A 57671-nucleotide genomic window follows, 5' to 3' on the forward strand; every position below is an offset into this window, starting at 1 on the left:
GAAAGCGCGTTACGTGCTGCCGATGCTGCCGATGGCGGCCATTATTGCGGCGTATCCGTTTCAAGTCGCCCACGGCCGGTTGTTCGGCTGGCTGCGCGGTTTGATGCTGAGCCTGTGGACCGTGTTGCCTGCGTTGCTGATCGCCGGGCTCTGGATGGCGCGCCCGCGTTACCCGGAGCAGTTGGCGCACATCGGCTGGGTGTTGGGCGTGCTTGGCGTGCTTCAAGTGCTGGCGTTGGTGGCAGTGTTCCAGGCACGCCTGCGCATGCTCGCGCCGGCGCTGACCGCCGTGCTGGCGGTATGGACCACCTATATTTGGGTGGTCGAGCCACTGGAGCGTAGCCTCTATGACACGCGTACCTTCAGCCTGCAAGTCCAGGCCCAGGTCAACCAGCAACCGGCGCCCGTCGTGCTGCATGCGCTGGGCAAAGATGCCAAAGCCATCAAGTTCATCGTCAACCTCGATTGCGACCGAGTGCCGTTGTTCACACAGCAGCCCGCCGACCTGGCGACGTTGCAAGGCCCGGCGTGGCTGGTCATGAGCCAGGACGACTTCGAAGCGTTGCAAGACCCGCGATTGCGCTCGATCACACCGACGCTCACCGGCACGTTCGACAAGAATCCCTACGTGCTGCTGCGCTTGGACAAATCCCTCCAACCTTGACCGTGCCGGCGGCAGCCGGCCAGTTGAGTCCATTATTTTTGTATTTAACCTGCATTAATATGCATTGGCGACCTTGCATCGCGCTCGGCACACTATGCAGGTTCCTCCCCCAAATGCAGGAACTTTCAAGGGCTTTTCCGGGAAACCAGACAAGCCTTTTTTTTGCCCGCTGTTTATGGAAGTTGTCGATGCTCGCTCGCTGGTTACCCGCCGCCATCAATACCCGCCCTGCCGAATGGAGCCGTGCCGCGATCGGCATGGCCTTGGGCACTCTGCTCAGCGTATGGGTCTGCGCCCAAGTGTTTGGCATGGAGGTCGCCCTGCACCTGCTTGGCCCGCTGGGCGCGTCGGCCGTGCTGCTGTTTGCCGTTTCATCCGGCGCCCTGGCCCAGCCGTGGTCGATCATCGGCAGCTACCTGTGTGCGGCCGTGGTCGCGCTGTTGGTCGCGCGGGTCCTGGGGCGCACCTTGGGCAGCGCCTGCCTGGCAGCAGGCATGACCGTGATCCTGATCTGCTGGCTGCGCTGCCTGCACCCACCCGCGGGAGGCCTGGCGATGACGCTGGTACTGGCCGATCCGGCCTCGGCGGCGCTCGGCTGGCAGGAACTGCCGGTGGTGATGCTCGGCGCCGGAGCGCTATTGACCTGCGCACTGGCCTACAACAATGCCACCCGCACGCGCTATCCCAAAGGTGCAAGCGAGTCGCCGACAGCGATCTTTAAGGATGCCAGGGCCGCGCGCGACCCGGCGATTACCGCCGCCGACCTGAAGCTGGCATTGGCCGAGATGGAACAGTTCTACGATGTGGAACCCAATGAACTGGAACAGTTGATCCACGCCGCAGAAACCCACGCGCGCCGCCGCAGTATCGGTGAGGTGCTGGCAAGCCGTGTCAATTGAGCCCATGTATGGCGCACGACGAGTGGCGTGTCCACAGAGTTGCGACGCAGTACACGGCGGCTAAAGTTCTAACTATGTCAGTGGTTCACTTGAGGTCTGGAACGCCGTAACCCAGTAGCGAAGACACGCAGAGTCTGGCTGAGGGTTACGGCATGAACGAATGTCTGCAACACCTGCTTCGCACCCCGTTATTTGCTGCTCGAGAACGTCACCACCTCCCCCTCAGGGCCTACATGGACCTGACCATCAGGCGTATGCACGCCATTTTCAATGCCGGGGTGATCAACAATGACATGTGGCTCGGCCAACCGGACGAATCACATTTCAGGGCGCTGTGCGAACAAATCGGCGTGATCGGCGCCTACGATTACGCACTGTATTCCTCGCTGGTCGACCATATGATCGCCGCCAACGCCTTACTGACCCAGGGCAGCCCGGAGCAAGTGGCGCGCTACCGCGATGAAGTCATTCAGATGCGCGCTGTGTATGCCTTTGGCTGCACTGAAATCGCCAGCGGCACCGACGTGCGTAACCTCAAGACGACCGTTACCTACGATCCTGCCCGGCACTGCCTGGTGCTCGACTCACCGTGCGCCGGCGCCTGTAAATACTGGATCGGCAACAGTTTGTATGCCGCCCAGGTGGCGATGGTACTCGCGCGATTGCAGGTCAATGGCGAAGACCAGGGGCACCACTGGTTTCGCGTGGTGATTCGCGACACGGAGAACGGCCCGTTGCGCCCGGGTGTCAAGGTCATGGCTTGCGACCCCAAGGGCGGCATTCACGCCAATCAGGTCGGCGGTTTGCGCTTTTGCCAGATGCAGCTGGACACCGACGCCTTGTTGCAACGCCACGCCAGGTTTACCCGCAACGGCCAGTTCGTCAGCGACCTGCCCAAAAACGAACGCTTTATCAATGCACTGGAGACATTCCTCCAGGAGCGCCTGCTGTTGATGGCCGCCTCGCGCCTTGGCGCGGGATTGAGCGCGCACCTGGCCTATCAATTCGCCCGCCACCGCCTGACACAGGCCGGCCCGCTACTGGGCAACCCGCTGTTTCGCCAGCGCTTGTACAACGTCCAGCTCAAGGCATTGGCCCTCAAGTATCTTGAGCAAGCCATCCTCGAACGCTTCGAAGCGCAATGGCCGCAGACCGAACGGCGCAAAGACCTGCACATTCTCGCGGCATTAAGCAAATGCATCGGCACCTGGATGGGCCTGGAAGTGATCGCCCAGTGCCGTGAGTTGTGTGGTTCACAAGGGTTTCACCACTACAACCAGATCGTCACCCTGCGCATGGACTTCGAGATCAGCCCGACATTCGCCGGGGACAACAGCGTGATGGCCTACCAAGTGATCAAGGATGCGCTGTCCCGTCCGCGATTTGACCGGGTTGCGCCCTGTAACCCGGGCCAGGCAATCGAGCGGAGCATTGTCCGGCAGTGCCGAGACGCCGGTGATTTTTCCCACCCGCAAGCGGTGGGACTGACTTACGCCCGCGCCCTCGATCTGATCATTCAGGCGCTCGAAGGCCAGCCGCTCGAACCGGGCCTGCTGCGCGACTTGATCGCAGTGTTTGTCGCCTATTTGCACCGCTGGGGCCTCGCTCACGATGACGAACCGTGCGCCAGCATTGCGCGCATTGCCTGCCTCGGCGACTGGCTGAAGCCGCCTGACGAGCTGGTCGACGCGCCTATCGCGAAAGCCGACTACATCCAGCAGTTCACCCGCGCATTGTATGAGGATCAATAACCATGAACCCTCAAGGCAAACCCGACTTCCGCGACCCCGACACGGTTCGCGATCCCTACCCGGCCTACGCGTTTCTACGCACCCATCATCCCGTGTATTGGAGTTCCCAGCACAAGGCGTGGATGCTGACCCGCTTCGATGACGTCTTCAAAGCGCAAAGCGACGCCACCCGCTACTCCTCGGATCGGATACGCCAGTTGGTAAACGCGCAACTGCCGCCCGAAAAGCGCGCGATGTACGAGCCCTTTATTGAAAAAGCATCGCGCTGGATGTACGCCCAGGATGGCAAAGTCCATGAGGCCAGCCGCCATCTGCTCGGCCGCGCGTTCACGCCGCGCTCGATTGAAGCGCTGCGGGCAGACATCCAGGCGGTTACCGATGAACTCCTCGCCACAGTGGGCCCTTCCGCCGAACTGATGAGCCGCCTGTTCAATCAGGTGCCGGCCAGAGTGCTGGCGATGCTCTACGGCATCCCCAAAAAAGATGCGCTCAAGCTGCGGCGCTGGACCGATGTGATCCTGATGTTTCTGGTCGGCAACCTTGACCCGGCGAATACTCCCGGCGCCGCCGCGCAAGGCCTGGAGGAGATGTATGCGTACTTCGGCAACCTGATCGAGCGACGCCGGCAGGCCCCGCGTGACGACTTGGTCAGCCGTGTCATTGCCGCCGCCGGCCCCGACACGAGCACAGACGATCTGCTGGCCCAGGTGGCCTTTGTTCTGGTGGCTGGCTACACCACCAGCGCCGATATGCTGGGCATCGGCCTGTGGTACTTGTTGACCAACCCTGCCCAGCTGAACGCACTGCTGGCCGATGGTTCGTTGATGAAACCCGCGATCGAAGAAATGCTGCGCATTGATCCGTCGGGGCAGTTCAGCCATCGCGTCGTGACGCAAGATATCGAACTCAGAGGCCAGACCCTGCGCAAAGGCGATCTGGTGTACCTGATACGCGCCGCTGCCAACCGCGACCCGGAGCACTTTGCCGACCCGGACCGCTTCAATATTCAACGCGCGAAAAACGACCACCTGGCCTTTGGCCGTGGCGTGCATTTCTGTCTGGGCCCGGCGCTGTTCCGACTGGAGGCCGAGGTGGTGTTCAGCAGCCTGCTCAAGCGCTTCCCGAACCTGCGCCTGCAGGAGAAAAAGCCGCCGGTGTGGCGTACCAGTAACCTGCAGTTCCGCGGCTTGAAAACCCTCCACGTCGAACTTGAACCGATTCCAAAAGGCGCATCGATCCAGCGCTGCTTTTCCGCCGCTCCCTGGGAGAAAAATGGCGGTTACTGCCGTGCCTTGCGCGTCGGTGAAACCATCGTCACCAGTGGCACGGTAGCCTTCGACGAGCAGGGCAACCCCTACGCCAGCGACGATGTGTACTTACAGACCCGTCGCTGCCTGGAAATCATCGAAGCGGCGCTTAAGCGGCTGGGCACCGATCGCAGCCGAGTGATTGCCACACGCATGTACACCACCAACGTGAAGTGGTGGCCGCAAATCGCCCAAGCGCATAAGGAGTTTTTCGAGGGCTGCGAACCGACCACCATGTTGTTGGGCGTCAAGGCGCTGATAACCCCGGACTACCTGGTGGAAATCGAAGCCCAGGCACAGGCACCGGAGGCCAGGCCATGAGCCCCGAGCAGGCACGCCGGGAAGTGCGTGATGCGGTGGTGATGGATGTCAGCGACCTGACCCTGGCCACACCGGGGCAGCCGGTGGCCGTGAGGCTGTACCGGCCGGCCCGTCCTGCGCCGGCCGCGGTGCTGATGTATTTCCACGGCGGCGGCTGGGTTACAGGCGACCTCGATACCCACGACAGCTTTTGCCGGGTGATGGCGGAATGGGCCGGCTGCGCCGTGGTGGCGGTGGACTACCCGAGGCCACCGGAACAACGCTTCCCCGCCGCAGTAAAAAGCTGTTACGCCGCCACGGTCTGGATCGCCCGCCACGGTGCCAGCCTGGGCTTGGACACTCGGCGTATCGCCGTGGCAGGCGGTGGCTCGGGCGGCGGGCTTGCCGCGGTGATCGGCCAAATGGCCAGGGACCTGGGCGAGGCGCACATCGGTTTTCAATTACTGCTCTACCCGCTTCTCGACTGCCTGGCGCGCAATCGTTCCCGACATGACTTCGCCACAGGCTTCGGGCTGACGGCCGAGTTGCTGGAGTGGTACGTGAGCCACTACGTACCCGCCGATACGCCGCGGGCGCATCCTTGGCTTTCACCGGCCCGCGATCCGTGCCTGCAGGGCTTGCCTGCGGCCTTGATCATCACCGCCGGCTGCGATCCGCTGCGCGATGAAGGGCGCGCCTTCGCGCGGCGCTTGAAAACCGCCGGGGTGTCGGTGCGGCACAAAGAGTACCCGGGCATGCGCCACGGGTTTATCAACCACCCCGCTGCCGAGCCTGCGGCCAGGCGGGCCGTGCTGCTCTGCGCCGAGGCTCTGGCCGGCTATTTTCATCCTTCGGCGGCCTGATCGCCGGTTCTGCATAAATGCAAAAACGACCTGCATGATTCCGGGTTGTACTGGGCAAATTTGCACTGGTACGATCGCGGGAGCGTTCGTCCCCGAACATATTGATAAAGAACAATAAAAGCAGGGAGTTACAGATGACTGCTCAGGTTTCATCCGAGGCAAGCCACGCCGACAGGCTTCAGCAAGAGGTTCTGGCCGACGTTCGCAACCATATTGGCCACCTTACCCTCAATCGCCCCGCCGGCTTGAACGCCATCACCCTGAACATGGTTCGCAGCCTGACCGAACAGTTACAGGCCTGGGCAGACGATCCCCAGGTGTACGCCGTGGTCCTACGCGGTGCAGGTGAAAAAGCCTTCTGCGCCGGCGGCGATATTCGCTCGCTTTACGACAGCTTCAAGAACGGCGACAGCCTGCACCAGGATTTCTTCGTCGAGGAATACGCCCTCGACCTGTCCATCCACCATTACCGCAAACCGATACTGGCCCTGATGGACGGTTTTGTCCTAGGCGGCGGCATGGGCCTGGTGCAAGGCGCGGATCTGCGCGTGATCACCGAACGCAGCCGCCTGGCGATGCCGGAAGTGGCGATCGGTTACTTCCCCGACGTCGGCGGCAGCTACTTCCTGCCGCGCATTCCTGGCGAACTGGGCATTTATCTGGGCGTCACCGGCGTGCAGATTCGCGCGGCCGATGCGTTGTACTGCGGGCTGGCGGACTGGTACCTGGACAGCACCAAGCTGGCCGACCTCGACCAGAAACTCGATCAGCTGTTGTGGCAAGACTCCCCTCTCAAGGACCTGCAAGGCGTGTTGGCCAAGCTGGCCGTGCAACAACTGCCGGACGCCCCGCTTGCCGCCTTGCGCCCCGCTATCGATCATTTCTTTGCCTTGCCGGACGTGCCGAGCATTGTCGAGCAACTGCAGCAAGTGACCGTCGCCAACAGCCATGAATGGGCGCTGACCACGGCCAACCTGATGCAAACCCGTTCGCCGCTGGCCATGGCCGTGACCCTGGAAATGCTGCGGCGCGGGCGCCGTTTGCGGCTGGAGCAGTGTTTCGCCCTGGAACTGCATCTGGATCGCCAGTGGTTCGAGCGTGGCGACCTGATTGAAGGCGTCCGCGCCCTGATCATCGACAAGGACAAGAGCCCGCGCTGGAACCCGTCGACGCTCCATGGGCTGGACCCGAGCCACGTGGAAAGCTTCTTCCACAACTTCACGCAGGTTGCGAGATAAGCCATGCAAGATATTGAATATACTGAAGAACAGATCATGATTCGCGACATGGCGCGCGACTTTGCCCGTGGCGAAATCGCCCCTCACGCCCAGGCCTGGGAAAAAGCCGGCTGGATCGATGATGCCCTGGTGGCGAAGATGGGCGAACTGGGCCTGCTGGGCATGGTGGTGCCGGAAGAATGGGGCGGCACCTATGTCGATTACGTGGCATATGCCTTGGCCGTGGAAGAGATTTCCGCCGGCGACGGCGCCACAGGCGCCCTGATGAGTATCCATAATTCAGTGGGTTGCGGGCCAATCCTCAACTACGGCACACCTGAACAGAAACAAACCTGGCTGGCCGACCTCGCCAGCGGCCAGGCCATCGGCTGCTTCTGCCTGACCGAACCGCAGGCCGGCTCCGAAGCCCACAACCTGCGTACCCGTGCCGAACTGCGCGACGGCCAGTGGGTGATCAATGGCGCCAAGCAGTTTGTCAGCAACGGCAAGCGCGCCAAGTTGGCGATTGTGTTTGCGGTGACCGATCCGGAACTGGGCAAGCGCGGCATTTCTGCCTTCCTGGTGCCGACCCACACGCCGGGGTTCGTGGTCGACCGTACCGAACACAAAATGGGCATCCGCGCCTCGGACACCTGTGCCGTCACCCTCAACCAGTGCAGCGTGCCTGAGGCCAACCTGCTGGGTGAGCGCGGCAAAGGCCTGGCGATTGCGCTGTCCAACCTGGAAGGCGGGCGCATCGGCATTGCCGCTCAAGCCCTGGGCATCGCCCGTGCTGCGTTTGAAGCGGCGCTGGCGTATGCCCGTGACCGCGTGCAGTTCGACAAGGCCATCATCGAGCACCAGAGCGTGGCCAACCTGCTGGCCGACATGCAAACCCGGCTCAATGCCGCACGTCTACTGATCCTGCACGCCGCACGCCTGCGCAGTGCGGGCAAGCCGTGCCTGTCGGAAGCGTCCCAGGCCAAGCTGTTCGCCTCGGAAATGGCCGAAAAGGTCTGCTCCTCGGCGATGCAGATTCATGGCGGGTATGGGTATCTGGAGGATTATCCGGTGGAGCGCTACTACCGCGATGCGCGGATCACGCAGATCTACGAGGGCACCAGCGAGATTCAGCGGATGGTGATTGCACGGGAGCTGAAGAACTACCAGCTCTGACTGACACGCCACACCCCCCCTGTGGGAGCGTCCCACAGGGGGGGTGTGGCGTTTATAAGCTGCTTACTGGTCTTTGAATTCAGGCGCGCGCTTGGCCACGAATGCCGCCATGCCTTCCTTCTGATCCTGCGTCGCAAACGCCGCATGGAATACCCGACGCTCAAAGCGCACGCCTTCCGACAGGCTCACTTCAAACGCCCGGTTCACGCTTTCCTTGACCATCATGCTGATCGGCACCGACTTGCCGGCAATCAGCGTGGCGACTTTCAGCGCCTCTTCGAGCAGTTCATCGGCCGGGACAATACGCGCCACGACCCCACAACGCTCGGCTTCCACCGCATCGATAAAGCGCCCGGTCAGGCACATTTCCATGGCTTTGGCCTTGCCCACGGCGCGGGTCAGGCGCTGGGTGCCGCCCATGCCCGGCAGCACGCCGAGGTTGATTTCCGGCTGGCCGAACTTGGCGCCGTCGCCCGCCAGAATGAAGTCGCACATCAGCGCCAGCTCACAGCCGCCGCCCAGGGCGAAGCCGTTGACGGCCGCGATGATCGGCTTGCGACGGTTGGCCACGCGATCGGCTTCGCTGAACAGGTCGTCGATATAGATCCGCGGGTAGGTCAGCTCGGCCATTTCCTTGATGTCGGCGCCGGCGGCGAAGGCTTTTTTCGAGCCGGTCAGCACGATGCAGCCGATTTCAGGGTTGCGTTCCAGGGTGTCCAGCGCCTGATTCAACTCGTTGATCAGTTGTGCGTTCAACGCGTTCAGGGCTTGCGGGCGGTTGAGGGTGATCAACCCGACACGGCCCTGCACGTCGAGCAAAATAGTTTCGTAACTCATGTAGTGGCTCCTTAAAGATTGCGTGAGATGACCATGCGCTGAATATCGCTGGTGCCTTCGTAAATCTGGCAGACCCGCACATCGCGGTAGATCCGCTCCAAGGGGAAGTCGCTCAGGTAACCGTAACCGCCCAAGGTTTGCAAGGCGGCGGAGCAGACTTTCTCGGCCATTTCCGAGGCGAACAGCTTGGCCATGGACGCCTCGACCAGCGCCGGTTTGCCGCTGTCGCGCAGGGCGGCGGCGTAATGCACCATTTGCCGCGCGACGGCGATTTGCGTGGCCATGTCCGCCAGGCGGAAGGCCACGGCCTGGTGTTCGATCAAGGTTTTGCCAAAACTTTCGCGCTCGCGGGCATAGTCGCGCGCCGCTTCAAAGGCGGCGCGGGCCATGCCCACCGATTGCGAGGCAATGCCGACCCGCCCGCCTTCGAGGTTGGCCAGGGCGATGCGGTAGCCTTCGCCCTCCTCCCCCAGACGATTGGCGAGCGGCACCTTGACGTCTTCGAACAGGATCTGGCAAGTGTCCGACGCATGCTGGCCCAGCTTGTCCTCGACCCGCGCCACCGTGTAGCCCGGCGAATCCGTCGGCACGATAAACGCGCTGATGCCGCGCTTGCCCGCCGCCGGGTCGGTGACGGCAAACACAATCACGATGCCGGCGTTTTGCCCGGAGGTGATGAATTGTTTGCAGCCGTTCAACACATAGTGGTCGCCTTCGCGGCGCGCACGGGTTTTCAGGCTGCTGGCATCGGAACCGGCCTGCGGCTCGGTCAACGCGAAGGCGCCGAGCATCGCGCCGCTGGCCAGAGGCTTGAGGAACTGCTCTTTCTGCTGATCGTTGCCGAACGTGAGGATCGGCACGCAGCCCACCGAGTTGTGTACGCTCATGATGGTCGAGCAGGCCCCGTCACCGGCGGCGATTTCTTCCAGGGCCATGGCGTAGGCCAGGTAGCCGGTGTCGCAACCGCCCCACTGTTCCGGCACCAGCATGCCGAAGAAGCCCAGCTCGGCCATTTCGCCGATGGCCTCCTTGGGAAAGCGGTGCTCGCGGTCCCACTCGGCCGCGAACGGTTTCAGGCGTTCCTGGGCGAATTGTCGGGCCGCGTCGCTGATTTGCAGTTGTTCGTCATTGGGCAGCATGTTCAATCCTTAATACAGGCATTCGACTGCCATGGCCGTGGCTTCACCGCCGCCGATGCAGATGGCGGCGACGCCACGCTTGAGGCCTTTCTGGCGCAGGGCCGACAGCAGCGTCACCAGAATCCGCGCGCCTGAGGCGCCGATCGGGTGGCCCAGGGCACAGGCGCCGCCATGAATGTTGACCTTGTCGTGGGGGATCTCCAGCTTGCTCATGGTGATCAGGCTGACCACGGCAAAGGCTTCGTTGATTTCGAACAGGTCCACGTCGCCCAGGTTCCAGCCGGTCTTGCTCATCAACTTGCGGATCGCCCCCACCGGCGCCTCCGGAAACAGGCCCGGCTCATCGGCAAACGCCGCATGCCCACGGATCACCGCCAAGGGTTGCAGCCCGCGCTTGTGCGCCTCGGACTGACGCATCAGGAGCAAGGCCGCCGCACCGTCGGAAATCGAACTGGAGTTGGCCGCAGTCACTGTGCCCCCTTCACGGAACGCCGGCTTCAGGCTGGCGATCTTCTCCGGCTTGGCTTTGGGTGGTTGCTCATCATGCAGGATGGTTTTTTGCTCCTTGCCCACTGTGACCTGCACCGGGACGATCTCGGCCGCGAAGCTGCCATTGCTGATCGCCGTTTGTGCGCGGCTCAGGGATGCAATGGCAAACGCATCCTGGGCCTCGCGGGTAAAGCCGTTATGTTGTGCGCAGTCCTCGGCAAAGGTGCCCATCAGGCGGCCTTTGTCGTAAGCGTCTTCCAGGCCGTCGAGGAACATATGGTCGAGCACGCGGCCGTGGCCCATGCGGTAGCCGCTGCGTGCGCGGTCCAGCAGGTACGGCGCGTTGGACATGCTTTCCATGCCGCCGGCAATCACCACATCAACGCTGCCGGCCAGCAGCGAGTCATGGGCAAGCATCGTCGCCTCCATGCCCGAGCCGCACATTTTGTTGAGGGTGGTGCAGCGGGTGGCCTTGTCCAGCCCGGCGCCAAGCGCGGCCTGGCGTGCCGGGGCCTGGCCGAGGCCGGCCGGCAGTACACAGCCGAACAGCACTTCATCCACGGCATCGCTGGCGATGCCGGCACGCTCGACGGCGGCGCGAATCGCCGCGGAGCCCAGTTGCGGCGCGGTCAGGCCTTTGAGATCGCCCTGGAACCCGCCCATGGGGGTGCGTGCGGCGCTGACAATTACGATGGGATCACTCATGACGCTTCCTCTCTTACTTGGCTGCCATGCGCAAGGCGCCGTCGAGACGGATCACCTCGCCATTGAGCATGCTGTTTTCAATGATGTGTCGAACCAACGCGGCGTATTCGCTCGGTTTGCCCAGGCGTGGCGGGAACGGCACGCCAGCGGCCAGGGAATCGCGGACTTCCGGGGTCATGCCGGCCATCATCGGGGTTTCGAAAATGCCGGGGGCGATGGTCATCACCCGAATGCCGAAGCGCGCCAATTCGCGCGCGGCGGGCAGGGTCAGGCTGGCGATCGCACCTTTGGACGCGGCATACGCTGCCTGGCCGATCTGCCCGTCAAACGCAGCTACCGACGCGGTATTGATGATCACGCCGCGCTCACCGTCGGCGTCTGCCTGGGTTTCTGCGATGGCCGCAGCGGCCAGGCGCAGCAGGTTGAAGCTGCCGATCAGGTTGACGTTGATCACCTGGGCAAAGCTGGCCAGGCCATGGGGGCCGTTCTTGCCGAGGATCTTCTCGCCACGTACCACACCGGCGCAGTTCACCAGCCCGTGCAAGCCCCCAAAGGCCGCAACGGTGGCCTGCACGGCGGCTTCGGCAGCGGCTTCCTGGCTGATGTCCGCCACCGCGCTGCGGGCGTTGTCGCCCAGTTGTTTGGCCTTGGCCGCGACGGCATCGGCGTTCAGGTCCACCAGCATCACCTTGGCGCCGGCGGCGACCAGCATGTCAGCGGTGGCTGCGCCGAGGCCCGACGCGCCGCCGCTGACCAGAAAAACCTTGTTTGCAATCTGCATCGTTGTTTCCTTGAAAAGTGGATCAGGCCAACACGGCTTGCGCCTTGGCGATTTCCTGATTACGCAAAATGAAGCGCTGCAGCTTGCCGCTCGGGGTCTTGGGCAAGTCGCTGACAAATTCGATTTCCCGCGGGTAGGCATGCGCGGCCAGGCGCTGGCGTACATGCAGGCGCAATTCCTCGGCCAGCTCGGGGGTGGCGCGGAACTGTTCGTTGATCACCACGAAGGCTTTCACCAGTTCGGTGCGTTCCGCGTCGGGCTTGCCGACGACCGCCGCTTCCACCACCGCCGGGTGTTCGACCAGCGCGCTTTCCACATCGAACGGGCCGACGCGGTAGCCGGAAGTGGTGATCACATCGTCACTGCGCCCGACGAAGCTGATGCTGCCGTCCGGGTTCAGTTCGACGGTGTCGCCGCTGAGGTAGTACTTGCCGACAAACGCCTTGGTCCGCACGCCGTCATAGCCGGCGAACCAACACATCGGCGATTGCTCACGGTCGACGGCGAGAATCCCTGGCTGGCCGGCGGGCAATTCCTGGTGAGCGTCGTCCAGCACAACGATGCGATGCCCTGGCGAGGCAAAACCCGCCGAACCGACATGCACCGGGTGTTCCAGGCCATGGTGGTTGCACAGCACCATGCCCAACTCGGTCTGGCCGTAATGGTCATGGATGGTCACCCCCAGGTTGTCGGCAAACCAGCGGATCACTTCCGGGTTCAGCGGCTCGCCGGCGCTGCTGACAGTACGCAGCTTGCCCTTGATCGAGCGGGCGAATTGCTCGCCGCCGGCAATCAACAGGCGATACGCGGTCGGCGAGCCGGTCAGGTTGGTGATTCCGTATTTATTGATCACCCGGCAGGTGCTTTCGAGGGTGAACGGGCCATCGTAGAAAGTAATCGGGTGGCCCATGGACAACGGTCCGGTCACGCCGAAATAGATGCCATAGGCCCAGCCCGGGTCGGCAACGTTCCAGAATGCGTCTTCGGGGCGCAGGTCCACCGCGTCGCGGGTGTAGCTCTGGAACGCAACAATGGCCTTGAGCGGCACCGACAGCGCTTTCGACGGGCCGGTGGTGCCCGAGGTGAACATCAGCAGGAACGGGTCGTCAGCGCCCAGCAGCACCGGCTCGCAGTGGTTGGAATAGGTGGCCAGCTCGGCCCAGAAGCTGAAATCACCGCGTACCAGGCCTTCGCCCTTGGCGCCAGTGACCGTGACGATCGTCGGGCAGCCCTCCACTTGCGCGAGCTTGGGCCGGTTCACCGCATCGGTGACCACCACGGCCGCGCCGGAACTGTTCAGGCGATGCTCAATGGCCTTGGGGCCGAAGGCGGTGAACAACGGTTGGTAGACAGCGCCGATGCGCCAGGTCGCAAGGACCACCACCAGTAATTCGGCGGTGCGTGGCAACAGGCCGGCCACTCTGTCGCCGCGTTTGACGCCCTGGGCCAGCAGGAAATTGGCGAAGCGTGCGGCCTGGTCTTGCAAGTCGCTGAAGGTGGATGTGGCACTGCGCCCATCCTTGCCTTCCCAGAACAGCGCAATGCGCCCTGGTAACGCATGCCGGTCGCAGCATTCCACGCAGGCATTGAGGCCTTGCAGGTTACCGGCCAAGGTGCTGTCGACGGTGTGTTGGTAATCGAACTCGGTAGTGGCAGCCAAATAGTCACGCATCGCTTCAAATCCTTCAGTATTTTTATTTTCAGGACGTTTTTTCGGACAAGAACCGCGGAAATAGTCGCTCTAGAGCGCTGCAGCAGCAATGGTCAAAGCCACCAACATGCCTGACTGGTTTGGCCAATGCCGTTTGATCATAGACCCCGCCGATCAAGCGGTCGGCCCAAGCGATTGGACGCGCCGTCCGCCAGCTTCTAACCTGATGGCCTGCGCCACCGAAGAAGCCCCCCGATGATCGTTCGCCCCAAACCCAACCTGCTGGGCATTCTGTTTTCGCTCAAGGGCTCGATCGCCAAGCGCATCGCCCTGCGCAGCCTGCTGGTCACGTTGCTGGCCTCGGTCATCGTGCTGGTGGAAACCCTGCACCCGGCGTATTTCTCCAAGGTCAATGCCACGCCGTTCACCTTGCTCGGGCTGTCGCTGTCGATCTTCATGAGTTTTCGCAACAACGCTTGCTACGACCGCTGGTGGGAAGGCCGCAAGCAACTCGGGCAGATGACCATCGAAGTGCGCTCACTGATCCGTGAAACCCAGGTATTCAGCGACCCGCTGGAGCGGGCCGGGCTGCTGCGCGGCCTGTGCGGCTTTGTCCATGGATTGATCGCGCGCCTGCGCCTGGAAGATGAGGCGCGAGCGGTGAAGCCCTGGATCGACGTCGAATCAGGCCATCCCAACCTCCCGGACCAGGTACTGCAACAGCTCGGCGCGCGGTTTTCCGGGCTGGCCGAACGGGGCGTGATCAGTGAATGGCGCTACACCCAGCTGGAAACCCGACTGGTCAGCCTGACCCAGGTGCAGGCAGCGTGCGAGCGGATCAAAAGCACACCGCTGCCCTTCCCCTACACCCTGCTGCTGCACCGCACCATTTACCTGTTCTGCATTCTGTTGCCGTTTGCCATGGCCGAACCGCTGGGCTGGCTGACACCGGTGTTCACCGCAATCGTCAGCTACACCTTCTTTGGCCTCGACGAAATCGGCGACGACCTGGAGGACCCCTTCGGCTTCGATGAGAACGACCTGCCCTGCAACGCGATCGTGCGGACCCTGGAGCGCGAGATCCTGGCGGCCCTCGGCGAAACGGCCTTGCCGCCTGCCCTGGAGCCGGTGGAATACGTGCTGACCTGATACAGGTTTGACACTCGCCGTGGTCTGACCGAAGCTGAGAGCTTTGCCCTAGCTGCCTAAGCTCTCGGACGCCTGCATGTCAAAGTCACGCCGTTACTCCATCATCGGCCTGTGCGCCCTGTTGTTGATTGTGCTGATCACCTGGTATTTCTCCCGTTCCACCCCGGTGGCCGTGCCGCCCGCCATTGCCCATGGCTACGCGAAAGCCTTGAAACAGGCGCGCAACGGCGAACCGGGCGCCGCCCGCGTGCTGTACCAGCAACTGGCCCGGCCGGACTTGTCCGACGAGCGTCGTGTGGCCTTGCACGCCGAGCTGCCCAATTACCCCAGCCCCCAGGCACTGAAGCTCGCCGACAAGGACCTGGCCGATGACTCGCCGCAGGTGCGTGAAGCGGCGATTCACAGCATCGTCGGCCTGGTGCCCACGGGCCAGCGCACGCTGCTGCTCGGGCCGTTGCTCGACGATCCGCAACAAGACGTGCGCTTTGCCGCCGCCAACGCATTGCTTGGCCTCTCGCCCGACACCCTCGGCCTGTATTTCGGGCCCTTGCAGCAGGTACTCGATGAGTTCGTGAAGAAGCTCAAGGCGCAACCTGAAACCGCCGAAGGTTGGCTCCAGCTGGCGCGCCTGTACATCCACAGCGCGCTGTTGCCGGAGGCGCAGAACGCCCTGGAGCAAGCGATGCGCCTGCAGCCGGACAACCTGCAAGCCGTGGTTGCGCAAATCGAACTGCTGGATAAACAAGGCAAGACCGACGAGTCCCGCCAACTGCTGGCCCGCCAGCTCGCGGCGCACCCCGAGTCCGCGTACCTGCAACACGCCCTGGGCATGTGGTTGCTGCACCATGGCGAGCGTGCTTACGCCTTGCTCGGCCTGTCCAAGGCAGTGGAACTGGAACCGAGCAATCAGGATTACCGTTACGACCTGGCCACCACCCTGCACGCCCAGGAAGAACTCGAAGCCGCCCAGCGCCAGTTGGAAGAAATCATCCAGCGCCACCCGGCCAATCGCAAGGCGCGGGTGCTGCTGGTCAGCTACTGGAAAGAAAGCGGTCAATTGCAGAACGTTCAGGTGCTGCTGGCGCAGTTGGAGCAACAAAACCCGGATGATCCGGCGCTGCAACAGGGCCTGTAGACGCGCCGCATCGCCGCCCAGGCGCTGACATTGCGCGCAAAAGACGAAAAGGCGGAACCCCGCTCATACGCCAGGGTCAAGAAGGTATAGCGCGCTCGAACGAGCGCGCACCCCTTACTCGTATGTGACCTGAGGGCACTTCTTGTCTATGTCCAACGCGCTGTTATCCGAAAAGGCGGCCACCGGTATCGAAGGTCTTGATGACATTCTTTGCGGCGGCTTGTCCCGCAGCCATCTGTTTCTGCTCGAAGGCGAACCAGGGACCGGCAAAACCACCGTCGCCCTGCACTTCCTGAAGGCAGGGGCAGAAAATGGTGAACGCTCGCTCTATATCACCTTGTCCGAAACCGAGCGTGAATTGCGCCAGGGCGCAAAATCCCACGGCTGGGATCTGGATGACAATATCCATATTTTCGAGCTGACCCCGCCGGAAAGCCTGCTCAATGCCGAACAACAGCAAAGCCTGTTGTACTCTTCCGACCTGGAGCTGGGCGAGGCCACGCGGCAGATCTTTGAAGTGGTGGAACGGGTCAAGCCAACCCGCGTGGTGGTCGACAGCCTCTCCGAAATCCGCCTGCTGGCGCAAAGTTCCCTGCGTTATCGACGACAGATCCTGGCGATCAAGCACTATTTCGTGCGTTACGACGCCACGGTGTTGCTGCTCGACGACCTGACCACCGAATCCCTCGACAAAACCGTACACAGCGTCGCCCACGGGGTGATTCGCCTGGAAGAACTGACGCCCAATTACGGCGCCGAACGCCGGCGCGTGCGGGTCGTGAAGTACCGCGGCCAAAAGTACCGCGGCGGCTTCCACGATTTCACCATCATGGGCGATGGCGTGCATGTGTTCCCGCGGCTGGTGGCGGCCGAGCATCGCGGCGGCTACGTGCGCGAGCCCCTGAGCAGCGGCATTCGCGAAATGGATGCCTTGATGGGCGGCGGAGTCGAGACCGGCTCCAGCAGCCTGATCCTCGGCCCCGCCGGCACCGGCAAGTCGCTGATCTCGATGGTGTTTGCCGCCGCCGCCGTGGCGCGGGGCGAAAAAGCCGCGCTGTTCATCTTCGATGAGGAACTGGGCCTGCTCTTCGAGCGCATGAAAAACATGGGCATCGACCTCGCCGCGCTGCAAGCCACCGGCAACCTGCTGATCGAACAAGTCGACGCGGCCGAGTTGACCCCCGGCGAGTTCTCGCACCGCGTGCGGCGCTGCGTGGATGAGTGCGGGATCAAGACCGTGGTGATCGACAGCATCAACGGCTATCAGGCCGCCATGCCGGAAGAAAATGCGCTGATCCTGCACATGCACGAACTGCTGCGGTATCTCAACCGCCGCGGCGTCGCCACGTTCATGACCGTCGCCCAGCACGGCCTGGTCGGTGACATGCAGGCGCCCGTCGACATTACCTACCTCGCCGACACGGTCATTCTGCTGCGCTATTTCGAAGCGTTGGGCAAGGTGCGCCGCGCCATTTCAATCATCAAGAAACGCACCGGTGCCCATGAATCGACCATTCGCGAGTACCGCATCAGCAGCCAGGGCATGACTGTCGGCGAGCCGCTCGATAATTTCCAGGGCGTACTGCGCGGTATCCCCACGTACATGGGCGCCGGCTCTCCTCTGCTCAAGGATGAGGGCCAGTGACGAGCCTATCGCCCGTCTCCGAGCGCGCCATCGTGCTTGCACCGATGGGCCGCGACGGCACGTTGGCGCTGATGATGCTCAACGAGGCCGGGTACAGCGGGGTGATCGCCACGGGCCTGACGGCCTTGTGCAACGCACTGGAAGAAGGGGCCGGCCTGCTGATTATTGCTGCCGAAGCCTTGCGCGGCATCGATCTGGAGCCGCTGCTCGGGTATTTGCACCAACAGCCTGCGTGGTCGGATTTGCCCATCGTATTGATGACCCATCACGGCGGCGCCGAGCAGAACGGTTCCTCGCACCTGAGCGGGTTATTGGGCAATGTCACCTTCCTCGAGCGGCCTTTCCATCCTGTGACGTTGATCAGCCTGGTTACGGCGGCACTGCGCGGACGACGCCGACAATACGATGCGCGCGACCGGCTGATCGACCTGAGCGAAAGCGAACTGCGCTTGCAACGCACGCTGGAGACGCTCGAGCAGCAAGTAGAAGAACGCACGGCGCAGTGGCGCAGCAATGAAGAAGCGCTGCGTCAATCGCAGAAGATGGAGGCCGTCGGCCAGTTGACCGGCGGCATCGCCCATGACTTCAACAACATGCTCACCGGCATCATCGGCAGCCTGGAATTACTGCGCAGGCGCGTCTCCCGCGGCAAGCTGGATGACCTGGACAGCCTGATCGACCTGGGTGTCACCTCCGCCAACCGGGCCGCCGGCCTTACCCACCGCCTGCTCGCGTTCTCCCGGCGGCAGTCGCTGGATTCAAAACCCGTCGAGATCAACCAACTGGTGACCTCCATGGGCGAACTGTTGCAACGCAGCATCAATGAAAGCATTGCGCTGGACATGCGCCTCAGCGACCCGCTCTGGACCGCCGAAGCCGACCCCAACCAGTTGGAAAGCGCGCTGCTCAACCTGGTGATCAACGCACGCGATGCCATGCCGAACGGCGGCAACCTCACCGTGGAAACCAGCAACCGCCATCTCGACAGCGTGTTCACCGCCGCCTACGGCACATTGCAACCCGGTGACTACGTTGAATTGAGCGTCAGCGACAGCGGCTGCGGTATCCCGGAAAGTTTAATGGGGCGCGTCTTCGATCCTTTCTTCACCACCAAACCGATCGGCCAGGGCACCGGCCTCGGCCTGTCGATGATTTACGGCTTTGCACGGCAATCCGGTGGCCATGTGACGATCCACAGCGAAGTCGGAAAAGGCACTACCGTCAGCCTGTTCCTGCCGCGTTTCGTCGGTGAAATGGTCGTGGCCGAAGCGGCGAACCCCGCGCGGCTGCCCTTTGCCAATGCCGGTGAAACAGTGTTGATCGTCGAGGACGACCCGGCGGTCCGGGTACTGATCAGCGCGGTGCTCAAAGAACTGGGCTATGCCTTTGTCGAGGCCAGCGATGCCAACACCGCACTGCCGATCATCGAGTCCGACCAGCGCATTGACCTGATGATCAGCGACGTCGGGCTGCCGGGCATGAACGGCCGGCAACTGGCGGAAATCGGCCGGCAGATTCGGCCGGAACTCAAGGTTCTATTTATCACCGGCTATGCCGAACACGCGGCGGTGCGCGGTGGTTTTCTGGACCCTGGGATGCAGTTGATTACCAAGCCGTTCACGTTTGATCTCTTGACGGCGAAAGTCAGGGAAATGATCCGCGCAGCCGCAAGCCAAGCGGAGGCGACTGGCAACAAGGTGCAATAAAGCCACGGTTCGAAAATGGAATCGGTCAAGGGGCTTGGGTACGAAGGATTACCACTGGGACCTGGAATTTTCACCCAGTGGACCTCAATCCTGATGATAGAGCCGCCACCTATGACGATTTCCAACAGCCTTGCCCACGCTTTTCCCCCGCACTCTTCCATTGCCAGCGACACGCTGGAGCCAGTCGAGCAGGTAGCTGTAGAGCCTGACCGCGAAAGCCCCCACCTCTCTGCCCCTGGCAATTCCCCCCGGGCCAGGGGCGACAGTGCGTTGGCGCAGAACTACGGCAAGGCATTGCAGGGCTTCAGCGGCGTTCCCGCCCACGACAACGCGATCATGGTGGATATTCCGCCGGATTCAACATTTGGCCAGTGGTGGAAGTTGCTAGGCAATGCCGCTCGGTCGCCGGAGTTCCTCGACTGGCGGCTCACGGTCAGAGCCCTGCCCGACTCGATCAAAATCCTGCCGCAAAGTGGTCAAGTCACCTACCGTGTAACCCCAGATGTTTCGCTCAATGCGCCCTTACAGTTGCGTGCGAGCGAGGACAAGCGCTGGTCGGCGGTGCGAGAACCGTTAATGAATATCGGAGGGGTCATCTCCGACAGGAACAGGCCGTTTCCCCTTCCGTCGTCCGAGAGCGCCAACCGTGCGCCGGCCTGGCTGGTTGGGCAGTTCTACAAAGAGCCGACGCGAATCGCCCCTTCCGAACTCCAGCAACGCGCCGCCGCGCTGGAGCGCGATAAAACCTTTGCCCCGCTTGACCCCGCTGTATTCCCTGGGCTCCAGGAAACGCGCAGCGAGGACGCACTCGAACAGCAGCAGACGCTGCTGGGGAACATCAACAACCGGCACCAAGCGACTGTGTTGTTGAAGCATCTGGGGACAGTGCTTGCCTCAGGCAGCCTTCAGCTGTCGCAGGTCCCCGCGTATCTGCGTGAAACCACCTTCGAATTGAACCCCCACTCCTCATACGAACGGGATCGAGGCGTGCAGCAAGGAGGCGTGGCTAACCTGGCTGATTTTCTTGAATACCACGGCTTTGAAAAACCCGGCACCGCACAGGAAGTGGAGAACCTCAGGCTATTCCTCCTCACCCCCACACCGCGAAGCCCCGTCCATGGTAACTACGGCGGCGCCCTGTCCTGGCCGCAGCCGATTGACACGGACACCCAGCGCCAACTGTTGGCGTTCTTGCAGCACGGCAATGTGGGTGACCTGAACCTGGGGAGCAACCGCAATGTGTTGGAAGCGTTGATGCCAGGTGTAGCAGTCGAAGCCCACGAGCTTCGCAACCCACGGCAACTGCTCGACCGCATCATCCAGTCGCCCAGGGGCCAGGCGCTGGGGGCGGCCATCCAGGCCAAGTTCAACACACTGTCGGTCAAAGGCAGCGTCAATGACTGGTTAATGGCGGCCTTGAACCTGAATTACACCGATGCATTCACCCAGGCAACCTTGCCCCAGAAGCACATTTCAGGCTTTGACCTGGCCGGCCAGCAGCTTAAAGGCAAACCCTTATCAGAGACGGCCCAGCGTGTGGCCGACCATTTGTACTACGTCACGAAAGAGGCTTCGTCACCGGAAAAAGCCAATATCCAGGCCAACCTGAAACTGGCCTCCAAGGCGCCAGAGTTGCTGGTCAAGGATATCCCCGCCACGGTCACTCACGGCTCCCCCGCCCACGTCAGCTTCAGTACCGCGGTGGCGCGCATAGAGGCTGAGACGCCGGGCCGGGCATCCACCATGAGTTACGGCGAGGTCATGCTGTACGCGGATATCGCTCCAGTGTCCCAGGCTCAGCGTCAGATCGAATATGTCGCCCAGCATGACGCGCTCAAGGAATGGGGCCTGACCAACAGCATCGTCACAAGTGTGACGTCGCCTGCAGATATGCAAACCATCGCCGACGCCTTTAACCAACAGGTCGGCGAACTGCGAACAGCTTCCGAAGCACAGCGCACGCCCGCGCCGGCGTCTCGCAAGGAGATGGCCCTGGCCGAACTGCGCGAAGTTTTGGGCGATGACGCGCGCCTGGAACTGAAGTGCATCGTACTGGACACTGACGATAAAGATCGACCCGGGCCCTATTCGATATTGGACTTGTACATGGAGAACATGCTGCACAACCCGCCCAATGTGCCCTACCACCCGGCCAGGCACAACAACGCGTCACACCCCAACCAATGGGTGATCGAGCCTTACACACCACCGCGCAGGGGCCCCGGACGCTCTGCTGCCAACACGCCCAACTTCACCCTCGATGAGGTCTTGAGCAAGACGCAAAACCTGAAAAATATCAGCAGGGAATTCGTCAGTGAGTTCCAACAGTTTGGTCGCGCCCTCGACAGCAGCGTCGCCACGCAGGTCAAGCACCTGATCGCCCAGTTGCCGCTGGAGGACCGGCAGAATATCGAATACGGAAGCCTTTCGATCTTCAAGGAGTTCAAGGGCGAACATCAGCTCAGCGGTATCGTCCGGGTCCCGGCTGCCGACGGCAACCCTGTGCTATTGAAAGTGATGCGCGACGGGATTGCCCATACCTATGAACTGAATGTCCAGAAGAACACGCTCACCAAACGCGGGGACCTCGGCGATTTCCAGCCCGGTTATCAGCCTGGGGCTCATATAGAAGACGGAAAACCGCGCGATAACAACACGCCGTATACCGACATGGTCCCCGTCACACTGTCCATTCCCGATGAAGGTTCCCCGCTGGTACGGCAACAGCTGCTACAAGAAAACACCGACACCGCCGGGCCGTTGAACAGTTTCGCCAGCCCCCGGAGCGCGGCCATCGGTGCCACGGTGGCCAAGGTCAGCAGCGTATGGGGCGCGCTGGAGGCCGAGGCTCGGGGGGTGACGACGGTTGAGTCCGAGGTGCCCTTTTACAAAAAGTTAAATGAGTTGCTTCTTAACCTGATCCCATTACGGTCAGCCATCAAGCATTTTACGGAGGGCAACCTCGGCGAAGGGATCATCGACTTATCACTTGACCTGTTTGGCATCATGACCGTTGGAGCCTCCACCGCAGGGAAACTGGCTAAAGTTGCAACCAAGACCCTGTCTGCGGGTAGCAAGGCCTTGCATATAGGAAAGACCCTGGGGTTGAGCGCGATCAGCCTGGTTAATCCGTTGGACGGCGCAGCGGATTTACTGCGCGCTACCGGTCGCGGCGTGGCAAGCGTCGGTAAACGCGTCATCACCGACACGATTCAAGACATCCGGCACCTACGCGGCACCCACACTGGCTACGACCTGGTCGCCGCGAGCAAACAATACGACGCAGCAGCGATGGGTACCTTCAAGACGTCCGGCGAGACCTTGCAAGGTGCCGCGGTTCTTCAGGACGGTAAATGGTATGCCTTTGATACGACGACCCGACGCCCGTTTGGCAAAGCACTGGACGATTTCCAGCCGTCAATACGAGGCGGTACTCAGGAGCTTCATGCGTGGCAAAACACGCAGCGCGCGCTCTCGCCGGAGTCGATTCAAATTCGAAAAGACTGGGGAAAGCTACTGGATCGTTACCAGGGCGATGGGGTGACGCCCAGCGCAGCGTTTAAGAGTGGCTATGAGGAAGGCGCGCCGGAACTGATTAAAGGCTATGCCAAGGGCATGAAATCAGAAGACGTGATGAAGCTGGCGCTACGCCCGGACAAAACAGCAAAAGAGGTGGGCACCTTGGTCCGCCAGCAGGAAAGGCTGGCTGTCCAGCACGGGCTCAACGGCACACAGCATTTCAACGCCCACGTAAATGCCGTCGGAGGAACGTTCACCCCCGTACCTCAGACCATCTACCTTAGCCAGGTCAACCACCTTTCCGATGGGCAGTGCGCCGCTCTCTCGCGTACGTTCGCATCGGCCAAGGCGCAAGGAAAAGAACGCGTATTTATTGACAACCTGTACGTTGCCGCCGCCAATCCGCGGGCTGAGGGGTCGCGAGTATTTGCTCGCACATTAGACGATGTGCAAAAAAGCATCAGTACACCGTTCATGTTTCACGCCGGTAACCCACAGCGCCAGGTAACGTATCAGGACATGATTACGGAACTGGCCAATGCGCCTGGGGGCAAGACCGTGATGATCGACTCTCCCGGCCATGCGATGGTGGCCGGGTCCGTGCCGGATGGCGACGGTAAGAAGTTCTTTTTTTACGACCCGAATGTTGGAGTGGCCGAGTTTTCAAGCGAGGCCATGATGAGGCGTGGTCTCGAAAAAATATTCAATGACAAGAAGCTGCCGGTCCAATACAAAACTTATAGCAATGACCCCAAAAAACTTGAATTCAAGATCAGCGACCATCACGAGTCGTGGATAAGCACCGCGAGTCTTCATGACAGACCGGTCAAACGGCTTTATGAAGAATCCATCCCGACGACGGTTACTCACCTGAAGCCCCCCGCCCCGACCCACCACATCGCTATGTCGGATTACAAGGACGTCACCGTCACTGACCCGACCGCAATCATCAGCACCAGTGGCATCAGTGATTGTACGGCCCTGGCGGTGCTTACCGACTTGAAAGAGGGTGTCTACCAGAAACGAACATTAATGCACTTCCAAGGCGGCGTGCCGACGACAGAACAACAGCGCGTGCTGAAACAACTGGAGGGATCGTTAGACCAGACAAGCAAAGTGATTTATGTGGGCGGCGATTATGTCCGGACCATTCCGGGATTAGGCATCGCTCTGAAACAAGGTGACGCCGGTGAACAAGTGCTGTTCAACATCGCAAACAAATACCCGGCGTCCACTACGATCGCAACGGCCAACCGTATTGACATAAAACCCGATGGATCGTTTGAGCTCTTCGAGGGAACCAACCCCGCACGGGTACTTGATTCACATGCAAAGGACGAGGTGCTTGCCTGGTAATCCTGACCGGCCAGGGGCATCAGCGGTTGTTGGACTGACACATGCAGGTGTCACGCCAACAACCGCAGGATATGTTCTTGCAGCGTATCCAGGTCGAACGGCTTGGCCAGGATCGGCGCCTTGCGTGTGATCGGGCTGTCGCAGTCACGAATTTCCTGCGGGTAGCCACTGATAAAAATCACCTTCAGCTCCGGGCGCAACTTCACCGCCGGCTCGGCGATCTGCACGCCGGTGACGCCGCCAGGCAGGCGATAGTCCGTCACCATGAGGTCCAAGTGCGGTTTACTGGCGAGGATTTCAAAAGCCTGCTCCCCATTGATCGCCTTCAATACCCGATAGCCCAGGCCTTTGAGGTATTCATCCAGGACAAACATAATCGATTCGTCGTCCTCGACGATCAGAACGACATCTTGTGCATCTTCACTCATGGGAAGCCTTTGTCCGGTCAATTGCTGCACTTACGACCATGCAGTCACGCAGAGGTTGCGTCGAAGTGACGATTGTTTTCACGCCGACGCGTCCAGGGGCAGGCACACCCGGAACAGGGCGCCCTCGCCTATCTGGCTCTCCACCTCGATGGTACCGCCATGGGCCGCGACGATCTGTTCGGAAATAAACAGCCCGAGGCCCAGACCGGCGGCCACATGGCTGGCGGACACGCGTTCGAACTGCTGGAAAATGCGCTTCTGATTATCGGCGCTGATGCCGATCCCGTGGTCCCGCACCTCCAGCCGTGCTTCGCCGTGTTCGCTGTACACCCGCACGCCCACCGGGCTCTTGGCCCCATAGCGCAAGGCGTTGGTCAGCAGGTTGGACACCACTTGCTCGATGCGGAATTCATCCCAGCTGCCTTCCACCGGACCTTCCGCCTCCAGTTGCATGGACGACTCGGCGGCGGCCACTTGCGGCGCGAAGTTTTCCAGCAGGTTGCGCACCAGTTGCGTGAGGTCGAAGCGCGCCGGACGAATCGACAGTTTGCCGGTGCGGATGCGCGACACGTCGAGCATGTCTTCGATCAGCCGGATCAGGCTCTGGATCTGCCGCTCATCGCGGTCGACCATGGCGCGCATCTTGTCCAGGGTGAACGCGGCGGCGTTGTCCCGGGCCAGGTGCATCTTGCGCAGTTGGGTTTCGAGAATCAGCCCGTTGAGTGGCGTGCGGACTTCGTGGGCGACGATCGACATGAAGTCATCGCGCATGCGTACCGCCTGCTCCAACTCAGCCTGAGTGGCCTGCAGGCGTGTCAGCAGCAACTCCTGTTCGCGGCGGCTGCGCTCCAGCGCTTCCACCTGCTGTTTCATCGCCTTGCTCTGGCGGTACAGGTCGACGAACACATTGACCTTGCTCTTCACCGCATGGATATCCAGCGGCTTGTGCAGGAAGTCCACGGCTCCGCTTTCATAACCTTTGAAGGCATAGTTGAGTTCGCGGCCGGCGGCGCTGACGAATACGATCGGAATGTTCTTGGTCTTTTCGGTGCCGCGCATCAGCTCGGCCAACTCGAAACCGTTCATGCCGGGCATCTGCACATCGAGGATCGCCATGGCGAACTCGTGCTCCAGCAACAGGGACAAGGCCTCGTCGGCGCTCAAGGCCTTGAAGACCTGGCGGTCCTCGCGCTTGATCAGCGCTTCGAGGGCCAGCAGGTTTTCCGGCAGATCGTCGACGATCAGCAGTTTGGCCTGGATAGTACTTAACATGGGGAAGATTCCAGGGAAGCCAGCAATGAGGCAATGCGGCTCAAGGTCAGAATATGATCAGGCGTGTGCAGGGCCAGGGCCGCCCGCGGCATCACGGCAATTCGTGCTTCGTCGGGGTCCTGTACGACAGTGATACCGCCCGATTGCTTGACGTGGGCCAGCCCTTGGGCGCCGTCCTGGTTCGCACCGGTCAGCAGTATGGCCAGCAGGCGCTTGCCGTAGACATCGCCGGCCGAGGCGAACAGGTAATCGATGGCGGGCCGGGAATGGTGTACCCGGTCTTCCTGGCTCAAAGACAGGCTGCGGTCATGCTCCACCGACAAATGATAGCCGGGGCTGGCGAAGTACAAGGTGCCCGGTTGGATCACTTCCTTGTCCTGCCCTTCGCGTACCGGAATCTGCAAACGTCGCGCAAACACTTCCGCCAACTGGCTACGGCGCTCGTCCGGCAGGTGCAGTACGGCAATGATCGGCAGCCCGAAGGCCTGCGGCAGATCGCCAAAAATACTCAGCAACGCCTCCACGCCGCCGGCGGACGCGCCGACGACGATGGCTTCTATCCCACACATGGGGTTGGCGGCAGCGTCGTTCATGATTTCCGGTAGATCCGTTCCTGTTTGACCAAGGGCTCGAATTGCTTGTTGTAGGCAGAAAAATCCAGGGTTTCCTTGCTGCCCAGCACCAGGAAGCCACGATGACACAGCGACTCATGAAACAATCCAAACGCCCGATCCTGCAATTTTTTATTGAAGTAAATCAATACATTGCGACATGAAATTAATTGAGTTTCTGAGAACACACTGTCGGTTGCCAAGCTGTGATCGGCGAACGTGACATTCTCGCGCAACGTCTTGTCGAAGATCGCATGATCGTAAGCCGCCGTGTAGTAATCAGCAAAGGAACGCTGCCCACCGGCCTGCTGGTAGTTGGCGGTATAGGCACGCACATTCTCCAGGGAAAAAATCCCCTGCTTGGCCTTATCCAGCGATGCCGGGTTGATGTCGGTGGCGTAGATGATGGTGCGTTCCAACAGCCCTTCTTCGCGCAGCAGGATCGCCATGGAGTACACCTCCTCCCCGGTGCTGCAACCGGCGATCCAGATCTTGATCGACGGATAAGTCTTGAGCAGCGGCACCACTTCCTGGCGGATCGCGAGGAAGTGCGACGGGTCGCGAAACATCTCGCTGACCGGAATCGTCAAAAACTGCAGCAATTGCATGAACGCTGCCGGATCGTGCAGGACGCGCTCCTGCAACGCCGAAATCGTCGCGCATTCAAACTGGCGCAGGGCGTGGGCCACACGGCGTTTGACCGACGCACCGGAGTAGTCGCGAAAGTCATAGCTGTACTTGAGGTAGATCGCCTCAATCAGCAGGCGCAGCTCAATATCACTGCTTTTTTCCAAAAAACTGCGTTCCACTTAAATACGTTCCATCTTCGGTAACCAGACGCGAATCAGCGAGAACAGGCGATCCAGGTCAATCGGCTTGGCCAGGTAATCGTTGGAGCCGGCCGCCAGGCAACGCTCCTGATCGTCCTTCATGGCCTTGGCCGTCACGGCGATGATCGGCAGCTTCTTCCAGCGCGGGTCCTGGCGGATCAGGGCGGTGGCCTCGTAACCGTCCATTTCCGGCATCATCACGTCCATCAGCACCAGGTCGATATCATCGACTTCATTGAGCCTGGCGATGGCTTCATGGCCGTTACGCCCGATCACCACCACGGCGCCTTTGTGCTCCAGGGCGCTGGTCAGGGCGAAGATGTTGCGCACATCGTCGTCCACCAACAGGATCTTGCGCCCTTCGAAGACCTTGTCGCGGCTGCGCGCGGTCTTGAGCATCTTCTGGCGTTCATGGGACAGCTGCGATTCGACTTTGTGCAAAAAGAGTGTGACTTCGTCGAGCAGGCGCTCCGGCGAACGGGCGCCCTTGATGATGATCGAGCGCGAATACTTGCGCAGCTCGGCCTCTTCGTCGCGGGTCAGGTTGCGCCCGGTGTAGACGATCACCGGCGGGAACGAGCAGATATCCTCGGTGGCCATGCGCTTGAGCAGCTCGTTGCCGAGCATGTCGGGCAACTTGAGGTCGATGATCATGCAGTCGTAGATGTTCGTGCGCAGCAGGTCGAGGGCTTCCTGGGCAAAGCCGACGGCGGTGATCTCGATGTCATCGTCGCCGATCAGGCGGGCAATGCTCTCGCGCTGCAGGTCATCGTCTTCCACCAGCAGCACGCGCTTGACCTTCTGGGTCAGCTTGGCTTCCAGGCGCGTGAATATCTCCTTGAGCTCTTCGCGGGTGGTAGGTTTCACCGCGTAACCGATGGCGCCCATGTGCATGGCGGCTTCGACGCGGTCTTCCACGGAGATCACATGCACCGGGATGTGGCGGGTATTGGCGTGTTCCTTGAGGCGTTGCAGCACCGTCAGCCCGGAATGGTCCGGCAGGCGCATGTCGAGCAGGATCGCGTCGGGGATGTACTCCTCGGCCAGGCTGTAACCCTCATCCGCGCCATGGGCTACCAGGCAGTGGTAGCCCAACTCATGGGCGAGGTCGAACAGGATGCGCGCGAAGTTCGGTTCGTCTTCCACCACCAGGATGCAGCGCGTGGCGAACGGCGCTTTCTCACGGTCGTCGGCAAAGCGCGGGATCTGTGTGGCATCGGCCACCGGCAGGGGCGAGACCGCGATGGGCTTGGGCGCCGGGGCGGCAATCACCTGGCGCGGTTGCTCGATAGGCGCAGCGTCTTCCTCGCGTTCGACGTACTGCTCCGGGATGACCAGGGTGAACGTGCTGCCCTTGCCAGGTTCGCTGGTGACGCTGATATAACCGCCGAGCAACGCGGCCAGGTCGCGGGAAATCGACAAGCCCAGGCCGGTGCCGCCATACCGGCGATTGGTGGTGCCATCGGCCTGACGGAAGGCTTCGAAGATGCTCTCCTGCTGGTCCGGGGCGATGCCTATCCCGGAATCGCGCACGGTAAAGGCGACGCCCTCCCCCGGCGCGCGGGACACCGACAGGCTGACCTGGCCCTGCTCGGTGAACTTGACCGCATTGGACAGCAGGTTCTTGAGAATCTGCTCCAGGCGCTGGCGATCGGTAAAGAGCATGGTCGGCGTACCTTCCTGCACCTGTACCTGGAACCCCAGCTTGCGATCAGCCGCCAGCGGCTCGAACATCCCGCGCAGGCCATCGACCAGGCGCGCCACGCTGGAGTTTTCCGGGCGCATTTCCAGCTTGCCGGCTTCGACCTTGGAGATATCGAGGATGTCGTTGATCAGGTTGAGCAGGTCATTGCCGGCGGAATAGATCGACTCGGCAAACTTGACTTGCTCGGCGCTGAGGTTTTCCTGAGGGTTCTCCGCCAGCAACTTGGCCAGGATCAGCGAGCTGTTCAGCGGCGTGCGCAGTTCGTGGGACATGTTGGCGAGGAATTCTGATTTGTACTTGCTCGAGCGTTGCAACTCGTCGGCGCGGTCTTCCAGCTCAAGCTGGGCCTGGTTGAGCTCGACGTTCTTGCGGTCCATGGCATCGCGCTGCTCGGCCAGGGTAAGCGTCTGCTCGGCCAATTGCTCGTTGGTCTGCTCGAGTTCCGCCTGTTGCGTTTCCAGGTGGGCCTGGGACTCCTTGAGGATGCGCGATTGCTCTTCCAACTCTTCGTTGGCGGTCTTGAGCTCTTCCTGCTGCACTTGCAGCTCTTCGTTGAGCTGCTGGGTCTCGGCCAGCACTTCCTGCAAGCGCTGGCGATAGCGGGCGGCTTCGATGGAGGTACCGATATTGCCGGCGATGAGTTCCAGCAGTTCGATGTCGCGCTCCTGCAGCGGGCGCAGGAAACCCAGTTCGATCACGCCGTTGATCCGGTCGTCATCGCTGGTCGGCACCACCAGCACGCTACGGGTCGTGCCTTCGCCCAGGCCGGAACTCACTTTGAAGTAATCCACCGGCACGTCGTCCAGGCGAATCAGGCGACCGAGCTGGGCGGCCTGCCCCACGATGCCTTCGTCGCTGTAGATCGCCTGCTCCTGCTGCTCCTGCTCGCGGGAGAAACCATAGGCGGCCACGCGCTTGAGGCCGCCGTGCTCTTCACGCACATACAGCGCCGCCACCACCGAGCCCATGTACTGGGCAAAGAACTGCAGGATATTGCGCCCCAACATGTTCAGGGTCAGTTGACCGAGCACCTGTTCGGCCAGTTCGGTCTGGCCATTGCGCAGCCAAGCTTGTTGCTCCAGACGCAGTGCGATCTTCTGTTGCGACGCGAAGTTCGCACTATAACTATCTGAAAGTGCTAGTAAATTTTTACGACCAATGTAAGCCAGAAAGCCACTCAGCCCCAGCACGAACACCAAGTACAGGGTGACGCTGATGAGGGTGGTACGGGTGACTTCCGCGTTGCGGGTAATCCGGAACTGTTGCTCCATCGCCACCGCATCGTCGTATTCATTGCGAATCTCATCGGTCAGGCGTTTACCCCGGCCGGCTTTCACCGCGCTGCGGTAGTCGCCGTTCTCGCGCTGCATATCAATCATCGACTGGGCGTAGTTGTTCCACTCCAGTTGCAGGCTTTCCAGACGCTTGAGGCGATCTACCTGCTGGGGGTTGTCCGCCGCCAGTTCCTGCAAATTGTGTAAGTCAGCAATGATCCGCGGCTTGGCCACTTCATAGGGGTCGAGGAAATGCTCGTCGCCGGTGATCAGGAAGCCGCGCATGCCGGTTTCCAGGTCAACCGTCAGCTTGGACGTTTCGTTGAGGTTATTGATGACCCGGTCGGTGTGCTCTACCCACTGGATCACCGACAACAAATAAGTGATCAGGCACACAAAAAACACCGCGCTGAGCACACCTACACCGAGGGGCAGTGCGACGTTGCGGCTCAACAGCTTACGAAAGCTCTTTTCATCGACGATCGACGCGGGAGTCATGGGCATGCCTTGGCCAAATGCGGAAAAACCGGGAGTTTGCCCCAAAGTTGCGGTTGAACGCTATTTTTCTGCCATAAACCGCTGCAACCCGAAACGGCGTAATCGGGCAACGGCACCCTGAACACCGCCCACATCCCGTCGCAGTTTCAGTTGCTCACACTCCGCCCGTGCTGAACCGGAACCTGGTTGATCAGCCTTTCCACAGACTAAAGCGTCTTGGGAATAAGGAAACTCCGCGAGAAAGGCGCTCACCTTCTGTTCAACAAAACGGTGCTCGTATGACTATTTCCTTGCAAACCCTCCCCAGCGTTTCATTGATGCCGCTCTCCACGCCACCCGCAATACCCGCCGCTACACCGCCGACGTTGACACCCGTCCCCAGCCACGATTCGCCCGCGCCAACGGTGCAGCCGCCAGCCAGCGTCACCGTCGCGCAAAGCGCCAGCCTCAAGGCGAAGCTGGGGCATTATCACAACCTCAAAACACTCGCCGACAAACTCAACGAAATCGCCCTGCGGCTTGGGCCTGACGCCTCCACCCCGGCCGTGCAGGCAGCCCTCAAGACCACGCCGATGGACGTTCACCCCGACTCGGCTTATCACAGCGAAGTCGGCGGCAGCACCAGCGTGGATAGCTTTATCAATCGCCAGGGAGGATTGCTTTCACCCTATAGCCATTTATCCCTGACCGGGCTGTCGGACGCCATGGCCGCCCGATCCCAGGCGCACCCGTTGGGTAACCTGGGCGGCGCCCTCAGCTGGCCGGTGCCCTTGAGCGCCGATGAGCAACAGCGCTTGCGCACCCGCACCCTGGATTACACCGACCCTCTTGGGCAAAAACAGCCGCTCAAGCACACCACTGGCGGGATACTGGAGTTCCTGCGGCATCGAACCCCTCTCGCGGCCGAAGCGCTGACGAGCCCGGGCGCGACGTTGAACGCCCTTGTCAGTTCGCCAGAAGCACAATCATTGGGCCACGCGCTTCAGGAACAGATGCAGGGCATTGCCACCGATAGCAGCAGCCTCGATTACCTGCTCGCGGCCGTGATACTGCAGCTGGACCCAGAGTCCATCACCGCCCCCCAACGCAACAACGTGGCCGGCTTCGACCTGGCCGACGACTCACTCAGGGGCAAGTCGGCCACCCAAATCGTCGATGCCCTGCGCCAACACCTGGTGGCTCAGGGTAAAACCAGCCCAGAACTGGCTGGCGCAGCCGCCCAGCTGCTGCTGGCGGGTCGTGCGCCGGTATTTCTGGTCAAGGACATTCCCGACAGCGTGACCTTTGGCAGCCCGGCCTGGGTCAACCTCGCAATCGCCGCGACGATGGTCGACGCGCACATACCCGGCCGGGTCGCCAATATGAGCTTCGCCGCGGTCATGCTGGAAGCCGAACACGCCAGCGGCGCAGACGTGAACATGACGAACACCGCTCAACGTAACGCCTTGATCGATTGGGGCACGGCCAATGGCCTGCTGGAGAAAAAAGCCGAGCATCTGTACGCGTCCGATGAACTGAACAACCTGGTGACTCGCTTCAGCGAACGCCAGTCCGTGATGCTGGCCGCCTCAGAGGCCTTCGACAAAGACATCCCGTCCCGTAAAGCGATGGCATTGGCCGAGCTGAAACAACGCTTTCCCGACAAGGAGGCGCTGTTCGAAGAACCCTTGATTCGCGTCACCCATATGCCGGGCGGGGATATCCGGCGTAGAAATCAGGTGCCGGGCGTGCACTCGCTGCTGGATGTCGCGATGATGGACGTTGGACCCGACGCGGTCTACGGCTCCCGTGACAGCCGTATCCCCGTGGGGGCGTTGAACGCCAATCCCGAGTTTGGGGTGGCCACGGCGTTCGAGTCGCAATTCAAGCAGGTGATCGAGGAAAAGAAGAACGCCGTCGGCACGTATATCAAGCACTTGATCAGCCAGTTGCCGGCAGACGACCGAAAAAACTTTGAATATGGCAACGTCACTTTTTATCAAAATCACGCCCATAAACTTGGGCTGGGTTTGTTCAGTGACAAAACCGAGCTGCCCAAAGGCGAAGAACTACTGGTAAGGATCGAGCGCGGTGGGGTGACCACGGCCTATGAGATCGACTTCAACGCCGGCGCTATCCGCAGTATTCCGCAGTGGCAGGCACAGCCTGGCTCTTCACGGAAGGCGAATATCGTCTCTGAAACAAAGGTGTTCACCCCCAGCGCCGGTCAAACCACGCTTGACACAGAACAGACACCGCCTGGCGATTCACCCAGCGATACCTTCGCCTCGCCCCGCGTCCAACTGATCGCCGATGCCTTCGTTGAACATATCAACCTCGATGATCCGGCGATCAAGCAACAGGCGCGTGGCCTCACCACCGACGACAATATTCGGAACCGGTCCGACATGATTGAAAACTTCCTGTTGGACCTGGTCCCTTTGCGCTCCGCGATCAACCACTTCCGCAACGGCAACATTGCTGAAGGCTTGATCGATCTGAGCCTGGACGCGTTCGGCATCGTGACGGCGGGTGTGGGTGCGGCCGGAAAAGTGGTCAAGATCGCAGGGACCACCGTTTCGGCGGCGACCAAGGTGGCACGGTCGGCCAAAGTCATCGGCATGGCCACGTTCGGCGCATTCAACCCGCTGAGCGGCGCAGGCGACCTGGCGGTTGGCGGGGCCCGCCTGGCCGGTGGCGGGCTCAAGTTCCTCGGCGCCAAAGGCGCGCAAGGTGTGAACGCATTGCGTGGCGCGTCGGGCCGTTACGACCTGCTCAAAGCCGCCAGCAACGAGCATGGCGTCGTCGCCACAGGCACCGTAAAGATCGGCGAACACAGTATCGACGGTGCCGCGGTGCTGAAAAATGGCCAATGGTATGCCTTCGACGCGGAAAAAATGCGCGCCTACGGCGGGCCACTCCAGGGCTTCGCACCCACCACGGTGTCGGCGAAGGGGCAGATCAACCAGAGCTTCACCGACTGGCTCTACAAGAAGCTGGCGGGCGAAATACAGTCGCCGGAGGGCCCGCCGACCGTACTCGGTCAATATGCACCCAAAGAGTTCGAAAACGAGTTGAAACGCGCGCAACGCCCCGAGAAGGTTTCCGACTTCAACGCCGGCTATGCGAACGGTGACCCGCACAAGGTGCCGGGCTTCTCGTCAGACTCGACGATTCTCGAGCTTCAGATGCTGGTCTCCCGTGGGTGGCTCGGCGCCGAAGACGTCGGCACGCTGGTCAAACAGATCGAACGCAAGAAAGTCAGACTGATCCAGGAAGGCTTTACCCTGTTCCAGCGGGATATCCACGCCGTCGGCGGCACCTTGACCCCGATGCCCCAGGAGTTTTACCTCAGCCAAGTCAATCTGGCTTCACCAGGCGAATGTGCGGGTATCGCCAATACCCTGGCACTGTCCATGCAATCGGGCCAAGAGACGACCTACCTGGGCAATATGTTCAAGGCGGCCGCCGATCCACGGGACCCTGTGGCGACGCAGTTCATCCGCACCCTCAGGTCGTTTCATGAAGCAGTCAAACACGTGGATACCTTTCATATGGGCAAGCAGCCCAGGCAGATTCCCTATCATCAGATCGCCACCGAGCTGACCGATGCGAACCCGCCAAGGAGCCTGAGGATTGCAACGAAGGATCACGCCCTGCTGGCCGGCGTCATGGTGCGTGACGACAAACCCGTCTGGTTCTACTTCGATCCGAATTTCGGGATGGCCCAATTTGACTCGGCCGAGGCCATGAAAAATGGCCTGGAACGTACCCTGAACCGCGGCACCAGCCCGTTTCAGCATCGGGCTTACGGTACGAATCCGGGCACGCCTGAGTATCAAGTGAGTTATTTTGAGTCCGGTGACATGCAGTTCTACCGCGATTCCGCACAGGTCCACCGTATCGCGTCGGTCCCGTTGTAGTTTTTCCGCCCCTGACGCGACATTCTCCGGCGCGAAGCTCACAATGCCAGCAATTTTTCGGAACTTGCTGGCCTTGTCGCTACTCACTAGTGGATTGCCTTTAGACCTGTCGCGCCCAGCACCTTCACTTTTTCAGGAATGTTCACTATGTCGGCACCCACCTCAACCATTCTCGTAGTCGAAGACGACTCCATTGTGCGTATGCTGATCGTCGATGTACTCGAAGAGCTGGGGTTCCGTGTGCTGGAGGCTGAAGACGCCAAATCGGCGCTTGAATTCGTAGAGAACACAAATGAAGTCATTGATCTGATGATGACCGATGTCGGCCTGCCCGATATGAACGGCCGGGACTTGGCCACCCAGGCGCGTGAACTGCGCCCGCAACTGCCGGTCCTGTTTGCCAGTGGTTATCCCGAGAGCATCGAGGTTCAGCCGGGCATGCAATCGATCGCCAAGCCGTTCTCCATCGATCAATTGCGCAATAAGGTTAAGCAAATGCTTGACGCAGCCTGACGTTGCGTTTTTGTCCAATGCCGCCCACAGAGGCGGCATTTTTACGTCAAGCTGTACGTCATACCGGGATTAACGTGACGTTCGGCCAATAAAGTTGGAAACTCGCCGCTTTGCCACACCATTCAATAGTACTCCTCACAAGCCCTCTGGAAGGACGCAACAAGATGATTGGAAAACCGACGCGCCTGCTGTTGGCGAGCCTCTCGATACTCATGAGCTCTGGCGCCTGGGCCGACTTCACGGCCACCCCCTCTGAGGCTCGGGCAATCGCCAAGGAAGCCTATTTGTATGGTTACCCGGTCGTGGAAATGTACAAAACGCTCTACACCCAGGCGGTCGACAAGGGCGGCGTCAACTTCAAGGCACCGTTCAACCATATCGGCAACACCGCCCAGGTCTTCACCCCCAAAGACACCACACTGGCCACGCCGAACCCCGACACGCCCTACTCCTTCGTCTGGATGGACCTGCGTAGCGAGCCGCTGGTGCTGACGCTGCCCAAGATCGAAGACAACCGCTATTACTCGGTGCAACTGGTCGACCTCTATACGCATAACTTCGCGTACCTGGGCACGCGCAGCACCGGCAACAATGGCGGCCACTACATGATCGCCGGGCCCGACTGGAAAGGTCAGCAGCCGGTCGATGTGGATCGTGTGGTGTATAGCGAAAGTAACCTCGCTTATGCGCTGTACCGCACGCAGTTGTTTGATGAAAAGGACCTGAACAAGGTCAAGCAGATCCAGAATGGCTACAAAGTGCAGTCGCTCAGCAGCTATGTGAAACAAGCCGCCCCGGCCAAAGCGCCGAAGATCGATTGGCCCAAGCCGCTGGCCAACATGACCGAAGGCCCGCAACTGTTTCGCTACTTGAACTTCATGCTCGCCTTCGCTGCCCCCCAGGACAGCGAGAAAGACCAGCTCGCACGCTTTGCCACCATCGGCATCGCACCGGGCGCGCCGTTCAAGGTCAACCAGTTGAGCGCCGAACAGCGTAAAGCGCTGGAAGACGGGATCGCCGACGCCAAGGCTGAGTTCGCGGCGTTCAAAAAAGACAAACTCGACACCCAGCAGGTCGCCATAGGCGACCTGTTCGGCAACCGCGATCACCTGAAAAACAACGACCTGTACCGCTATGCCGGTGCCGAGGTGGGGCTTTTCGGCAACTCTGCCGATGAAGCCACCTACTTCAATTACGTCGTCGACAGTGAAGGCAAGCCCGCCAACGGCGCGCGCCATAGCTACACCGTCCACTTCGCCAAGGACCAACTACCGCCGGTCGACGCCTTCTGGTCACTGACCCTGTACAACGCCAAGACCAAGTTGCTGGTGCCCAACCACAAAAAGCGCTATGTGATCAATTCGCGGATGTTACCCAACCTCAAACTGGACGCCGATGGCGGCCTGACCCTGGCGCTGCAACACCACGAACCGCCAAAAGCCGAACAGAGCAACTGGTTGCCGGCACCGCCCGGCCCGTTCTACGCGGTGTTGCGCCTGTACCTGCCCAAACCCGAGGCGAACAACGGCCAGTGGAAACTGCCGCCGCTGACGCCACTGAAGTGATACGGCAAGCGACTTACCGCTTTTTCAGTTTCAGATACGACTGATGCAAATCCGACGCCCAACCGTCGATCACGCTTTTCACGTCATTGGGCGTCATCACCTGCGAGTCGTTTTCCAGCGGCTTGCCGGTGCCCTTGCGTACTACCTCCGCAACCACCTTGCCGTTGGCGCCGTCAAGAAACTGCGCCTCGGTGCCCAGCACCGTGTCCTGGTCGCGGATGCCGGTGCCGCTACTCACCGCAGCGGCCACCAGGGCGACCGGCACGAACTCATAAGGTTTCAGGCCCTGGGTTTTGCTGCTGACTGCCGTAATCGCCGCACGCACCACTAACACTCCGGCGCCGGGCCCTTGGGCAAGGGGCAATGACTTGCCGACTTCGCGCTTGAGGGCCTGGTTGAAGTAGTCATTGATGCCACGCAACGTGCTCTCAGGAATTTTCGCGGTGGCTTGGGGCCTGGGGTAAAACTGCGTCGGTTCGATATACACCGCGTTGTAGCGGCTCATATCCAGTTTCGGATCGACCCAACGCAGCACCTCGACGCCCGAAGGCGACTTGGCCGGCTTGAGGCGGCTGTAATTGGACAGGAATCCTGAATACTCATCCGGTTGCGTGACTTGGCTGGCACAGCCCACCATCCCGATCGTGGCGATGCAGAGCGTGCTGATCATTAGCCTTAGTTTCATCATCGAACTCCTTGGCAGTCATCATCAGAACGTTGAGCTGTAGGTATAGCCAATCCTGGGAAAAAGCGCTGAAAAGCTCAGCTGCGTTCGCGCGGGATCAGGCTCTGCAACTGCGCGGCCAGGAAGTTCGCGTTGAAGGCGAAGGTGTCCGGGTCTTTCAAACCGTTGGTTTTCTTCCACAACCAGTCGTTTTTATCCGCCGGCAGCACCAGTGAAACACTGCCGTGCCGTGCCGCCGTCAGGCCCATGACCGACACCGAAATCAAGCCGCCGACGCCCATCACGTCCGGCACGAACTCCACATTCTTGCCGGTGATCTGCACGGTGAGTTTTTCGCTCTTGAACGGCGATGTCTCCACCGGAACGCTCGGGCCGCTGGCGACATACGCTTCACGGTGGACTTCAAGCAAACCAGCGGTATTGACCGGTTCCAGCCATTGTTCGATCTGCTGGAACAGCTCGCCGAGCTTTAGTGCCCAGCGCGCCGATTGCACCTCGAACTGCTGTTTTTTGTGCGCTTCGCTATCGGCGTAATGACGAAGCATCTCGCCCAGTTGCTGTACATCATCCATTGCGGTTTTCCTCGGGTGAGCCGTAGTGCGAACCGCGATCATGGCAGATGCGGCAACTCACCGTATGATTAACGCCTGCGAAACAGCGGGCGCGGCTCGATCACGCTACGCCCGTACTGCACGCTCATCCCCGCCAGCCCTTTCAGGGCGTCTTCAGCCGATTTGTCCGCGCGCACCGCAAACGCATCGAACCCGCACTGGCGCATATGGCTGAGCTGATCGCGTAGCACATCGCCAATCGCCCGCAACTCGCCTCGCCAGCCCATACGCGTGCGCAACAGATAGGCCTGGCTATAGGCGCGGCCGTCACGAAAGCTGGGGAAATCCAGGGCAATCAGCGGCAGCGTGGCGAGCCAGGGCTGCAGCAGTTCGACCTCATCATCCGGGCCCAGCCACACGCCATGCCCCGGCGCATAGGACGCCAGCGGCAGGATCAGTGCAGCGCCGTCCGGCACCTCGTCACGCACCAACACCCACGGATCATCCGCCACCAGACGCGCCTGCCCCTGCTCAAGCTTCAACAGATTGTTCATGCCTGCTGCTCCGCGTACACCTGCTCCTTGAACGGCTCCAGGCCAATGCGCTGCACGGTATCGACAAAGCGCTCTTCGCTTTCGCGGTAGCGCACGAAGGTGCTGATCACGCGCTCGATCACATCCGGAATCTCGGCGGCGCTGAACGACGGGCCGATCACTTTGCCCAGTGAACTGTGTTTGCCCTGGGCCCCGCCGAGGGTGATCTGATACCACTCACTGCCATTCTTATCGACGCCCAGGATGCCGATATTGCCGATGTGGTGATGGCCGCAGGCATTGATGCAACCCGAGATGTTCAGGCTGATGTCACCCAGGTCGTGCAGGTAGTCGAGGTTATCGAAGCGCTGCTGGATCGCCTGGGCGATGGGGATCGACTTGGCATTGGCCAGGGCGCAGAAGTCACCGCCGGGGCAGGCGATGATGTCGGTCAACAGGCCGATATTCGCCGCGCCCAGGCCGTGTTCGCAGGCCAGGCGCCACACGGCATGCAGATGCTCCTTGGGCACATCCGGCAACACGATGTTCTGTTCATGGGCGATGCGGATTTCGCCAAAACCGAACTGCTCCGCCCACTCGGCCACGGCCTCCATTTGCGGGGCGCTGACGTCGCCGGGCGGCGCGCTGATACCGGGTTTGGTGGACAACACCACGCTGGCGTAGCCCGCGACTTTATGCGGCATGACGTTGCGGCTGACCCAGCGCGCAAAGCCCGGGTTGTCGGCCAGTTCGGTGCCGTAGGCCAGGCTGGTATCGCTGAGCGACGCATACGCCGGCGGCACGAAGGCCGACGCCACCCGCGCGTATTCGGCATCGGTCAACTGCGCCGGGCCATCGCGCAGGTACTGCCATTCTTCCTCCACCTCCTGGGAAAACGCGTCGATCCCCAGCGCCTTGACCAGGATCTTGATGCGCGCCTTGTACTTGTTGTCCCGCCGGCCATGCCGGTTGTACACGCGCAACACCGCCTCGACGTAGGACAGCAGGTGCCGCCACGGCAAGCCCTCGCGAATCTGCAAACCGAGGATCGGCGTGCGGCCCAGGCCGCCGCCCACCATCATGCGCAGCAGCATCTCGCCTTGGTCGTCACGGTAAAGGTACAGGCCGATGTCATGCATCATGATCGCCGCGCGGTCTTCGCGGGCCGAGCAGATGGCGATCTTGAACTTGCGCGGCAGGAACAGGAATTCCGGGTTGATGGTCGACCACTGGCGCAGAATCTCCGCCAACGGGCGCGGGTCCAGCAGCTCGTCGGCCGCGACCCCGGCAAAGGCTTCGGTGGTGATATTGCGCACGCAGTTACCGGAGGTCTGGATCGCATGCATGTCCACCTGGGCCAGGCGTTCGAGGATGTCGGGCACCTGGTGCAGCTCGATCCAGTTGAACTGCAGGTTCTGCCGGGTGGTGAAGTGGCCGTAGCCACGGTCGTAGTCGCGGGCGATGCTGGCCAGGGTACGCATCTGTTCGGCGCTCAAGGTGCCGTAGGGAATCGCCACCCGCAGCATGTAGGCATGCTTTTGCAGGTACAGGCCGTTCTGCAGGCGCAAGGGCAGAAACTCTTCTTCGCTCAATTCGCCGGCGATAAAACGCTCGACCTGATCACGAAATTGCGCCACGCGCTCGAACACCAGCGCCCGGTCGTATGCATCGTACTGGTACATATCACCGCCTCATCAGGGTTGGCCGCGTCCCAGGGCGCGGCTTCTAGGGGGGGCGACTATGCGCCTGCGGCGCAGGGCATTAAAGATTCAGGTGCAGGCTTAAAAAGCGGATCAGATGGGCTATAAGCCGTGCTTTCACGCCGAATAAACTGATCCGTAGTAATCAGCTTTTTCTGAGTCTGTTTTGTTTTACCCACACTTCCTACAGTGCCCGCCACTTGGAACCGTGGGAGGACTGAGCATGAGCACAGCAACAATCGGACAGGCCTATAACTACAAGGTCGTTCGCCAATTCGTGATTGCCACCATCGTCTGGGGCGTGGTGGGCATGGCCATGGGCGTGTGGATCGCTTCGCAGCTGGTCTGGCCGGAAATGAACCTCGATTTGCCCTGGACGACTTTTGGCCGACTGCGACCGTTGCACACCAGCCTGGTGATCTTCGGGTTCGCCGGCAGCGCGCAGTTCGCCGCCAGTTATTACGCGGTACAGCGCACCTGCCAGGTGCGGCTGTTTTCCGACAAGCTCGCCGCATTTACCTTCTGGGGTTGGCAATCGGTCATCGTGATCATGTTGATCAGCCTGCCGTTGGGCTACACCACCACCAAGGAATACGCCGAGATCGAATTCTCCGGCGCGGTATGGATGACGGTGGTGTGGGTGGCCTACGCCATTGTGTTTTTCACCACCGTGGTACGGCGCCAGACCCGGCACATCTACGTGGGCAACTGGTTTTTCGGCGCGTTCATCCTGGTGATCGCCATGCTGCATGTGGTCAACCACCTGGCGATTCCGGTGGACTGGTTCAAGTCCTACCCGGTGTATTCCGGCGCCACCGATGCGATGGTGCAATGGTGGTACGGGCATAACGCCGTGGGCTTTTTCCTGACCACCGGTTTCCTGGGGATGATGTACTACTTCGTGCCGAAACAAGTCGGACGGCCGGTGTATTCCTATCGCCTGTCCATCGTGCATTTCTGGGCACTGATCACCTTGTACATCTGGGCCGGTCCGCACCACTTGCATTACACGGCGCTGCCGGACTGGGCGCAGTCGCTGGGCATGGCGATGTCGCTGATCCTGCTCGCGCCGAGCTGGGGTGGCATGATCAACGGCATGATGACCTTGTCGGGCGCCTGGCATAAGTTGCGCAGCGACCCGATCCTGCGCTTTTTGGTGTTGTCGCTGGCGTTCTACGGCATGTCGACCTTCGAAGGGCCGATGATGGCGATCAAGACCGTCAACGCCCTCTCCCACTACACCGACTGGACCATCGGCCACGTCCATGCCGGCGCGTTGGGCTGGGTGGCGATGATCACCTTCGGCTCGCTGTACCACATGATCCCGAAAGTCTTCGGCCGCCAGCAGATGCACAGCGTGACGCTGATCAACCTGCACTTCTGGCTGGCGACCATCGGCACCGTGCTGTACATCGCCTCGATGTGGGTCAACGGCATTACCCAGGGCCTGATGTGGCGTGCGATCAACGATGACGGCACCCTCACCTACTCGTTTGTCGAGGCCTTGCAGGCCAGCCATCCGGGGTTTGTGGTGCGCTTTGCCGGTGGCGTGTTGTTTCTCAGCGGCATGCTGCTGATGGCCTACAACACCTGGCGCACGGTGCGGGTCGCGGACTTGCGGGTCGCGCAGCTTGACGCGAGGATCGTCTGATGTGGGGCTTTCTGATGGTGGTGTGCCTGTATGGCGCGGTGGAGTACTGTTTGCGCGGTCAATCCGAGGAGACGCTGGATGAGGCGAGTTTGATTCCGTTCGCCGACGACCCGGAGGTGGCGCGCCGGGTGGAGCTGGCCACCGGCAAACAGATCCACGCGGTGGCAGCGGAGCAAGCCAGGCCGGGCTGGGGCAATCTGGATATGTGAAACTGCTCCGCTGATTTGGCGCGCAACTGCGTATGACTATTCGGCGGCCGATGGGTAAGGTGATGCGATATTTCTTGTCAGGAGCATCGCATGCACACCATCGGCCTGATCGGCGGCATGAGCTGGGAGTCCAGCGCCGAGTACTACCGCATCATCAACCAGCGCGTGCGCGACCAGCTCGGTCCGCTGCGTTCGGCGCAACTGCTGATGTACAGCGTGGACTTCGGCCCGGTGGAACAGGCCCAGCATGCCGGACGCTGGGACGACGCCGCGCTGATCCTCGAGGATGCTGCGCGCCGCCTGCAAGCCGGGGGGGCCGAGTGCGTGGTGCTGTGTACCAACACCATGCATTTGGTGGCGCCGCGGATCGAAGCGGCGGTGTCGATTCCCTTTCTGCATATTGCCGATGCCGCAGGTGCCGCGGCCGTCGCCGCCGGCACCCTGACCGTGGGTTTACTCGGCACCGCGTTCACCATGGAACAGGACTTTCTCACCTCGCGCCTGGCCGCCCACGGCCTGAACGTGCTGGTGCCCGATGCGAACGAGCGCCAGGCCGTCCACCGGATCATCTATGAGGAATTGTGCGTCGGCGTGATCAGCGAGGCGTCACGCCAGGTCTATCAGCGCGTGATCGCCTCCCTGGCCGCACGCGGCGCCCAGGCAATCATCCTGGGCTGCACGGAAATCGGCCTGCTGATCAAACCCGAACACAGCGACCTGCCGCTGCTCGACACCACGGTGCTGCATGCGCAGGCAGCGGTGGCGTTCGCGTTACGGGACTAAGCCGAGGTTCTTGACCCCGCCGCGCGGCGCCACAGCCGCGCAACATCCGCCGCTCGCTCGCGCAACAAGCGCGGTGCCTCGCTACAGGCCTGCTCCAGGCTCATCGGCCCGGACGGCAAGGCGAAGGCTGCATCCACGCCGTGGGCGTACATCTGCTCGTAGCCTTCACCCAGCGTGCCGGCGATCACGATCACCGGGACCTGGTGCCGCTGGGCGATGCGTGCCACGCCGAAGGGTGTTTTACCGCGCAATGTCTGGGCGTCGAAACGACCTTCACCGGTGATCACCAGGTCGGCGCCGCGTATCGCTTCGTCGAGGCCGACCAGTTCGGCGACCACCTCCACCCCCGCACGGAACTGCGCCCCGAGGAAGGCCTTGGCGGCGAACCCCAGGCCGCCGGCGGCGCCACTGCCGGGTTCGTCGCGCACGTCGTTGGGCAAGACCTTGGCGCAATGGTCGGCAAAATGGCCGAGGGCCGCGTCGAGTTGTTCGACCTGCTGCGGATCGGCGCCTTTTTGCGGGCCGAAAATTGCCGAGGCGCCATGGGGGCCGCACAACGGGTTATTCACGTCGGCGGCGATTTCAAAGCGCACCTGGGCCAGGCGCGGGTCGAGTTGTTCCAGGCTGATCCGCGCCAGGCGGGCCAAAGCCAGGCCGCCCGGTGCCAGAGGGTGACCCTCGGCATCGAACAACTGCACGCCGAGTGCCTGCATCGCGCCTGCGCCGCCATCGTTGGTGGCACTGCCGCCAATCGCCAGGATGATGCGCCGGGCACCGGCGTCCAGGGCCGCGCGGATCAGTTCGCCGGTGCCGAAGGTGGTCGTGGAGCACGCGTCGCGCTGCCCCGGCGCCACCAATTGCAGGCCGCTGGCTTCGGCCATTTCGATGAGTGCGGTGTGGCTGTCGGCCAGCCAGCCCCAATGCGCGTCAACCGCAGCGCCCAAGGGGCCTTTCACCGATTGGTGCCGCAGTTCGCCCTGGCAGGCGGCGAGTACCGACTCCACCGTGCCTTCACCACCGTCCGCCATCGGGCACTGGACCACGCGTGCATCCGGCCAGACCTGCGCCAAGCCTTCGGCAATGGCCTGGGCGACGCCTTCGGCACTCAGGCTGTCTTTGAACGAATCGGGGGCGATGATGATTTTCATGGGCGTTCTCCGGTTTTTATGCCGCCCATGCTGCCAGTTGGCAGCGGCAATGACGCTGGTCCGATGCACAAGTGCGAACCCGGCTTGTTGGTCATTCCGACAAAACCTGGGGCAGCAGCTGGACGCCAAGGTACAGCGCGAGCATGCCATCCAGCGTCAACGGGTCGACCCCGCTGAGTTCGGCAATGCGCTCCATGCGGTAGCGCAGGCTGTTGCGGTGAATGCCCAGCGCATCTGCGCATGCCTGGCTTTGCCCGTCGTGTTCGCACCAACTGCGCAAGGTCGCCTGCAGTTGGCCGTTGTTGTCCTTGGCCAGCACTTTTCGCAGCGGGTTGAGCAATTCGTCCAGAGCATCGTCGTTGCGATGGCGCCAGAGCATCACCGGCAGGCGATAGCGGTTGAGGGTCAGCAGCCGTGAATGCGGCAGGACATCGCGGCCGTAGGCCAGCAGGTCGCCCACGCGTCGATAACAACGACGCAACCCCGCCAAGCCATCGGCTTGCCCGCCCACCGCCACCCGCAGAATCGTCCAGCCCAGGCCTTCGAGCTTTTCCAGCAGGCGCGGATTGTCCACCGGCACCGCCGCCGGCCGGCACCATAGCAGCGAATACTGCGCGGAGCTGACGCACCAACTGTCCGGATAGCGCGACGTCAACCAGGCACTCAGCGCTTCCGCCGTCTGCCCCGCCCCCAACTCGAACAGATACGGCGTGCGCGCCATCTGCGGCTTGAGCCCCAGTTGCTGCGCCTCATCCACCAGGCGTGGCGAGTCGCCGGTGTCGGCCAGCAGCAACGCCAACAGATCGTCGCAGCGCTGGCGTCGCCATTGTTGCTCGGCTTGCTGATGCCGGTGGCTGACCAGCATTTCTGCGGTCATGCGTACCAGTTCGGCATACGTGCGCAGCCCCTCCGGCTCGCCGGTAATGCCGAGCACGCCGATCAGGCGCTGGTCGTGCATCAACGGCAGGTTGATGCCCGGTTGCACGCCCTTGAGGTGCTTGGCGGTCTGCCCGTCGATCTCCACCACGCGGCCGTTGGCCAACACCAGTTGCGCGCCTTCATGCCGCGTGTTGATGCGCCCCGGCTCGCCGCTGCCGAGGATCAGGCCCTGGCTGTCCATGACGTTGACGTTATGCGGCAGGATCGCCATGGTGCGATCGACGATATCCTGCGCCAGGTCATGATCCAGCTCGAACATGGGGCTAATTTCCTTGAAAGCGGCGGTTGTTCATCGGCACAGCGCAAAGGATGCTTCACTGTGCGCGAGCACAAAGACAGCACCCCGCCAGGTGGCCGAGACTCATGGGGCGATCAACGTTACCCTCGCATCGCAAAAAATCATAATAAAGAGAGACTCCCATGTCACAGAGCGCCGTTGCACCACTGGCCACCGATGACGATAAAAACGCCATCTACAAGCGCATTACCCTGCGCCTGATCCCCTTCATTTTTATCTGCTACCTGTTCAACTACCTTGACCGGGTGAACGTTGGCTTTGCCAAGTTGCAGATGCTCGATGCGTTGAAGTTCAGCGAAACCGTGTACGGCCTGGGTGCCGGGATCTTCTTTATCGGCTACGTGCTGTGTGGCGTGCCGAGCAACCTGGCGCTGACCAAGTTCGGTCCGCGGCGCTGGATTGCCTTGATGATGATCGTCTGGGGCACGCTGTCTACCTGCCTGCTGTTCGTCACCACGCCGACGCATTTCTATACGTTGCGCCTGTTGACCGGTGCCGCCGAAGCCGGCTTCTTCCCCGGTGTGGTGCTGTATCTCTCGCAGTGGTTCCCGACCTTCCGCCGTGGGCGGATCATGGCGTTGTTCATGTCGGCGATTCCGGTGTCCGGCCTGTTGGGCAGCCCGTTTTCCGGCTGGATACTCAACCACTTCGGCGCCGGCCAAGGCGGGCTCGCCGGCTGGCAGTGGATGTTCCTGTTGCAAGGTATCCCGACCGTAATCCTGGGCGCCCTCGCCTACTTCCTGCTCAGCGACAGTTTTGCCAACGCCAAATGGCTCCAACCGCATGAGCGCGCAATGCTGGAAGCCGACCACGCGACTGACCTGGCGAACAAGCCGAAAACCACCACCGACTCCCTCGCCGAAGTGTTCAAGAACCCGGCGATCTGGGCGTTCGGCTTGATCTATTTCTGCATTCAGAGCGGCGTCTACGCGATCAACTTCTGGTTGCCCTCGATCATCAAGAACCTGGGTTTCAGCGATAACCTGGTGATCGGCTGGCTCAGCGCGATTCCCTACCTGCTGGCCGCGGTGTTCATGTTGCTGGTGGGCCGCTCCGCCGACTTGCGCAAGGAGCGGCGCTGGCATTTGGTAGTGCCGATGTTGATGGGCGCGCTGGGCCTGGTGATCGCGGTGAATTTCGCCACCACCCCGGCCATCGCCATTCTCGGCCTGACCATCGCCACCATGGGCGCCCTCACCGGCCTGCCGATGTTCTGGCCGGTGCCCACTGCCATGCTCAGTGCGGGCGCGGCGGCCGGTGGCCTGGCGTTGATCAACTCGATGGGCCAGATGGCCGGCTTCCTCAGCCCGTACATCGTCGGCTTTGTGAAGGATGCCACCGGGTCCACGGATATCGCGCTGTACCTGCTGGCGGCGGTGATCGTCGGCGGCAGTGTGTTGGCACTGCGTATGACCCGCACCCTCAAAGTCTGACAGTTGGAGCAGGCTTGCTCCTACTCTGGGTTGGGGATTTACAACTGGCCGCCGCCGTCGATATCGATCACGGCGCCGGTCATAAAGCCATTTTCCATGGCCAGCACAAACCCCGCCGCCACTTCGTCGGCCTGCCCGACGCGACCTACTGGCAATGCGCTCTCCACCTTGGCAAACATCGCCAGGCGCTGCGTTTCGTCCAACCCGGCATACGCCGGCGTGTCGATCACGCCAGGACTGATCACATTGACCCGACGCGGTGCCAGCTCCTTGGCCAATTGCTTGCCCAGCGCTTCGGTGGCGGCATTGATACCGGTCTTGATGAACTGACCGGGCGCCAATTTGCGCCCCAGTTGACCGGAGGTCAGGCTGATGCTGCCGTGCTCGTCGAGGAACGGCAGCGCCCGTTGAATCGCGCGCAACGAACCCCAGAGTTTAACGTTGAAATTATCCTGGGCTTCGTCCAGGTCGGTGTCGATCAGGTTCTTGGCGCGCACCGACGGGCCGGCGGTATAGACCAGATGATCAAAGTGCCCCACGGCTTCGAACAGGCGTTGCAGCGAGGCGCTGTCGGTGACGTCCACCGGTTCGCTGCGCACGCCGTTATCGACGCCGGAGGACACACGCCGTCCAGCCAGCACCACCTGTGCGCCACGCGCGGCTGCCGCCTTGGCCACTGCCGCGCCAATGCCGCTGCTGCCGCCGATAACGATGACAGTTTTACCGCTGAGGGAATGGGTCATGGAGAAAGATCCTGGGTCAAAAAATGAGCGTTCATCTTCCCAGCTTGGCAATCAGCGAAAAATCCCGGTAAAACGACAAGATATTTAAAGGTTTTTTACAAATGAGCTCGATTCTCGACCTGGAAGTCTTCGTGCGCAGCGCCGACACCGGCAGCCTGTCGGCGGCCGCGCGCAGCCTCAGTCTCACGCCGGCCGCCGCGAGTATTGCGCTCAAGCGCCTGGAAACCCGCCTGGGCATACGGCTGCTGGCGCGCTCCACCCGCAGCATGCGCCTGACCGAGGAAGGCCGGCGCTATCTGGACAGCGTGCGCGTGGCCCTGGAAGCCCTGTCCGAGGGTGAACAGGCGATCAAGCAACAAGGCCAAAGCCTCAGCGGTTGGCTGCAATTGGCCGCGCCTTCGGATTTCGGGCGCAACGTGCTGCTGGGCTGGCTGGATGAGTTCAAGCTGGAGCACCCGAACATCCGCGTTCAACTGTTGCTGAACGACAGTAACGCCGACCTGTTCCGCGAAACCGTCGACATCGCGCTGCGCTTCGGTGTACCCCGTGACTCCAGCCTGGTGGCGTTGCCAGTGGTGCCGGACCACCGCCGCATCGCCTGCGCCAGCCCCGCCTACCTCGCGCGCCATGGCGCACCGAGCACGCCGGCAGAACTGGCGCAACACAATACGCTGCGCTACATGCGCCAGGGGCGGGCCAACAACACCTGGTACTTCCGCCAAGGCGCCGAGCTGCAGGAAGTCGAGGTGACGGGCGACTATTTGAGCGATGACGGCGAAATCGTGCGGCGCTGGGCATTGGCCGGGCATGGCATCGCCTATAAAGCCAACCTGGATATCGCCAGCGACATCCAGGCCGGACGCCTGGTGCCGCTGTTGACCGACTGGCAGGGCGAACCCACGCCCTTCAATCTGATGTGCCCCCATCGCCTGCAAGTGTCGGAACGGGTGAAAGTGTTGCATCGCTTCCTCCAGACACGTTGCCGGACGCTGCTGAGCGTATGAAGAAACGCGCCCAGGGCTTGTCCCAGAGCCTGCGAGTCTGGTATTGCATGGCACACGTTTTCCTGATTTGAGGAGCTTTGTATGATTTATCGCACGTTGGGCCAATCCGGGTTGAAGGTCAGCGCCTTGACCCTGGGCACCATGATGTTTGGCGAACAGACCAACACCGAAGACTCGTTGCGCATCATCGACAAGGCCTGGGACCAGGGCATCAACTTCATCGACACCGCCGACGTTTATACAGGCGGACGTTCGGAAGAGCTGGTCGGTGAAGCCATCGCCCGCCAGCGTCAGGACTGGGTGGTGGCGTCCAAGGTCGGCTTTGGCCCACCGGACGGTTTGCCCAACCGCAGCGGTTTGAGCCGCAAGCGTATTTTCAATGCACTGGAAGCCAGCCTGACCCGCCTCGACACCGACTACCTGGATATCTACTACCTGCACCGCGAAGACCACAACACCCCGCTGGAGGTCAGCGTATCGGCGATCGGCGACCTGATTCGCCAGGGCAAGATCCGTTACTGGGGCCTGTCCAACTACCGCGGCTGGCGCGTTGCCGAAGTGATTCGCGTGGCCGAGCGCCTGGGCGTGGACAAGCCGGTGATCAGCCAGCCGCTGTACAACATCGTCAATCGCCAGGCCGAGGTCGAACAGATCACCGCCGCAGCCGCCTATGGCTTGGGCGTGGTGCCTTACAGCCCACTGGCCCGTGGCGTACTCAGCGGAAAATACGCACCCGATGCCACGCCCGAGGCCGGCAGCCGCGCCGCGCGGCAGGACAAGCGCATTCTGGAAACCGAATGGCGGGTCGAGTCGCTGCGCATTGCCCAGCAAATCCAGCAATACGCCCAAGAACGTGGCGTGGGGATTGTCGAATTCGCAATCGCCTGGGTACTGAACAACGCGGCCGTCAGCTCTGCGATTGTCGGCCCGCGCACCGAAGCGCAGTGGGATGCTTACACCGGCGCACTGGATGTGAAGCTCACCGCTGAGGACGAGGCCTTTATCGACTCGCTGGTGACGCCGGGGCACTCGTCCACCCCGGGCTTCAATGATGTCGGTCACTTTGTGTCGGGCCGCATGGCACGCACGTAACCCCCGAAAAATCGCAGTTCACTGCCCTCCAGCCAAGGGCAGTGAGCAAACCTGGATGAAACGCCCCAAAACAGAGCCACCTTCTGACGCCAAAAGCACTATATTCCCCTGCTGAAATCCCCCCTCTTTTGTATCCAACGGTTTTCGCGAGGACAGCGTGTCTAAAGGTGTTGTGTTATCGGTCTTGGCTTCGGTGTTGTTTGCCGTGATGTATTACTTCACGTCGCTGCTGACGCCCTTGAGTGGCCTGGAGATTTTCGGCTGGCGCATGTTACTCACCATGCCGTGCATGACGGTGTTCATGCTCATCAGCGGCGAATGGCGACGGGTATGGGACGTGCTGCGGATGCTGGCGGCCAGGCCGCGACTGATTGGCGGCATCGTGGTGTCCTCGGCGCTGCTCGGCGTGCAATTGTGGCTGTTCATGTGGGCGCCGCTGAATGGGCGCAGCATGGATGTGTCGGTGGGCTATTTCCTGCTGCCGCTGACCATGGTGCTGACCGGGCGCCTGGTGTACGGCGAACGCTTGTCGCGGCTGCAACAGATCGCGGTATTTTTTGCAGCCCTTGGGGTGCTTAACGAACTGTATCAGGTCGGTGGTTTTTCCTGGGCCACGCTGGTGGTGATCATCGGTTACCCGGTCTATTTCGTGGTGCGCAAATACCTGACCACCGACCATTTGGGCGGGCTGTGGCTGGACATGGCGCTGATGCTGCCGGTGGCCTGGTGGTTTGTGCAAAGCGGCGAACAGGGCTTTGCGGTGATGGAGGCCCATCCGAAACTGTACGCATTGATCCCGATGCTGGGCGTCATCAGTGCCTCGGCGCTGGTGAGCTATATCATTGCCAGCCGCTTGCTCGCATTCAGCCTGTTCGGGTTGCTCAGTTATGTGGAGCCGGTCCTGCTGCTGGGGGTGGCGTTGCTGCTGGGTGAAGGTATCAAGGCGGGCGAATGGCTGACCTACATCCCGATCTGGCTGGCGGTGATGGTGCTGGTGTACGAAGGCTTCAAGCACCTGGTGCGCCAACGCAGGGCATAAGCGCGAGAGCGTGGGGGGCATCCATGCCCTCCTGCTCAGGGCTGCGCCGCCATTCAGCGGGTTTGCACCTGGACTGTTGGCTGAACAGGCGTGCCAAACTGCTTTTCCAACAGGTCGGCCAAGGCGTTCAGTTGCTCGCGCCTTGAGCTGTAAATCGGGATGTCGCTCTGCACTTGATTGCCTATCTCTTCCAGGGAGGCATCCATCACTTCTTTCTTGACGCCAAACAGATTGCCCAGTCGATTGCCCTGGTTCAGCTCGAGCAACGTGCCTGTGACCGGGTTCTTGGCGATTTTTTCGATAGAATAAGCCACGTCTTCAGGAACGCCCAACGCCTCCAGCGCCGTCCCCAGGCCATGGCCAGGGTTTCTGAGCTGCTTGAGGAACTCGTCGTAGAGCCCATTCAGATCATTGGCGCCCGCATTGCTCAGGAGAAGATTACCGAGATCCGCTTTGTATTCCTTGGGCGTCATCAATACGAGCGGGTCGTTATTGTTCAGCCCGTTACGCACTAAGTAGGGACCATCCTTGCTACCGCCATGCAGGTTGCCGTAACCGTCATAATAATAAAGCACCTTATTGCCATCCGCGCGCGTCCCGACGTAGGTGGCTGTGCCGTCCGGCGATAGGTTGTGGAGGCGCGTGTCGGTCAGGCCGTTGACCGGCACCGGCGGGGTGCTGGCGTCTTTGTCCAGGCGCGTAAAGATGTCCCCCTTCTCATACCCATAACTGCCGACCACCGCATTGGGATCGCCAGCGGCAAACTTTTCCAGCACCCGCTTGACACGCTCCACTTGCTTTGGCGCCGCGTCACTGGAGAAGTGTGCGGCAAGCTGGTCCACCTTCTTTGGATCGCTGAGCGTCGCCTTGAGCGAGGCTGTCATTTCTTCACGGGTGTTGAATGCGTGAAACGACTGACCTTCTTGCTCCGGCAAATACATCAGAAAGTTCGGCCCTTCGGCGGTCGCCGGCGTGCGCTTGGCCATAACGATGTCTTTGGCTTGTACGCCATCGACGGCAAAGGTCGACACCTGCACACCGGGTGCTCCCGGTTTGCCAGGCCTTACGACGGCAGTCGCCAGCGCTCGCCCGCCGGCACTCAGCGAACCGTCGCGGAACTCTGACTGTATGCGCTCCATGTAGTTTTGAAACGCCTGGTCGACTGGGTCCGAGTCGCTGGTCGAGCGGATGCGGCGAGTGGACACTGCGGGCTCGTTTTGCGCGTAAGGGGTAAGCGGATGTTGGCTTGCATAGGATGTATTGATCATAAAATGTATCCCGACGTGACTACTGAAGTTCGGCATCCCTGCATCAAGGCACAGGAGGTTTCCTGCGGCCCTGCCATCTTTGTGGACGCGGCTCGAAATACGGTTCCTCACACCTGGCGTACAAAAAAACCCGGCAGAGGCGACCTCGACCGGGCTTGTTGTGACGAGAAGGTGATCAGTCGGTGTTCAGTACACCGCGGCGCACCTGGTCACGCTCGATGGACTCGAACAGCGCCTTGAAATTGCCCTCGCCGAAGCCATCATCGCCCTTGCGCTGGATGAATTCGAAGAACACCGGGCCCATCAGGGTTTCCGAGAAAATCTGCAACAGCAGGCGTTTGTCGCCTTCAATGGACGAACCGTCGAGCAGGATGCCGCGCGCTTGCAGTTGGTCCACCGGCTCGCCATGGTTCGGCAGGCGACCTTCGAGCATTTCATAGTAGGTATCCGGCGGCGCGGTCATGAAGCGCATGCCGATCTTCTTCAATGCGTCCCAGGTCTTGACCAGGTCGTCGGTGAGGAACGCCACGTGCTGGATGCCTTCACCGTTGAACTGCATCAGGAACTCTTCGATCTGCCCGGCGCCCTTGGACGACTCTTCGTTGAGCGGGATGCGGATCATGCCGTCCGGGGCGCTCATGGCCTTGGAGGTCAGGCCGGTGTACTCGCCTTTGATATCGAAATAGCGCGCTTCACGGAAGTTGAACAGCTTCTCGTAGAAGTTGGCCCAGTAGGCCATGCGCCCGCGATACACGTTGTGGGTCAGGTGATCGATGACCTTGAGGCCGGCACCGACCGGGTTGCGCTCTACGCCTTCGAGGTAGACGAAATCAATGTCGTAGATCGAACTGCCTTCACCGAAACGGTCGATCAGGTACAACGGCGCGCCGCCGATGCCCTTGATCGCCGGCAGGTTCAGCTCCATCGGCCCGGTGTCGATATGGATCGGCTGGGCGCCCAGTTCCAAGGCGCGGTTGTAGGCCTTTTGTGAGTCCTTCACACGGAACGCCATGCCGCACACCGATGGGCCGTGCTCGGCCGCGAAGTAGGAGGCGATGCTGTTGGGTTCGTTGTTGAGAATCAGGTTGATCTCACCCTGGCGATACAGGTCGACGTTCTTGGATCGGTGGGTCGCGACTTTGCTGAAGCCCATGATCTGGAAGATCGGCTCCAGGGTGCCTGGGGTGGGTGATGCGAATTCGATGAATTCAAAGCCCATCAGGCCCATTGGGTTTTCGTATTGGTCAGCCATTTTCGGCGCCTCTTCATTCTTGGGATGAACGGATGTCAATTGCCAGCAAGGATGAAGTGGGAGGGAGGCGCACACGAGAGACCTCGCACGCTGCGGGCGAGGAAGTCACCGAAGATGAGGGGGGAGCCGAGTAGCTTCATGGGTACATCAGTCTCTGACGGCTGAGGCTTGCGTGAGCGCAAGTCCATATTCTTGTATGCGTAAATCGATTCTACACAGCGTAACAGCGTTTGTCCGTACTCTTATCAAATCCCCATTGGCCTGCTCGGAGCAAGGGGTTTGTTGCACAGGTAAATACCGAGCAGGATCACCGCGCCGCCCAACAGCATCGGCAGAGTCAGTCGCTCATCCAGCAACGCCGCGCCGCAAATGACGGCGGTCAGCGGATTCAGCGCGATAAACACACCGGCGCGGGTCGCGCCGATTCGGCGGATGCCGTCGTACCAGCCGATATACGCCAGCGCCGAGCCCAGTACCCCGAGGTACAACAGGCTGAACAGTTGCGGCCAATGCACGGCGGCCAGCGCATTCAGGCTGATCCTGCCACTGATGAAGGTGGTGGCCGTCAGCATTACTGTCCCCAGCAGAATCGACCACGTGACCGTTTGCAACGCGCCCAGGCTCTGGTTGAGCTCACGGGAACACAATGAGTACACGCCCCACCCCACCACGCAGCCGAAGATCAGCACATCGCCGACCCACGCGTTGGCTGCGGCCTGCAGCAGTTGGGGGTTGCGGCTGACAATCACCGTGCCCGCGCCGACCAGGCACAAGGCAATCCCCAGCCACTTGGCCGCGCCCAGGCGCTCCTTGAACAGCCACCATGAAGCCACGCCGATCACTGCGGGGTTTAGGGCCACGATCAAGGAGGCTCGCGATGCATTGATGTAATGCAGGCCGTAAAAGAAGCACAGGTTGTAGAAAAAGATGCCGAAAAAACCCAACACGGCCAGGCGCACCCATTGCCTGGCGTCAGGGCGAGTCAGGCGCACGCGTGCGCAGGCCATAAACAGCAACAGTGCAACGCTCGCCGATAGAAAACGCAGGGTCGCGGCCAGCAGCGGGTCAAGGTCGGCCGCCAGGTAGCGGCCGGCCACAAAGGTCCCGCCCCAGATCATGGTCACAGCGGTGAGCTTCAGATAAGTCGAGCGGTCGGGGGAAGATGTCATCGGCGGGTTGCTCTGTGGCCTGTAGGATTGGCGTATCCTCCAGCTAATGATCAATCATCGTAAAATGAGTAAATACTCATGACCCTCACGCAATTGGAAATATTCTCGCGGGTCGCCGAACTGCAAGGTTTCACCAGTGCGGCCCTTCGCCTGGGGATCAGTCAGTCTGCCGTGTCCCATGCGATCAAAGCCCTGGAGCAAGAGCTGGGGGTGGAGTTGTTTCGACGCCATCAGTCCCCAATCGAGCTCAGCGATATCGGCCGGCAACTGCTGATGCGCGCCCGCACGTTACTCGGCGTGGCCGACACCTTGCAGCAGGAAGCCTGCGACGCGCGCGGGATGAAACGCGGTACGCTGCGCATCGGCTCTTTCGGCCCCACCTCATCCAATCGCCTGCTGCCGCGCATTCTAAAGCGCTATCGGCTACAGCATCCGGGCATTGAAGTGCATGTCGACGAAGGCCCGGATCGCCAAGTGATCCAATGGCTGGATGAGCGGCGTATCGACGTCGGGTTTGTGGTACTGGAGCACGAACGATTCGATACGTTTGCGCTGTTCAAAGACCAGATGGTCGCCCTTTTGCCCGCCGCCCACCCCTTGGCCGAACGCCCTTGCGTGGCACTGAAGGCGCTGTGCACTGACCCGTTCATCCTCACCGAAGCCGGCTCGCTGGAACTGGTTTCGCGACTGTTCGACAGCGCCCGGTTGACCCCGAATGTGCGTTATCGCTGTTCGCAATTGCTCAGCACCCTGGAAGCGGTGAGTCGCGGCGACGGCGTCAGCGTGGTGGCGCAGGCGTCGCTGCCCGAAACGCCGGATGCGCGCTACACCGTGCGCCCGCTGTCGCCGCCGGTCAGCCGCGAAGTTGGCCTGGCGGTGCTGGATCAACGCCAGTCGACACCGGCGACCCTGGCCTTTATTCAAGTTGCACAAAGCGTGGATTTCTCTGCCGCGGCGAGCTTAATTGAGCCCGGCCATCTATCATCGAGTTAATCCTGCGCCTTGCGGCGCTCCGCCTCCCACCACAGACCGCTCGCCCCATGCCCCTGACCGTCAACGGCCCGCAAAAACGCGCCACCCGCTACCTGATCAGCGCACTCAGCGCGCTGCTGCCAATCGGCCTGGGCATACTCATCCTGCACTGGCAGGCTGAACGCACGCTGCAACAAAGTACCGCGCAGATGGCCCAGGAAGCGGTGCGCCAGTTCGACCTGATGCTCGACAACACCGCCCTCGCCGCCCAGGCCTTGCTGCCGCTGGCCGGTCAGCCCTGTGACAGCGGCGTGCAGTTGGCACTGCGCGAGCAAGTCACACGCCGGCCGTTTGTACGGGCAACCACCTTGTCCTGGCAGAAGAACATCTATTGCAGCTCCTTGTTCGGCGGCGGTTATGAATCGCTGGTCAACCCGGGCGATTATGTCGATGGGCGCTTGTGGTTGATGGATGGCAACCCGGTCACACCGGATACCGCGCTGCTGGTATACCGCCTGGTCGACGGCGATCAAGGCGCCTTTGCGTCGATTGACGGCTACCACCTGACCAATGCCCTGCGCCTGATCAGCCGCCATGCAGAGCTGGTCCTGCAGGTAGGGCCGCACTGGATGGGCGCTGACGGCAAGGTGCAGGACACGGCGTTGCCGGTATTTGCCGTGGCCCATCACCATCTGGTGTCGCCGCGTTATCACTACAGTGTCGACGCCGGCATGCCGGACGGGGAAACCTGGCGCTATATGCAAGAGCGTTACCCGGCGCTGTTCAGCCTGGTGGTGTTCTTCGGTGTACTGGCGGGCGGGCTGGCTCACTGGCTGCAGAAACGCTCGTCGGCCCCGACCCACGAGCTACAACGGGCCCTGGGTGCCAATGAGTTCGTCGCCTATTTCCAGCCGGTGGTACGCGGCGATACGCGCGAGTGGGCCGGCTGCGAAGTCTTGATGCGCTGGAACCACCCCAAGGAGGGCCTGGTGCGGCCGGACCTGTTCATTCCGCTGGCCGAGGATTGCGGCCTGATCGTGCCCATGACGCGCGCGGTGCTGCGCCAGACGGCAGCGCAACTGGCGCCGCATGCCGAGCGTTTTCCCCGTGGCTTCCATATCGGCGTGAATATCACCGCGCGTCATTGCCAGGACTTGGCGCTGGTGCAGGACTGTCGCGAGTTTCTCGCCGCCTTCCCGCCTGGCCAGGTAACCTTGGTGCTGGAACTGACCGAGCGCGAGCTGATCAACCCTACGGACATCACCCGCCGCCTGTTCGATGCGCTGCATGAACTGGGCGTGATGATTGCAATCGATGACTTCGGTACCGGTCACTCCAGCCTGGCCTACTTGCGCAACTTCAATGTCGACTACTTGAAGATCGATCAAAGCTTTGTCGCCATGATCGGTGTAGATGCACTCTCGCGGCATATTCTGGACAGCATCATAGAGCTGTCCGGCAAGCTCGACTTGGGCATCGTTGCCGAAGGCGTGGAAACAATCGAGCAATGTGAATACCTGGCGGCACAAGGCGTGGATTTCCTGCAGGGTTACCTGTTCGGGCGCCCGCTGCCCTGCGACGAGTTCATTAAATCCCTGATCAGCCATTGAATAGCCATCTACCGCGCCGATGAAAGAGTGTTAATTAGCTAAAGACATGATTTACTCGTGACGGATTAACTACTACAATTTTTCATACCTGTGCAGAACTCGCAGGAAGGCTTCTTTCTTGAGTCGCCTTACAGCTCTTGGCTTATAGCGTTATCTGCAGTTGATATCAGCCAAATACACTATTGGAGTAAAGATTTTGTCCAGACTCGCCGAATTTCGCGCAGCAGAAAAAGCCCTTCAAGAGCAGCTTGCCCAGCTGGAATCCCTGAAGAACGACGCTGGCCTGAAGAAAGAAATCGAATTCGAAGAAAAGCTGCAAGCGTTGATGAAGAGCTATGGCAAGGGCCTGCGCGATATCATTTCCATCCTTGACCCTAACCCAGGCAAGGCCGCAGCGGTCGCCACCGCACCAAAACAGCGTCGCGCACGCGTGGTCAAGGTTTACCAAAACCCGCACACCGGCGAACTGATCGAGACCAAAGGCGGCAACCACCGCGGCCTGAAAGCCTGGAAAGAACAGTACGGCGCTGCCACTGTAGATTCCTGGCTTCGCGGCTGATCGACAACGCACTTGCAAAGAGCCCCGCAACAGCGGGGCTTTTTTGGTTTAAACGTTCGAATGCGAACTTAAATAACATTTCACTTTGTTCAAAAACGCTTACCGTGGGGCCTTTTCAAAGTTTCAGGCTGTCACGCACCGAACGG

46 protein-coding genes (2 of these 46 cut by a window edge) are annotated in these 57671 nt (G+C 61.2%); 25 read left to right on the forward strand and 21 right to left on the reverse strand.

The window, feature by feature from the left end:
- The 7 genes from INT12_RS13950 to INT12_RS13980 all read left to right on the forward strand — a co-directional run.
- On the forward strand, window positions 1–664 hold the 3' portion of the coding sequence (locus INT12_RS13950; protein WP_193040171.1) for an ArnT family glycosyltransferase. Its footprint begins 947 nt before the window's first position; only the last 664 of its 1611 coding nucleotides appear in the window; its start codon lies beyond the left edge, outside the window; the stop codon is at window positions 662–664.
- Window positions 665–852: 188 nt separating this feature from the next.
- Complete coding sequence (locus tag INT12_RS13955; protein WP_017846254.1) at window positions 853–1563, forward strand: HPP family protein; 711 nt, start codon at window positions 853–855, stop codon at window positions 1561–1563.
- A gap of 233 nt (window positions 1564–1796) precedes the next feature.
- Window positions 1797–3314 carry an acyl-CoA dehydrogenase family protein gene (locus INT12_RS13960; RefSeq protein WP_193040161.1) on the forward strand — a complete coding sequence of 506 codons (1518 nt, stop codon included), beginning with the start codon at window positions 1797–1799 and terminating at the stop codon, window positions 3312–3314.
- A gap of 2 nt (window positions 3315–3316) precedes the next feature.
- Window positions 3317–4942 (forward strand): cytochrome P450, encoded by a 1626-nt coding sequence (locus INT12_RS13965; protein ID WP_193040160.1) that lies wholly within the window; start codon window positions 3317–3319, stop codon window positions 4940–4942.
- Window positions 4939–5784 carry an alpha/beta hydrolase gene (locus INT12_RS13970; RefSeq protein WP_046489484.1) on the forward strand — a complete coding sequence of 282 codons (846 nt, stop codon included), beginning with the start codon at window positions 4939–4941 and terminating at the stop codon, window positions 5782–5784. Before INT12_RS13965 ends, INT12_RS13970 begins: the two co-directional genes overlap by 4 nt.
- Before the next feature lie 134 nt (window positions 5785–5918).
- Entirely contained in the window at window positions 5919–7022 is a 1104-nt protein-coding gene (locus INT12_RS13975) for an enoyl-CoA hydratase/isomerase family protein (protein WP_169884326.1), read from the forward strand.
- 3 nt (window positions 7023–7025) lie between these two features.
- A complete protein-coding gene (locus INT12_RS13980; RefSeq protein ID WP_193040159.1) occupies window positions 7026–8177 on the forward strand; it encodes an acyl-CoA dehydrogenase family protein in 1152 nt (383 codons plus the stop codon).
- A 63-nt stretch (window positions 8178–8240) separates the two neighbouring features.
- On the opposite strand, the gene INT12_RS13985 is transcribed toward INT12_RS13980, so the two are convergent.
- Genes INT12_RS13985 through INT12_RS14005 form a run of 5 tightly spaced genes read right to left on the reverse strand, consistent with a single transcriptional unit; the run spans window position 8241 to window position 13800 of the window.
- Window positions 8241–9014 carry an enoyl-CoA hydratase gene (locus INT12_RS13985; RefSeq protein WP_017846260.1) on the reverse strand — a complete coding sequence of 258 codons (774 nt, stop codon included), beginning with the start codon at window positions 9012–9014 and terminating at the stop codon, window positions 8241–8243.
- Window positions 9015–9025: 11 nt separating this feature from the next.
- The gene (locus INT12_RS13990) at window positions 9026–10153 is read right to left on the reverse strand and encodes an acyl-CoA dehydrogenase (RefSeq protein ID WP_046383503.1); all 1128 of its coding nucleotides are present in this window, start codon (window positions 10151–10153) and stop codon (window positions 9026–9028) included.
- Between the two features lie 9 nt (window positions 10154–10162).
- On the reverse strand, window positions 10163–11347 hold the full coding sequence (locus INT12_RS13995; RefSeq protein WP_193040740.1) for an acetyl-CoA C-acyltransferase: 1185 nt from the start codon (window positions 11345–11347) through the stop codon (window positions 10163–10165).
- A gap of 13 nt (window positions 11348–11360) precedes the next feature.
- Window positions 11361–12128 (reverse strand): SDR family NAD(P)-dependent oxidoreductase, encoded by a 768-nt coding sequence (locus tag INT12_RS14000; protein WP_017846263.1) that lies wholly within the window; start codon window positions 12126–12128, stop codon window positions 11361–11363.
- A gap of 22 nt (window positions 12129–12150) precedes the next feature.
- A complete protein-coding gene (locus tag INT12_RS14005; protein WP_193040741.1) occupies window positions 12151–13800 on the reverse strand; it encodes an AMP-binding protein in 1650 nt (549 codons plus the stop codon).
- A gap of 234 nt (window positions 13801–14034) precedes the next feature.
- Here INT12_RS14005 and INT12_RS14010 point away from each other — a divergent pair, with 234 nt between their 5' ends.
- From INT12_RS14010 to INT12_RS14030, 5 genes are all read left to right on the forward strand, one after another.
- Window positions 14035–14928 (forward strand): bestrophin family protein, encoded by an 894-nt coding sequence (locus INT12_RS14010; protein WP_193040742.1) that lies wholly within the window; start codon window positions 14035–14037, stop codon window positions 14926–14928.
- Between the two features lie 76 nt (window positions 14929–15004).
- Entirely contained in the window at window positions 15005–16063 is a 1059-nt protein-coding gene (locus INT12_RS14015; protein ID WP_017846266.1) for a tetratricopeptide repeat protein, read from the forward strand.
- 142 nt (window positions 16064–16205) lie between these two features.
- The gene (locus INT12_RS14020; protein WP_193058883.1) at window positions 16206–17708 is read left to right on the forward strand and encodes an ATPase domain-containing protein; all 1503 of its coding nucleotides are present in this window, start codon (window positions 16206–16208) and stop codon (window positions 17706–17708) included.
- Window positions 17705–19414, forward strand: coding sequence for an ATP-binding protein (locus INT12_RS14025; RefSeq protein WP_193058884.1), 1710 nt, complete (start codon window positions 17705–17707; stop codon window positions 19412–19414). The genes INT12_RS14020 and INT12_RS14025 overlap by 4 nt, the downstream gene beginning before the upstream one ends.
- 111 nt (window positions 19415–19525) lie before the next feature.
- Window positions 19526–24289, forward strand: a complete 4764-nt coding sequence (locus tag INT12_RS14030) for a hypothetical protein (protein ID WP_193058885.1) — start codon at window positions 19526–19528, stop codon at window positions 24287–24289.
- Between the two features lie 50 nt (window positions 24290–24339).
- Here the strand turns inward: INT12_RS14030 and INT12_RS14035 are convergent, their stop codons facing one another.
- From INT12_RS14035 to INT12_RS14055, 5 genes are all read right to left on the reverse strand, one after another.
- Window positions 24340–24717 carry a response regulator gene (locus INT12_RS14035; RefSeq protein WP_017846270.1) on the reverse strand — a complete coding sequence of 126 codons (378 nt, stop codon included), beginning with the start codon at window positions 24715–24717 and terminating at the stop codon, window positions 24340–24342.
- A gap of 78 nt (window positions 24718–24795) precedes the next feature.
- Complete coding sequence (locus INT12_RS14040) at window positions 24796–25989, reverse strand: hybrid sensor histidine kinase/response regulator (RefSeq protein WP_017846271.1); 1194 nt, start codon at window positions 25987–25989, stop codon at window positions 24796–24798.
- The gene (locus INT12_RS14045; RefSeq protein WP_017846272.1) at window positions 25983–26582 is read right to left on the reverse strand and encodes a chemotaxis protein CheB; all 600 of its coding nucleotides are present in this window, start codon (window positions 26580–26582) and stop codon (window positions 25983–25985) included. Before INT12_RS14045 ends, INT12_RS14040 begins: the two co-directional genes overlap by 7 nt.
- Window positions 26579–27409, reverse strand: coding sequence for a CheR family methyltransferase (locus INT12_RS14050; protein ID WP_169884331.1), 831 nt, complete (start codon window positions 27407–27409; stop codon window positions 26579–26581). Before INT12_RS14050 ends, INT12_RS14045 begins: the two co-directional genes overlap by 4 nt.
- Window positions 27410–30907, reverse strand: coding sequence for a response regulator (locus tag INT12_RS14055; protein WP_193040683.1), 3498 nt, complete (start codon window positions 30905–30907; stop codon window positions 27410–27412).
- 167 nt (window positions 30908–31074) lie between these two features.
- Here INT12_RS14055 and INT12_RS14060 point away from each other — a divergent pair, with 167 nt between their 5' ends.
- From INT12_RS14060 to INT12_RS14070, 3 genes are all read left to right on the forward strand, one after another.
- Complete coding sequence (locus INT12_RS14060) at window positions 31075–34809, forward strand: hypothetical protein (RefSeq protein WP_319017504.1); 3735 nt, start codon at window positions 31075–31077, stop codon at window positions 34807–34809.
- A 147-nt stretch (window positions 34810–34956) separates the two neighbouring features.
- Window positions 34957–35322 carry a response regulator gene (locus INT12_RS14065; protein ID WP_193040684.1) on the forward strand — a complete coding sequence of 122 codons (366 nt, stop codon included), beginning with the start codon at window positions 34957–34959 and terminating at the stop codon, window positions 35320–35322.
- A gap of 164 nt (window positions 35323–35486) precedes the next feature.
- The gene (locus INT12_RS14070) at window positions 35487–36887 is read left to right on the forward strand and encodes a DUF1254 domain-containing protein (RefSeq protein ID WP_017846277.1); all 1401 of its coding nucleotides are present in this window, start codon (window positions 35487–35489) and stop codon (window positions 36885–36887) included.
- Window positions 36888–36900: 13 nt separating this feature from the next.
- Here INT12_RS14070 and INT12_RS14075 read toward each other — a convergent pair whose 3' ends face one another.
- The 4 genes from INT12_RS14075 to INT12_RS14090 form a co-directional block, all read right to left on the reverse strand.
- Complete coding sequence (locus INT12_RS14075; protein ID WP_193040685.1) at window positions 36901–37572, reverse strand: DUF3313 domain-containing protein; 672 nt, start codon at window positions 37570–37572, stop codon at window positions 36901–36903.
- 77 nt (window positions 37573–37649) lie between these two features.
- Window positions 37650–38144 (reverse strand): hypothetical protein, encoded by a 495-nt coding sequence (locus INT12_RS14080; protein WP_017846279.1) that lies wholly within the window; start codon window positions 38142–38144, stop codon window positions 37650–37652.
- A gap of 68 nt (window positions 38145–38212) precedes the next feature.
- Complete coding sequence (locus INT12_RS14085; RefSeq protein WP_193040686.1) at window positions 38213–38677, reverse strand: DUF934 domain-containing protein; 465 nt, start codon at window positions 38675–38677, stop codon at window positions 38213–38215.
- Entirely contained in the window at window positions 38674–40338 is a 1665-nt protein-coding gene (locus INT12_RS14090) for a nitrite/sulfite reductase (protein ID WP_193040687.1), read from the reverse strand. Before INT12_RS14090 ends, INT12_RS14085 begins: the two co-directional genes overlap by 4 nt.
- Before the next feature lie 241 nt (window positions 40339–40579).
- Here INT12_RS14090 and ccoN point away from each other — a divergent pair, with 241 nt between their 5' ends.
- The 3 genes from ccoN (at window position 40580) to INT12_RS14105 (ending at window position 42999) form a co-directional block, all read left to right on the forward strand.
- Entirely contained in the window at window positions 40580–42007 is a 1428-nt protein-coding gene (gene ccoN, locus INT12_RS14095) for a cytochrome-c oxidase, cbb3-type subunit I (RefSeq protein WP_017846282.1), read from the forward strand.
- Window positions 42007–42216, forward strand: coding sequence for a cbb3-type cytochrome c oxidase subunit 3 (locus INT12_RS14100; RefSeq protein WP_017846283.1), 210 nt, complete (start codon window positions 42007–42009; stop codon window positions 42214–42216). Before ccoN ends, INT12_RS14100 begins: the two co-directional genes overlap by 1 nt.
- Before the next feature lie 90 nt (window positions 42217–42306).
- Window positions 42307–42999 (forward strand): aspartate/glutamate racemase family protein, encoded by a 693-nt coding sequence (locus tag INT12_RS14105; protein WP_017846284.1) that lies wholly within the window; start codon window positions 42307–42309, stop codon window positions 42997–42999.
- Here the strand turns inward: INT12_RS14105 and INT12_RS14110 are convergent.
- Together INT12_RS14110 and INT12_RS14115 are read right to left on the reverse strand one after the other, a co-directional pair.
- Window positions 42996–44147: a glycerate kinase gene (locus INT12_RS14110; protein ID WP_017846285.1), complete on the reverse strand. Its 1152-nt coding sequence runs from the start codon at window positions 44145–44147 to the stop codon at window positions 42996–42998. The two genes, INT12_RS14105 and INT12_RS14110, sit on opposite strands and share 4 nt — an antisense overlap.
- Window positions 44148–44238: 91 nt before the next feature.
- A complete protein-coding gene (locus INT12_RS14115) occupies window positions 44239–45345 on the reverse strand; it encodes a sugar diacid recognition domain-containing protein (RefSeq protein ID WP_193040688.1) in 1107 nt (368 codons plus the stop codon).
- Between the two features lie 161 nt (window positions 45346–45506).
- On the opposite strand from INT12_RS14115, the gene INT12_RS14120 reads away from it, so the two are divergent.
- A complete protein-coding gene (locus tag INT12_RS14120; protein WP_017846287.1) occupies window positions 45507–46817 on the forward strand; it encodes an MFS transporter in 1311 nt (436 codons plus the stop codon).
- Window positions 46818–46855: 38 nt separating this feature from the next.
- Here the strand turns inward: INT12_RS14120 and INT12_RS14125 are convergent, their stop codons facing one another.
- Window positions 46856–47560, reverse strand: a complete 705-nt coding sequence (locus tag INT12_RS14125; RefSeq protein WP_104903234.1) for an SDR family oxidoreductase — start codon at window positions 47558–47560, stop codon at window positions 46856–46858.
- A 101-nt stretch (window positions 47561–47661) separates the two neighbouring features.
- Between INT12_RS14125 and INT12_RS14130 the strand changes: the two genes are divergently transcribed.
- The 3 genes from INT12_RS14130 to rarD all read left to right on the forward strand — a co-directional run bounded on the left by INT12_RS14130 (window position 47662) and on the right by rarD (window position 50695).
- Window positions 47662–48564, forward strand: a complete 903-nt coding sequence (locus INT12_RS14130; protein ID WP_046383522.1) for a LysR family transcriptional regulator — start codon at window positions 47662–47664, stop codon at window positions 48562–48564.
- Window positions 48565–48645: 81 nt separating this feature from the next.
- A complete protein-coding gene (locus tag INT12_RS14135; RefSeq protein ID WP_169884338.1) occupies window positions 48646–49656 on the forward strand; it encodes an aldo/keto reductase in 1011 nt (336 codons plus the stop codon).
- 157 nt (window positions 49657–49813) lie between these two features.
- Window positions 49814–50695, forward strand: a complete 882-nt coding sequence (rarD, locus tag INT12_RS14140; RefSeq protein WP_169884339.1) for an EamA family transporter RarD — start codon at window positions 49814–49816, stop codon at window positions 50693–50695.
- 53 nt (window positions 50696–50748) lie between these two features.
- On the opposite strand, the gene INT12_RS14145 is transcribed toward rarD, so the two are convergent.
- The 3 genes from INT12_RS14145 to INT12_RS14155 form a co-directional block, all read right to left on the reverse strand.
- Window positions 50749–51963: a dermonecrotic toxin domain-containing protein gene (locus INT12_RS14145; protein ID WP_226926192.1), complete on the reverse strand. Its 1215-nt coding sequence runs from the start codon at window positions 51961–51963 to the stop codon at window positions 50749–50751.
- A 175-nt stretch (window positions 51964–52138) separates the two neighbouring features.
- A complete protein-coding gene (hppD, locus tag INT12_RS14150; RefSeq protein WP_017846293.1) occupies window positions 52139–53215 on the reverse strand; it encodes a 4-hydroxyphenylpyruvate dioxygenase in 1077 nt (358 codons plus the stop codon).
- A 245-nt stretch (window positions 53216–53460) separates the two neighbouring features.
- The gene (locus INT12_RS14155) at window positions 53461–54384 is read right to left on the reverse strand and encodes a DMT family transporter (RefSeq protein WP_193039837.1); all 924 of its coding nucleotides are present in this window, start codon (window positions 54382–54384) and stop codon (window positions 53461–53463) included.
- A 78-nt stretch (window positions 54385–54462) separates the two neighbouring features.
- Between INT12_RS14155 and INT12_RS14160 the strand changes: the two genes are divergently transcribed.
- The 3 genes from INT12_RS14160 to INT12_RS14170 all read left to right on the forward strand — a co-directional run bounded on the left by INT12_RS14160 (window position 54463) and on the right by INT12_RS14170 (window position 57525).
- A complete protein-coding gene (locus tag INT12_RS14160) occupies window positions 54463–55377 on the forward strand; it encodes a LysR family transcriptional regulator (protein WP_046383527.1) in 915 nt (304 codons plus the stop codon).
- A 47-nt stretch (window positions 55378–55424) separates the two neighbouring features.
- A complete protein-coding gene (locus tag INT12_RS14165; RefSeq protein WP_193039836.1) occupies window positions 55425–56966 on the forward strand; it encodes an EAL domain-containing protein in 1542 nt (513 codons plus the stop codon).
- 196 nt (window positions 56967–57162) lie between these two features.
- On the forward strand, window positions 57163–57525 hold the full coding sequence (locus INT12_RS14170; protein ID WP_017846297.1) for a histone-like nucleoid-structuring protein, MvaT/MvaU family: 363 nt from the start codon (window positions 57163–57165) through the stop codon (window positions 57523–57525).
- A gap of 115 nt (window positions 57526–57640) precedes the next feature.
- Here the strand turns inward: INT12_RS14170 and INT12_RS14175 are convergent, their stop codons facing one another.
- Window positions 57641–57671 carry the 3' portion of a DUF4946 domain-containing protein gene (locus tag INT12_RS14175; protein WP_046489462.1) on the reverse strand. 506 nt of this gene lie beyond the right edge of the window, so the window shows 31 of its 537 coding nt (coding positions 507–537); the start codon falls outside the window, past its right edge — the gene reads right to left on this strand; the stop codon is at window positions 57641–57643.

This window comes from Pseudomonas sp. K8, from assembly GCF_014889455.1.
Taxonomy (GTDB): Bacteria; Pseudomonadota; Gammaproteobacteria; order Pseudomonadales; family Pseudomonadaceae; genus Aquipseudomonas; species Aquipseudomonas veronii.

What these genes read in the sequence shown, in the direction of transcription:
- INT12_RS14145 (WP_226926192.1), bottom strand. Translation starts at nt 51,963, where the DNA reads ATGATCAATACATCCTATGCAAGCCAACATCCGCTTACCCCTTACGCG.
- INT12_RS14065 (WP_193040684.1), top strand. Translation starts at nt 34,957, where the DNA reads ATGTCGGCACCCACCTCAACCATTCTCGTAGTCGAAGACGACTCCATT.
- ccoN (WP_017846282.1), top strand. Translation starts at nt 40,580, where the DNA reads ATGAGCACAGCAACAATCGGACAGGCCTATAACTACAAGGTCGTTCGC.
- INT12_RS14015 (WP_017846266.1), top strand. Translation starts at nt 15,005, where the DNA reads ATGTCAAAGTCACGCCGTTACTCCATCATCGGCCTGTGCGCCCTGTTG.
- INT12_RS14040 (WP_017846271.1), bottom strand. Translation starts at nt 25,989, where the DNA reads ATGTTAAGTACTATCCAGGCCAAACTGCTGATCGTCGACGATCTGCCG.
- INT12_RS13990 (WP_046383503.1), bottom strand. Translation starts at nt 10,153, where the DNA reads ATGCTGCCCAATGACGAACAACTGCAAATCAGCGACGCGGCCCGACAA.
- INT12_RS14110 (WP_017846285.1), bottom strand. Translation starts at nt 44,147, where the DNA reads ATGAAAATCATCATCGCCCCCGATTCGTTCAAAGACAGCCTGAGTGCC.
- INT12_RS14085 (WP_193040686.1), bottom strand. Translation starts at nt 38,677, where the DNA reads ATGAACAATCTGTTGAAGCTTGAGCAGGGGCAGGCGCGTCTGGTGGCG.
- INT12_RS14055 (WP_193040683.1), bottom strand. Translation starts at nt 30,907, where the DNA reads ATGACTCCCGCGTCGATCGTCGATGAAAAGAGCTTTCGTAAGCTGTTG.
- INT12_RS14090 (WP_193040687.1), bottom strand. Translation starts at nt 40,338, where the DNA reads ATGTACCAGTACGATGCATACGACCGGGCGCTGGTGTTCGAGCGCGTG.
- INT12_RS13995 (WP_193040740.1), bottom strand. Translation starts at nt 11,347, where the DNA reads ATGAGTGATCCCATCGTAATTGTCAGCGCCGCACGCACCCCCATGGGC.
- INT12_RS14155 (WP_193039837.1), bottom strand. Translation starts at nt 54,384, where the DNA reads ATGACATCTTCCCCCGACCGCTCGACTTATCTGAAGCTCACCGCTGTG.
- INT12_RS14045 (WP_017846272.1), bottom strand. Translation starts at nt 26,582, where the DNA reads ATGAACGACGCTGCCGCCAACCCCATGTGTGGGATAGAAGCCATCGTC.
- INT12_RS14165 (WP_193039836.1), top strand. Translation starts at nt 55,425, where the DNA reads ATGCCCCTGACCGTCAACGGCCCGCAAAAACGCGCCACCCGCTACCTG.
- INT12_RS14105 (WP_017846284.1), top strand. Translation starts at nt 42,307, where the DNA reads ATGCACACCATCGGCCTGATCGGCGGCATGAGCTGGGAGTCCAGCGCC.
- INT12_RS14115 (WP_193040688.1), bottom strand. Translation starts at nt 45,345, where the DNA reads ATGTTCGAGCTGGATCATGACCTGGCGCAGGATATCGTCGATCGCACC.
- INT12_RS13960 (WP_193040161.1), top strand. Translation starts at nt 1,797, where the DNA reads ATGGACCTGACCATCAGGCGTATGCACGCCATTTTCAATGCCGGGGTG.
- INT12_RS14030 (WP_193058885.1), top strand. Translation starts at nt 19,526, where the DNA reads ATGACGATTTCCAACAGCCTTGCCCACGCTTTTCCCCCGCACTCTTCC.
- INT12_RS14080 (WP_017846279.1), bottom strand. Translation starts at nt 38,144, where the DNA reads ATGGATGATGTACAGCAACTGGGCGAGATGCTTCGTCATTACGCCGAT.
- INT12_RS14130 (WP_046383522.1), top strand. Translation starts at nt 47,662, where the DNA reads ATGAGCTCGATTCTCGACCTGGAAGTCTTCGTGCGCAGCGCCGACACC.
- hppD (WP_017846293.1), bottom strand. Translation starts at nt 53,215, where the DNA reads ATGGCTGACCAATACGAAAACCCAATGGGCCTGATGGGCTTTGAATTC.
- INT12_RS13955 (WP_017846254.1), top strand. Translation starts at nt 853, where the DNA reads ATGCTCGCTCGCTGGTTACCCGCCGCCATCAATACCCGCCCTGCCGAA.
- INT12_RS14070 (WP_017846277.1), top strand. Translation starts at nt 35,487, where the DNA reads ATGATTGGAAAACCGACGCGCCTGCTGTTGGCGAGCCTCTCGATACTC.
- INT12_RS14075 (WP_193040685.1), bottom strand. Translation starts at nt 37,572, where the DNA reads ATGAAACTAAGGCTAATGATCAGCACGCTCTGCATCGCCACGATCGGG.
- INT12_RS14125 (WP_104903234.1), bottom strand. Translation starts at nt 47,560, where the DNA reads ATGACCCATTCCCTCAGCGGTAAAACTGTCATCGTTATCGGCGGCAGC.
- INT12_RS14005 (WP_193040741.1), bottom strand. Translation starts at nt 13,800, where the DNA reads ATGCGTGACTATTTGGCTGCCACTACCGAGTTCGATTACCAACACACC.
- INT12_RS13965 (WP_193040160.1), top strand. Translation starts at nt 3,317, where the DNA reads ATGAACCCTCAAGGCAAACCCGACTTCCGCGACCCCGACACGGTTCGC.
- INT12_RS14035 (WP_017846270.1), bottom strand. Translation starts at nt 24,717, where the DNA reads ATGAGTGAAGATGCACAAGATGTCGTTCTGATCGTCGAGGACGACGAA.
- INT12_RS13980 (WP_193040159.1), top strand. Translation starts at nt 7,026, where the DNA reads ATGCAAGATATTGAATATACTGAAGAACAGATCATGATTCGCGACATG.
- INT12_RS14000 (WP_017846263.1), bottom strand. Translation starts at nt 12,128, where the DNA reads ATGCAGATTGCAAACAAGGTTTTTCTGGTCAGCGGCGGCGCGTCGGGC.
- INT12_RS14135 (WP_169884338.1), top strand. Translation starts at nt 48,646, where the DNA reads ATGATTTATCGCACGTTGGGCCAATCCGGGTTGAAGGTCAGCGCCTTG.
- INT12_RS13975 (WP_169884326.1), top strand. Translation starts at nt 5,919, where the DNA reads ATGACTGCTCAGGTTTCATCCGAGGCAAGCCACGCCGACAGGCTTCAG.
- INT12_RS13970 (WP_046489484.1), top strand. Translation starts at nt 4,939, where the DNA reads ATGAGCCCCGAGCAGGCACGCCGGGAAGTGCGTGATGCGGTGGTGATG.
- INT12_RS13985 (WP_017846260.1), bottom strand. Translation starts at nt 9,014, where the DNA reads ATGAGTTACGAAACTATTTTGCTCGACGTGCAGGGCCGTGTCGGGTTG.
- INT12_RS14010 (WP_193040742.1), top strand. Translation starts at nt 14,035, where the DNA reads ATGATCGTTCGCCCCAAACCCAACCTGCTGGGCATTCTGTTTTCGCTC.
- INT12_RS14100 (WP_017846283.1), top strand. Translation starts at nt 42,007, where the DNA reads ATGTGGGGCTTTCTGATGGTGGTGTGCCTGTATGGCGCGGTGGAGTAC.
- INT12_RS14160 (WP_046383527.1), top strand. Translation starts at nt 54,463, where the DNA reads ATGACCCTCACGCAATTGGAAATATTCTCGCGGGTCGCCGAACTGCAA.
- INT12_RS14120 (WP_017846287.1), top strand. Translation starts at nt 45,507, where the DNA reads ATGTCACAGAGCGCCGTTGCACCACTGGCCACCGATGACGATAAAAAC.